This window comes from Streptomyces sp. NPDC020875 (genome assembly GCF_040641415.1).
In the GTDB taxonomy this organism is placed as follows: domain Bacteria; phylum Actinomycetota; class Actinomycetes; order Streptomycetales; family Streptomycetaceae; genus Streptomyces.
Genome location: NZ_JBFADP010000005.1, coordinates 127,658 through 184,022, shown reverse-complemented (window position 1 = coordinate 184,022; position 56,365 = coordinate 127,658). Strand labels below are relative to the sequence as shown.

The window sequence follows — 56,365 nt, the reverse complement described above, 5'->3', positions numbered from 1 at the left end:
GGTACGGACGAGCTGCTGGCGCTCGGCCGGGCGATGCGCGGCTTCTCGGCGTCGTCGTCGGAGTTCGCCTCCGTACCGGTCGCCGCCGGGGGCCGCCGGGTCCCGGGCGGCGGCTCGGCCCTGGTCTGGGACCGGGCCAAGGCGGACCGGCTGTTCCGGATGATCCGGGAGGACCGGCCGCTGGCGGGCGCGGGCCTGCGGAAGGGCCAGCGGCGGACCCTGGTGGAGGTCGCGCCGCAGCAGATCCGGGTCCAGGTCTACAACGGGACGGCGACGGCCGGTCTGGGCCGCCGGGTCGACGCGGCGCTCCGCGGTACGGGCTTCGCCACGACGAAGGCGCCGCTGAACGGGACCGGCCCCGAGGTGGACCGTACGTTCATCTCCTACGACCCCCGCTGGGACCGCTCGGCGAAGGCGCTGTCGACGGCGCTGAAGGGCTGCGAGACCCGCCCGGTGAAGGGCCTCGGCCGGACCCTGCGGGTGACGGCGGGCAAGGACTTCACGGACGTGGTCCCGGTCCGGGCCGAGAACACGAACGAGGGCGAGTTCGGGGCCGTACGCGGGGACGAGGTGGTCTGCCCCTGAGAGCCGGGGCGGTACGGGGGCGGGGCCGGGGCTCCCCGGGGCGTTCCGGGCTCCGGGGCTCTGGATTCCCCCGGGGCGGCGGCCCGGCCCGGCGCCGCGCCATTCCCCCGGGGCGCGGGCCCGGCCCGGCGCCGCGCCCCCGTCATGTACGGACGGAGGGTGTCAGTCCTCCATGCCCTCGGCGGCGCGCTGCTCCCGCAGCTCCTTGATGGCCCGGCGGCGGGCCAGCCGGTGCGTCCGGCGGATCTGGGCCTCCTGGTAGCGCCGCTTGTCCCGCTCGCTCTCCGGGACGACCCGCGGCACCGGCCGGGGCTTGCCGTCCCCGTCGACGGCGGCGAAGACGAGATACGCGGAGCCGACCTGCTGGGCCGGGGTGGACTCGTTCCACCGCTCGGCCAGGACCCGGACCCCGACCTCCATGGAGGACCGCCCGGTCCAGTTGACCTGCGCCTTCACATGGACCAGATCGCCGACCCTGACCGGCTCCAGAAAGACCATCTCGTCCATGGAGGCGGTGACGGCGGGCCCGCCGGAGTGCCGCCCGGCGACCGCGCCCGCCGCGTCGTCGACCAGCTTCATGATCACCCCGCCGTGGACGGTACCGAGGAGGTTGGTGTCGCTGCCGGTCATGATGTGGCTGAGGGTGGTGCGGGAGGCGGCGGTCGGCTTGGCCGGGATCGCCGGCTCCGCCTCGTCCGCGTACGGGACCTGGTCTGTCATGCCTTCCACCCTAAGCGGGACATGCCGCACATCCGTCCGCATCCCGACCCGGCCGGGCGCCCGTAGACCGTCCTTGCGGGCCCGGGGCCAGGGGCTTCGCGACCTTTTCGGGGACACGCTTCGGACATCCGGCGACGAATGCCACAGCTCTGCTACGGCAACGCCCCAGAACCGCACCCGCACTGTCGGGCCACCCGTGTGATTCGGCACACTGATCACATGAACGATTGGCCCGATGGGTACGGACGAGGCAGCCGGGGCGAGCAGCCCGAAGGCGCACGCGCGATGCGCCACGTACAGCGCCCGCAGGTCCCGCCGCAGCAGTCGCAGGGGTACGACGACCAGCAGGGACAGCCCCCGTACGACAGCGGGTACAACACGGGCCAGGTCTACGGCACCCCGTCGGGACAGAGCCGGAACCAGCAGCCGGACGGCCCGTACGACCCCCTGGGCCAGGGGCAGGACCCCGGTCATGGGCAGTACGGCGGACCGCCGCAGGGCCCGCCCGGGCCACCGCCCGGCTCCCAGCCGTACCGGCAGCCGCCGGACTGGCGCCGCCGGATAAAGATCGGCTCCCTGGTGCTGGTGGTCTCCCTGCTCGCGGTCACCATCGGAACGTATTTCTGGGCCGACTCGAAGGTGAAGCGGGAGGTCGACCTCTCCAAGGTGATCGAGCGGCCGAAGGGCGGCGAGTGCACCACGTATCTGATCGTCGGCTCCGACAGCCGCGAGGGCATGTCGCGCGAGGAGCAGAAGCGGCTGCGGACCGGGTCGGCCAAGGGCAAGCGGACCGACTCGATGATGATCCTCGCCGACTGCTCGCGCGGCCCGGTGATGGTCTCCCTGCCGCGTGACTCGGATGTGGAGATCCCGTCCTTCAAGGGCTCGGAGTCGGGGAAGACGTTCCCCGCCCGGGGCCAGCGGACCAAGCTGAACGCGGCGTACGCGATGGACGGGCCCGAGCTGCTGGTCCGTACCGTCGAGCACAACACCGGGCTCCGGATCGACCACTACGCGGAGATCGGCTTCGGCGGCTTCGCGAAGATCGTGGACGCGATCGGCGGGGTCGAGATGGACATCCCGAAGGCGTTCAAGGACAAGAAGTCGGGCGCCGACTTCCAGGCGGGCAAGCAGACCCTGGACGGCGAGGAGGCGCTGGCGTTCGTCCGGACCCGGTACGCGCTGCCGGGCTCCGACCTGGACCGGACGAAGAACCAGCAGAAGTTCCTGGCGGCCCTGGCCAGCCAGACGGCGACGCCGGGCACGATCCTCAACCCGTTCAAGCTCTATCCGACGATGGGCGCGGGCCTGGACACCCTGGTCGTCGACAAGGACATGTCCCTGTGGGACCTGAGCCAGATGTTCTTCGCGATGAAGGGCGTCACCGGCGGCGACGGCACCTCGATGAACATTCCGCTGTCGGGCACCAGGGGCGGCAATCTGACCTGGGACCGGGCGAAGGTCGACAAGCTCATGGAGCAGATCGAGAAGGACGAGAAGATCACGGTCACCGGTAACTGATCCGGGGATCGCGGAAAGGGGGGAGGCCGACGGCCTCCCCCCTTTTCCTGCGCTCGTTACGTGCCTACGGCGGGCCGGAGCCGTGCAGCCAGAACGCCCCGTAGACGGCGGACCCGGCGGCCAGCACCCCCGCCACGGCCCACACCACCGGTGCCTTGGCGCGGGCGAGGGCGAGGGCCGGGGGGATCAGCAGCGGGAAGGCGGGCATCAGCAGCCGGGGCTTGGAGCCGAAGTAGCCCGAGGAGCAGAGGGCGAGGGCGGTGACGATCCCGCAGTACACCAGCAGCGGGGCGGGCTGCCCCTGCCGCACCCCCAGGACGTAGAGCCAGAGCACCCCGGCGACCCCGGCGGCGAGCGCCAGCCCGGCGGGCGGGGTGGTGACGATCAGCTCCCCCACGAAGCGCGCGAAGGCCAGCCCGCCGTCGAAACCGTTCCCCCAGGCGCCCTGGACGTCGAGATACCCGAAGAGGGGGCTGCCCTCGCGGACCCCGACCCACAGCACGTACCCGGCGGCCCCGAGCGGCGCGACGAGGACGGCGGCGGCCATCCGGAGCCGCGAGCCGGGCTCCGGGCCGCGCCGGAAGGCGGCGTACACCCCGATCCACACGGCGGCGGCCACCGCCAGCCCCACCGGCCGGGTCAGCCCGGCGAGCGCCGCGAGCAGCCCGGCGGTGAGCCAGTACCCCCGCAGGACCGCGTACAGCGACCAGGCGGCCAGGGCGGTGAACAGCGACTCGCTGTACGCCATGGACTGCACGATCCCCACCGGCAGCGCGCCCCACAGCACCACGGCCAGCACCCCGGCGCGCCGCCCGTACACCAGATCCACCAGCCGGAAGATCCCCCAGGCGGCGGCGATCGACGCGACGGCGCTGATCAGCAGCCCGGCGTGCCCCGGGGAGAGCGGCGAGACCGCCGAAACCGCCTCCTCCAGCCACGGCAGCAGCGGAAAGAACGCCGTATTGGAGAGCACGCGCCCGTCGGGGGCGGTGAGGGTGAAGTCGTAGCCGTGCTCGACGACGCGGACGTACCAGAGGGAGTCCCACCGCCCGGCCAGCAACGTCCACGCGTCCCGCCCGTCGACGGCGGCCCACAGAAACAGCACGCCGAGACCGAGCAGCCGGATCACGGCATAGCCGAGGAGCGCGGGGGCGGCGTACCGCAGCGCGCCCCCGGCCCGCCGCCGCACGGTCATCGTTTCCGGCACCCGGACGCCGCCGCCGGTGGAACTGAGGGTCACGCCTGGTCCTGGGGTCGGTCGGGGGAGGGGGACCCGACCAGTATCCGTGACGGTGCGGGGGCGGTTTCCCCGGTCCTACGGCACGACCGCCCGGCGCGCGGCGCTGATCAGCTGCTGGGCGTCGGCTCCGAAGACGGCGGATTCGTGCAGGGTGTTCCACACCCTGCGGTACAGAGCGACGGTGTCGGCGTCGTCCAGCCACAGTTCGGCGTGCCAGTCCTCCGTGATCGCCAGCCGGTCGTCGAGGATCCAGAAGGCATTGGCTGGAGGTACCCGCAGAGCGGCGTTCAGGGGCACGATCCCGAGCCGGATGGTGTCCATGCCGACTGCGCCTATGAGGCGGTCGAGCTGAGCCGTCAGAACCTCGGGCGGACACACCCGCGCCCGGAGCACTCCCTCCCACAACAGAAGGTGCATACGGTTGCCCGAGCGGTACAGCCACTCCTGCCGCTTCATCCGGGCCCGTACCGCCTCCTCGGTGTCCCGGGGCGAGTTCTGGAGGGTCGAGTAGTGCTCGAAGACGGCCCGCGCGTAGTCCGGGGTCTGCAGGAGGCCGTTGACGAGGAACGATTCCCACACATGAAGCTCCCGGGCCCCGTCGGTGACGGTGCTCCACGTCTCCTGGACCGGGCGGTGCCCCTTCGCCAGTTGCCGGCTCCATGACCTGATGTGCGACTCGAATCCCCGCAACCGGCCGTGAAGTTCCTCGTACAGCTCGGGATGCCCCGTTGCGTTGGTCCAGGCCCGGAGGTCGTCCGCGGTGGGCGTCTGGCGGCCGTTCTCCAATTTACTGATCTTCGACTGGGGCCAGCCGAGCCGCCGCGCCAGGGAGATACCGGTGAGACGGCCGTTCGGGCTCTCGGAACGAAGCTCTCGCAGCCGCCGCCCCAGATCCTCACGTGCCCTCTGGTAGTCCGTGCCCACCGGTACCCATTCCGTCTACTCGTTCCGCTCCGCCGTGAATTCCTGCCAAGGCACGGCCTGATGCCATGCCGCGTCGCGGGCCGACGAGTGCCAGGGTGGTGGCGGCCACTGGTGCTTGTCGAGGCATCTCCGGGCATCGCGGGAGCATAATCAAGAATATTTATCTTCCGCCCGGCTCCTGGCTCGTGAAGCCGAGGACGCTGGTACGCGGTACCTGGGAGGAGCCGGGCGCGGCGGCGGAGTGGGCCGGGGAGCGGGTGCGGGAGGCCGGGCCGGAGTCGGGGTGTCCCGAGGCTCCGGGCCCGTGACGGGTGCGGTCGGGGGTTACGGGAGGTTGCGGGCCATGACGATGCGCTGGACCTGGTTCGTGCCCTCGTAGATCTGGGTGATCTTGGCGTCGCGCATCATCCGCTCCAGCGGGTAGTCGCGGGTGTAGCCGTAGCCGCCGAGGAGCTGGACCGCGTCCGTGGTGACCTCCATCGCGACGTCGGAGGCGAAGCACTTGGCCGCCGCGCCGAAGAAGGTGAGGTGTTCGCCCTGGGCGCCGGCGGAGACGCGTTCCGACCGGGCCGCCGCCGCGTAGGTGAGCTGGCGGGCCGCTTCCAGCTTCATGGCCATGTCGGCGAGCATGAACTGGACGCCCTGGAAGTCGCCGATGGGCTTGCCGAACTGCTTGCGCTCGCGGACGTAGCCCTTGGCGTAGTCGAGGGCGCCCTGGGCGACGCCGAGGGCCTGGGCGGCGATGGTGATCCGGGTGTGGTCGAGGGTCTTCATCGCGGTGGCGAAGCCGGTGCCCTCGGCGCCGATCATGCGGTCGGCGGGGATGCGGACGTTGTCGAGGTAGACCTCGCGGGTCGGGGAGCCCTTGATGCCGAGCTTCTTCTCCGGGGCGCCGAAGGTGACGCCCTCGTCGGACTTCTCGACCACGAACGCGGAGATGCCCTTGGAGCGCTGCTCCGGGTCGGTGACGGCCATGACCGTGTAGTACTCGGAGACGCCCGCGTTGGTGATCCAGCGCTTCACGCCGTTGAGCACCCAGTGGTCGCCGTCGCGGACCGCGCGGGTCTTCATCCCGGCCGCGTCGGAGCCCGCGTCCGGCTCGGAGAGGCAGTACGAGAACATCGCGTCGCCCTTGGCCAGCGGGCCCAGGTACTTCGCCTTCAGCTCCTCGGAGCCGGAGAGCATCACCGGGAGGGAGCCGAGCTTGTTGACGGCGGGGATCAGGGACGAGGAGGCGCAGACCCGGGCGACCTCCTCGATCACGATCACCGTGGCGAGCGCGTCGGCGCCCGCGCCGCCGTAGCTCTCGGGGACGTGGACGGCGTGCAGATCGTTGGCGACCAGCGCGTCCAGCGCCTCCTGCGGGAAGCGGGCCTGCTCGTCGACGTCGGCGGCGAACGGGGCGATCTTCGCCTCGGCCAGGGAGCGGACGGCGTCGCGGAGCATGTCGTGCTCATCGGACGGGCGGTACAGGTCGAAATCAGCCGATCCGGCCACGTTCTCTCACTCCCCAATGATGTTCACTACCGTTAAGTAACTCATGGTAGGACCGCCGCCCCCGCAGGCATAGGTGACCTGCGCGACAGGCGGCGGACGGCCGCCCCCGCCGCGCGGTTATGCTCGGGCCGTCCCGCCCGGTAGGTATTTGGAGTACGCATGGCCCTCAAGATCACCGTGATCGGTACCGGCTATCTCGGCGCCACGCACGCCGCGGCCATGGCCGAGCTGGGCTTCGAGGTGCTCGGGCTCGATGTCGTACCCGAGAAGATCGAGACCCTGGCCGCCGGGCGCGTACCGATGTACGAGCCGGGTCTGGAGGAGCTGCTGGCCCGGCATGTCGCCGGGATCGAGGGCTCCACCGGGCGGCTGCGGTTCACCACCTCCTGGGAGGAGGTCGGGGCCTTCGGCGATGTCCACTTCGTCTGTGTGAACACTCCGCAGAAGCACGGCGAGTACGCCTGCGACATGAGCTACGTGGACGCCGCTTTCGGCTCCCTCGCCCCGCATCTGACCCGGTCGGCGCTGGTCGTCGGCAAGTCGACCGTGCCCGTCGGCAGCGCCGAACGGCTCGCCGGACTGCTGCGCGAACTCGCGCCCGGCGATGTCGAGCTGGCCTGGAACCCGGAGTTCCTGCGGGAGGGCTTCGCCGTCCAGGACACCCTCCACCCCGACCGGATCGTGGTCGGCGTGGAGAGCGAACGGGCCGAGAAGCTGCTCCGCGAGGTGTACGCCACGCCCGTCGCCGAGGGCTCGCCGTTCGTCGTCACCGACTTCCCCACCGCCGAACTGGTGAAGACCGCGGCCAACTCCTTCCTCGCCACGAAGATCTCCTTCATCAACGCCATGGCGGAGGTCTGCGAGGCCGCGGGCGGCGATGTCGCCCGGCTGGCGGAGGCGATCGGGCACGACGACCGGATCGGGAAGAAGTACCTGCGCGCCGGGGTCGGCTTCGGCGGCGGCTGCCTTCCGAAGGACATCCGCGCCTTCATGGCCCGCGCCGGTGAACTGGGCGCCGACCAGGCCCTGACCTTCCTGCGCGAGGTCGATTCGATCAACATGCGGCGCCGGACCCATATGGTCGAGCTGGCCCGGGAGACCGTCGGCGGCACCTTCCTCGGCAAGCGGGTCGCGGTCCTGGGCGCCACGTTCAAGCCCGACTCGGACGACGTACGGGACTCCCCCGCGCTCAACGTCGCCGGGCAGATCCACCTCCAGGGCGGCCAGGTCACGGTCTACGACCCCAAGGGCATGGCCAACGCGCGGACCGTCTTCCCCACCCTGGGGTACGCGGACTCCGCGCTCGACGCGGTCCGGGGCGCGGATGTCGTCCTCCACCTCACGGAGTGGGCCGAGTTCCGCGAGCTGGACCCCGCGGCGCTGGGCGAGGCCGTGACCGGCCGGATCATCCTCGACGGCCGCAACGCCCTCGACCCGGTGGTCTGGCGCGACGCGGGCTGGACGTACCGGGCGATGGGCCGCCCGACGGCGTAGCGCCGCCCCGGGGGCTCGTGCGGGGCGCCCGGCCGGGCCCGGCGGACTCCGGGATCCCTACGCGGGACGCGTTCTGGCCCGGTAGGTGCGCATTTTGGCGCGGGCGCCGCAGACCGACATGGAGCACCAGCGGCCGCGGGACGCCGGGCTGCGGTCGTAGTAGGCCCAGCGGCAGGTCTCCGCCTCGCAGCACTTCAGACGGTGCCAGACCCCGGCGAGCAGCGCTTCGGTGATCGCGGCGGCCACCCGGGCGGTCAGGGCGGGGACGCCGGGGGCCGCGGGGGACGGGGTGAGGGCCGCGGTGCCGTCGGCCGCGATGGTGATCGTGAGCGGCGCGGCGGTGAGGAGTCGGCCCAGTTCCGGGGGGCGCGGGCCGGTGGCGGGGTGGTGGCCCGCGTGGGCCAGCAGTGTCGCGCGCAGGGCCTCGCGCAGTTCGCGGGCGCCGGGGGTGTCGGCCGGGGTGAGGGCGAACCGGGTCCGGCCCTCCTCCGTTTCCAGCGCGTCCGTGCCGGTTTCCACGTCGAGCGTGTTCACCAGCGCTTCGATCAGCGCCAGTCCGCCGGGGGCGGACTCCCTCTCGTTCATGGTTGCGACGTTACCTCCATGGGGGGAGTATGAGGTAACCGTTACCCATAGAGCCGGTTAGCCGGTAACCAAGGAGAATCATGAGTATCGCCACGCTCCAGATGGTCACGATCGACTGTCCCGACCCGGTCGCGCTCGGCCGCTTCTACCAGGGGGTTCTCGGGGGCGAGCTGGATACCGGGGAGGAGGGCTGGGCGGTGCTGCGGCCCGTCGGCGGGACTCCGCTGGGGTTCCAGGGGGTGTCGGGGCACACCGCGCCGACCTGGCCGGAGGGTGCCGTACCGCAGCAGTCCCATCTCGATCTGACCGTCCGGGACCTCGACGCCGCCGAGCGGGAGGTGCTGGCGCTGGGCGCGACTCTGCTGGCGGCCCGGCCCGAGCACGGCTGGCGGGTCTACGCGGACCCGGTCGGGCACACCTTCTGTCTCGGCCTCTGACGGCCGGGTTCCGCCGCTGTCGACGCCCGCGCGCCGAGCGGGCGAACACCGGCGGGCGCGCGGTCCGATGACCGCGCGCCCGCCGGGGACCGCGCCCGTCAGGCGCCGTCGAGTTCGGTGATCGTCGCGTTCGACGGGCCCCGCCGGGACTGTTCGTCGCGGGCGACCGCCTCCGCGTCGCGGAGTACCCGTACCGCATTCGACCAGGTCAGCTTGGCGATATCGGCGGTGGACCAGTGCCGGTCCAGCAGTTCGGCGATCAGGTTCGGGTAGCCGGAGACGTCGTCGAGTCCGGCCGGGGTGAAGGCCGTGCCGTCGTAGTCGCCGCCGATGCCGATGTGGTCGACGCCCGCGGTCTCCCGCATGTGGTCGAGGTGGTCGGCGACGGTGGCCGCCGTGGCGACCGGGCGCGGGTTGGCCGTCTCGAAGGCGGTGTGCAGCCGCATCGCCTCGGGCGAGGTGTCGAGGTGGTGCAGGCCGTGGGCGCGCAGGTTCTCGTCCGCCGCGGCCGTCCAGTCGACCGCCGCCTGAAGGACGAACTTGGGGACGAAGGTCACCATCGCCACGCCCCCGTTGCCGGGGAGGCGTTCCAGTACGTCGTCGGGGACGTTCCGGGGATGGTCGCAGACGGCCCGTGCGGAGGAGTGCGAGAAGATCACCGGCGCGGTGGTGACGTCGAGCGCGTCCCGCATGGTCGCCGGGGCGACATGGGAGAGGTCGACCAGCATCCCGCAGCGGTTCATCTCCCGGACGACCTCCCGGCCGAAGGCGGTGAGCCCGTCGTGCCGGGGCGTGTCGGTGGCCGAGTCCGCCCAGTCGTTGTTGTCGTTGTGGGTGAGGGTCATATAGCGGACCCCCAGCCGGTGGAGACCGCGCAGGGCTCCCAGCGAGTTGTTGATCGAGTGGCCGCCCTCGGCGCCCATCAGGGACGCGATCCGGCCCTCGGCCCTGGCCTTCTCCAGCCCGTCGGCGCCGTCCGCGGGGGCCAGGTCGGCCGGGTAGCGGGCGATCAGCTGCCGTACGGCGTCGATCTGCTCCAGGGTGGCGCTGACGGCCTCGTCCCCGGTGAGGGACGAGGGCACGTAGACGGACCAGAACTGGCCGCCGACGCCCCCGGCCCGCAGCCGGGGGATGTCGGTGTGCAGCTCCCCGGCGCGGTCGGCGGAGACGTCGTACCGGTCGAGGTCGTAGCGGGCCCGTTCACGCAGGGCCCAGGGCAGGTCGTTGTGGCCGTCGACGACGGGATGGGCGGCGAGGATCTCCCGCGCCCGGTCCAGCCGCCCGGCGGCGGGGGTTTCGGTTGCCATGGCCGTTCTCCTGCCCGCGGGGTTACTGGCCGAAGCCGAAGGAGCCCTGGCCGCCGGTCTTGGCCCGGAGCCGCTTGCCCTTCTCGGTGGCCTGCTGGTTCAGCTCGGTCTGGAAGTCCCGCATCCGGGCCAGCAGCTCGGGGCTGTGGGCGGCGAGGATCCGGGCGGCGAGCAGTCCGGCGTTGCGGGCGCCGGCCACGGAGACCGTGGCGACGGGGACGCCCGCGGGCATCTGCACGATGGAGAGCAGGGAGTCCATCCCGTCCAGGTACTTCAGCGGTACGGGGACGCCGATGACGGGCAGCGGGGTGACGGAGGCCAGCATGCCGGGGAGGTGGGCGGCTCCCCCGGCGCCCGCGACGATCACCTTGAGGCCGCGGGCGTCGGCGCCCTCGCCGTAGGCGATCATCTCGTGCGGCATCCGGTGCGCGGAGACCACGTCGACCTCGTACGGCACCTCGAACTCGGTCAGGGCCTGGGCCGCGGCCTCCATCACGGGCCAGTCGGAGTCCGAGCCCATCACGATGCCGACCAGCGGGGTGGTGCTGCTCATTCGGTGATCGTTCCTCTGAGGTAGTCGGCGGCGTGGCGGGCGCGCTCACGGACCTCCGCGAGGTCGTCGCCGTAGGTGTTGACGTGCCCCACCTTGCGGCCGGGCTTGACGTCCTTGCCGTACATATGGATCTTGAGCCGCGGGTCGCGGGCCATGCAGTGCAGATACGCCTGGTACATGTCCGGGTAGTCGCCGCCCAGCACATTGCACATCACGGTCCACGGCGCGCGGGGCCGGGGGTCGCCGAGCGGCAGGTCGAGTACGGCCCGGACGTGGTTGGCGAACTGGGAGGTGACGGCGCCGTCCTGGGTCCAGTGCCCGGAGTTGTGCGGGCGCATCGCCAGCTCGTTGACGAGGACCCGGCCGTCGGCGGTCTCGAACAGCTCGACCGCGAGATGGCCCACGACGCCCAGTTCGGCCGCGATCCGCAGGGCCAGCCGCTGGGCCTCGCCCGCCAGCTCCTCGCCGAGCCCGGGCGCGGGCGCGACGACCGTGTCGCAGACGCCGTCGACCTGGGTGGACTCCACGACGGGGTAGGCGACGGCCTGCCCGTGCGGGGAGCGGACCACATTGGCCGCCAGCTCGCGGACGAAGGCGACCTTCTCCTCGGCGAGTACCGGGACCCCGGCGGCGAACGGCGCCGCGGCCTCCCGCTCGTCGTCGACGACCCAGACGCCCTTGCCGTCGTAGCCGCCGCGGACCGTCTTGAGGACGACGGGGTAGCCGTCGCCCTCGGCCGCGAAGGCCGTCACATCGGCCGGGTCCGCGACCACCCGGTTACGGGGGCACGGGACGCCCAGCTCGCCGAGGCGGGCCCGCATCACGCCCTTGTCCTGGGCGTGGACGAGCGCGTCCGGCCCGGGCCGGACGGGGATACCGTCCGCCTCCAGGGCGCGCAGATGCTCGATCGGGACATGCTCGTGATCGAAGGTGATCACATCGCAGCCGCGGGCGAACTCGCGGAGGGTGGCCAGATCGCGATGGTCGCCTATCACGACATCGCTCACGACCTGAGCCGCCGAGTCCTGCGGAGTGTCACTGAGGAGCTTGAAACGGATGCCGAGGGGGATGCCCGCCTCGTGGGTCATTCGGGCGAGCTGACCGCCACCGACCATGCCGACTACCGGGAACGTCACCCTCACAGGATATCGGGGGCGGCGCCGGGGCGGACGGCGGTGTACGAGGGGCGGACGGGCGGGGCCGTACGGAGCCCCGGACGGCGGCCGGTCCCGGGCCGGGACCGGCCGGATGCCGCCGGACGCGGCCGGATGCCGCCCCGGGGCGGACGCGGGACGCGGCCCGCGGGAGTACGGTCCCGGCGGCCACCGGCGGCTTCGGTGACCTTGGGTGACGGAGACGGCAGCGGTACGGCTCGGGAGGCGCGGGCGGCGGGCGTCCGCCGGGGCCGGTTCGGACCGGTTCGGGCTGCGCACAGGGGCGATCTTCGGCCGAATTTTCGATCTTCGGTACAGATCGGTCAGAGCCCCGGAAAAAGCCAAGGAATTCGATCACCTTTGATCGTTATGTGTCTTATTTACACCACTCGCCGACCTGTTCTGTATCTTCTTGCCCACGGTCGGGTTCGTCGCCGGTGTACTAATCGGCGAGGTCCCCGGGCGCGCGGGGCGACCGCTGGTTAGCATGATTGAAATGACGCTGTCAACGAGACGGGACTGAACTCTCACTATGGGTGAACGAGGCGGAGCGTTGCGCGGACAGCTCGACCAACTGTTGCGCGAAGTCGCCAAGTTCGGGGCGGTCGGGGGCGTCGGAGTCCTCGTCAACCTCGCGGTCTTCAACCTCGTCCGGGCGACCACCGAGATCCCGGTGGTCCGGGCGTCGATCATCGCCACGGCCGTCGCCATCGGCTGCAACTACCTGGGCTTCCGCTACTTCACCTACCGCGACCGCGAGAAGACCGGGCGTACCCGGGAGATGTCGCTCTTCCTGCTCTTCAGCGTGATCGGCCTGGTGATCGAGAACGGGATCCTCTACACCGCGACCTACGGCTTCGACTGGGACAGCCCGCTCCAGAGCAACTTCTTCAAGTTCTTCGGCATCGGCGTCGCGACGCTCTTCCGGTTCTGGTCCTACCGCACCTGGGTCTTCCCCGGCCAGCCGGAGGCGGTACCGGTATCGCCCGTCGTGGCGTCCGGGACGGGCGGGGGCGGCGGCAGGGACTCCGGGGAGCCGGGGGGCGTACGGCCCGTGGAGGAGCCCGTGGGAGTCGTACTCCCCGGACACCAGGGCGTACGGTCCGCGTCGGCGGCCCGGCCCTCGGCGGACCGGCTGACGCCACGGCGCTGAGCGGCTCCGGCGCCGGTGACCCGGCGTCCCGGTGACCCGGCGTCCACGGGACCGCCGGCACCGGCGGTGCCGGACCCGGCCGCTCAGCGGACCGTCGGCGGCTCGTCCTCCTGCTTGCGCGCCACCCGGCTCAGAAAGAGCGCGAACACCGGCGGATGCTGCTGCAACAGCTCCAGCCGGCCGCCGTCCGCCTCCGCGAGATCCCGGGCCACCGCCAGCCCGATCCCCGTCGAGTTCCGGCCGCTGATCGTCCGCTCGAAGATCCGGGCGCCCAGATCCGCCGGAACACCCGGGCCCTCGTCCGTCACCTCGATCACCGCCTGATTCCCCACCACCCGGGTCCGGATCGCGACCGTGCCGCCGCCGTGCATCAGCGAATTCTCGATCAGCGCTGCCAGGACCTGGGCCACCGCGCCCGGAGTACCCACCGCGCGCATCCCCTGCTTGCCCGAGCGCACCACCGCCCGCCCCGCACTCCGGTACGCCGGGCGCCACTCCTCGATCTGCTGCTTCACGACCTCGTCCAGATCGAACGCCAGCGCCGAGCCCTCCCGGGGATCCCGGGCATTCGTCAGCAGCCGCTCCACCACATCCGTCAACCGCTCCACCTGAGTCAGCGCGATACTCGCCTCCTCCTTCACGGTCTCCGGATCGTCCGTCGCCGAGATCTCCTCCAGCCGCATCGACAACGCCGTCAGCGGCGTCCGCAGCTGATGCGAGGCATCCGCGGCCAGCCGCCGCTCCGCCGTCAGCATCCTGGCGATCCGCTCGGCACTGGCGTCGAGGACGTCCGCGACCCGGTCCAGCTCCGGAACGCCGTACCGCCGGTGCCGGGGGCGGGGATCACCCGAGCCCAGACGTTCCGCGGTCTCCGCGAGATCCGTCAGCGGAGAGGCCAGCCGGTCCGCCTGGCGAATGGCGAGTACGACGGCGGCGATGACGGCCAGCAGGGCGACCCCGCCGATGATCAGCAGGGTGCGGGCGACCTCCTCGTAGACGGCGGAACGGGGCTCCATCACCGTCACGGTCTGGCCGTGGTCCCCTTCCCTGACCGCCTTGATCGAATTATCGGACGGCTTCTTGCCCACGGAGAACGGGGGCTGCCCCTTCAACTCGATCAAGGCGTACCGCTGGAGCCGGCTCTGATCCGCGACGATCTCCGGCGTGATCGGCTGCTTCTCCAGGATCCGGCCGTCGAGAAAACTCACCAACTGGACCGCCTCCGCCTCGACGGACTCCTCGGCGGTGGAAGTAATGGTCCTGGTCTCCACGAGGACGAGGGAGACACCGAAGACGGCGATCACGACGAGGACGACGGCCAGGGTGGAATTGATCAGTCGCCGACGCATGGGCCCTCCGGGCGGGGTGGGGGGTACGAAGCGGACCCCGTCCCCGGGAGATTACTGCTTCCCCCGGCCCCCCTCCTCTTGTCCCTCCGGGTGAGGCCCACAACCCCGGGCCGCGCCGGGCAGCCTGATGTTGTTCGCGGTCTGCGGACCGTGCGTGGCTGGTCGCGCAGTTCCCCGCGCCCCTGGGTTGCCTTCCTGATCGCCCTCGGTAGGAGGCGGGCCCTCGTTAGCGGGGGCGGTGCCTTTTCAGGGGCGGCGCTGGGGAGAGCATTTAGGGGCGCGGGGAACTGCGCGACCAGCCACGGACGGCGCGCGGGCGGGGAACAACGGGAGGCGCGGGGCCCCAGGAGAAGGCGGGGGTTAGTTTTTTTCGAAGCGGAAGCCGACGCCGCGGACCGTCGCGATGTAGCGGGGGTTCGCCGCGTCGTCGCCGAGTTTTTTGCGGAGCCAGGAGATGTGCATGTCGAGGGTCTTCGTGGAGGACCACCACGTCGTGTCCCAGACCTCGCGCATCAGCTGGTCGCGGGTGACGACCCGGCCCGCGTCGCGGACCAGGACGCGGAGGAGGTCGAACTCCTTCGCGGTGAGCTGGAGCTCCTCGTCGCCCATCCAGGCCCGGTGGGACTCGACGTCGATCCGGACGCCGTGGGTGGAGGGCGCGGGCGCGGGTTCGGCGGCGCCGCGGCGGAGGAGGGCCCGGACCCGGGCGAGGAGTTCCGCGAGGCGGAACGGCTTGGTGACGTAGTCGTCGGCGCCCGCGTCGAGGCCGACGACCGTGTCGACCTCGTCGGCGCGGGCGGTCAGGACCAGGATGGGCACGGTGTGCCCGTCCGCGCGGAGCCGCCGGGCGACCTCCAGGCCGTCCATGCCGGGCAGACCGAGGTCGAGGACGACCAGGTCCACTCCGCCCGCCAGGCCCGCTTCCAGTGCGGCCGGGCCGTCCTCGCGCACCTCGACCTCGTATCCCTCCCGGCGCAGCGCGCGCGCCAGCGGCTCCGAGATGGATGCGTCGTCCTCTGCGAGCAGTACACGCGTCATGGGGCGATGGTAGTCCGCCGGGGGACGCATCGGGGCTTGATCATCAAGCCCTGCGGGTCTCGGGCTGGAATGACTTATTCACCTTCGATTCCAGGTTACTGTTCCATTTCCTCCTGTGATCCATCTCTCAAATCCTTCCTTATGAGCAGGTGTCGTGTCGTATGGTGGCGTGTACGCCTGTAGCACTATGCGGAGACCTTTGGCCTGCCGAGCGGCAGCCCAGAGGTCTCCCTCTGTGTGAGGACCGGTTCGTTCCGGTCCGCCGACAGTGATTGACCTGTGGACCGGGCCCCGAGCGCAAGGACGCGCCCGGGGTGTGGATCCCGGTGCGGACACGTCCCCCATCCCGGCCCCCACGCCGGGGTGAGCCCCATCAGGCGTGGGGCGGGTCGTTCTCCCACCGGTGCCGGTCACCCCCCACCGGGCGCATTTCCCGTGCCGAGCGCACGGCGCGTCCCGAACACAAGGAACGACCATGGCGTCAAGCCTGACGAAGGCTCCGGCCGGCCCCGCCGCCGAGAAGACCTTCCTCGGCCACCCCCGCGGCCTGGCCAATCTCTTCATGACCGAGATGTGGGAGCGGTACAGCTTCTACGGCATGCGCGCGCTGCTCGTGCTCTACCTGGCCACCGAGGTGGCCGACGGCGGTCTCGGGCTGAAGGACGCGACCGCGGTCGCGATCTACTCCGTCTACAACGCCATGGTCTATCTGCTCGCCCTGCCGGGCGGATGGCTGGGCGACCGCGTCTGGGGTGCCCGTAAGGCGACGGCGATCGCCGGTGTGGTGATCATGTCCGGTCACTTCATGCTGGCCGTGCCCGTGAAGGCCGCGTTCTTCATCGGTCTGGCGCTGATCGCGATCGGCTCCGGCGTGCTGAAGGCCAATATCTCCACGATGGTCAGCCAGCTCTACCCGGACAAGAACGACCCGCGCCGGGACGGCGGCTTCACGATCTTCTACATGGGCATCAACCTGGGTGCCTTCCTCGCGCCGCTGACCATCGGCGCGGTCGGCCAGAAGGTCAACTGGCACCTGGGCTTCGGTATGGCCGGTGTCGGTATGGCCATCGGTCTGCTCTGCTACTTCCTCGGCTACCGCCATCTGGCCGAGGAGTCGGCCCGGATTCCGGACCCGCTGCCGCGGGCGGACCGTTCGGCGCTGCTGCGCAAGGGGCTGATCTGGCTGGGCATCGCCGCCGCGTTCTACGCGGTGGTCGGTCTGGCGGGTGTCTTCCACGAGGACTGGATCATCGTTCCGCTGGCGCTCCTCGGCATCTCGCTGCCGGTCTGGTACGTGCTGCGGATCCGCCGCGACCCCGACCTGACCGAGGTCGAGCGGGGCCGGATGTCCGGCTACATCTGGTTCCTCGCCGCGTCGGCCGTGTTCTGGATCATCTACGACCAGGGCGGCTCGGTGCTGGCCCTGTTCGCCAAGAACGACACCCAGTCGACGCTGTTCGGCTTCGACTTCCCGGAGAGCTGGTTCCAGTCGCTGAACCCGCTCTTCGTGATGGCCTTCGCGCCGGTCTTCGCGATGCTGTGGGTGGCCCTGTTCAAGCGGGCCAAGGAGCCCGGCACCCTGTCGAAGTTCGCCATGGCGCTGGTCCTCATCGGTACCTCGTTCGGCGTGATGATGATCGCGCAGGGCCTGGCCTCGGGCGACGCCCGGGTCTCCCCGATGTGGCTGGTCTCGGTCTACTTCCTGCAGACCATGGGTGAGCTGTGCCTCTCCCCGGTGGGTCTGTCGCTGACGTCGAAGCTGGCGCCGGAGAAGTACTCGTCCCAGATGATGGGCGTCTGGTTCCTGGCGATCTCGGTCGGCGGCTCGGTGACGGCGCTGCTCCAGACCTTCGGGGCGGCGACGGACTCGGAGGCGTGGTTCGCGATCCAGGGCGCGCTCGCGGTCCTCACCGGTGTCGGGATCTACCTCTCGCGCCGGAAGGTGCAGAAGCTGCTGGGCGGGGTCCACTGACCCGTACCCCCACGGCGTGACGGTGCCCCGGCGGATCCTCGATCCGCCGGGGCACCGTCGTGTCCGGACTCCGTGGGGCGGGGCCGGTCAGCCGCCGTAGATGGCGTCGACCTCGGCGGCGTAGTCCCGCAGGACGACCGCCCGCTTCAGCTTCAGCGACGGCGTCAGATGGCCCGACGCCTCGGTGAACTGGGATTCGAGGATCCGGAACTCGCGGACGGACTCGGCCTTGGAGACGGCCGCGTTCCCGTCGTCGACGGCCCGCTGGATCTCGGCGAGCAGCGCCGGGTCGTCGCGCAGTTCGGCGACCGTGACCCCTTCGGGCTTGCCGTTCTGGGCGGCCCAGCGGGGCAGGAACTCCTCGTCCACGGTGATCAGCACGCCGACGAAGGGCTTGCCCTCGCCGACCACCATGCACTCGGCGACCAGGGCGTGGGCCCGGATCCGGTCCTCGATCACGGCCGGGGCGACGTTCTTGCCGCCCGCGGTGACGATGATCTCCTTCTTGCGGCCGGTGATCCGGAGGTAGCCGTCCTCGTCCAGGGAGCCCAGGTCGCCGGTGAGGAACCAGTCGTCCTCGAAGACCTTGGCGGTGGCCTCGGGGTTGTTCCAGTAGCCGGTGAACATATGGGGGCCGCGGAGCAGGATCTCCCCGTCCTCGGCGATCTTCACCCCGGTGCTGGGCAGCGGCTGGCCGACGGTGCCGATCTTCTGCTGGTCCAGCGGGTTGAGGGTGGTGGCGGCGCAGGACTCGGCGAGTCCGTAGCCCTCCAGGACGGTGATGCCGAGGCCGCGGTAGAAGTGGCCGAGGCGTTCGCCGAGGGCGGCGCCGCCGGAGATGGCGTAGCGGGCCCGGCCGCCGAGGGCGGCGCGGAGCTTCCCGTAGACCAGTCGGTCGAAGATCGCGTACCGCAGTCGCAGTCCGAAGCCGGGGCCGCCGGGGGTGTCCCGGGCCCGGCTGTGGGCGATGGCGGTGTCGACGGCCCGGTCGAAGATCTTGCCCTTGCCGGTGGCCCTGGCCTGGGCGCGGGCCGAGTTGTAGACCTTCTCGAAGACCCGGGGGACGCCCAGGAGGTAGCTGGGGCGGAAGGCGGCGAGTTCGGCGGAGACGTCCTTGAGGTCGCTGACGTGGCCGAGCTTGACCGGGCCCATGATGGCGCCGATCTCGACCACCCGGCCCAGGACGTGGGCGAGCGGGAGGAAGAGGAGGACGGAGGCGTCCTCGGAGAACATCTCCGGGTTCCGCTCGATGATGTTGCCGCACTCGGCGAGGAAGTTGCCGTGGGTCAGCTCGCAGCCCTTGGGGCGGCCGGTGGTGCCCGAGGTGTAGACGATGGTGGCGAGGGAGTCGGCGTTCGGGGTGGCGGCCCGTTCGGCGAGGAGTTCGTCGGTGATGTCGCCGCCGGCCGCGGTCAGCTCGCCGACGGCGTCGCCCTCGATCCGCCAGACGTTCTTCAGCAGCGGCAGCCGCTCCCGGACGCCCTCCACCACGGCCTGGTGGCCGTCGGTCTCCACGATCGCGGCGACCGCGCCGGAGTCCCCGGTGACCCATTCCACCTGTTCGGCGGAGGAGGTCTCGTAGACGGGGACGGAGACCGCGCCCGCGAACCAGATGGCGAAATCGAGCAGGGTCCATTCGTAGCGGGTACGGGACATCAGGGCGACCCGGTCACCGGGCTGGACGCCCGAGGCGATCAGCCCTTTCGCCACGCCCCGCACCTCGGCGAGAAAGGCCGTGGATGTCACGTCACGCCACTGTCCGGACTCCTTGCGGGCGAGAATCGCGCGATTCGGGAACTCGGTGGCGTTCCGGATGGCGATATCCGCCAGATTTCCGTGCGGCGGAACATCGTACAGGGCCGGGACGTTGAACTCGCGCACGGCTCCTCCTCCTTCTCGGCAACGCTGGGAAGTCGGCTGAGACGCATCGGAAGAACCGGTTCCGGCGGGCCCGGACGCTACCAGCCGCTTGCGGACGCTACCAGTGGGTAAGGGAGGCGGTACAGATGTCGGACCGCTGGACTTTTCCCAAGGACCCAATATGTTTCGTGTGTCATGAAGGGGATGCCTGTGCCCGCTCTGCCGCGTGATGCTCCCCCGCCGGACGGCCGGGTCGAACTCCCGCCGGTCGTCCGGGTGTCGGGGGGTTACGGGCCGTGTGCGCCGTCTCGGCGTACGCGGCTCGTCGTCGTGCGCGGCGGCCGGGGCTGCCGCGGACCACCATTGGGCCACAGGTGGTCCGGCGTTTCGTGGGTCCCGGTGTCAGACCCGTCGGAACGCCATGGGTTTCCGCTGCCGTCGAGCAGTCGCACCCGGCGGACACGAGAGGAGTGGCGAGGCGGTCCCGGCGCGGGAGCGACGGGTCCTCTCCGGTTCCGCTGTGTCGCGGTTGCCATGAACGGCGTCTTCCCCCGTGCGGGCTCGTACTCCACCAGAAGAGAGCAGGCGCCTGTCGCCCGGCCACGGGCCAGGGGGCCCTGTCTCGGCTCGACGACCACCGGTCCAGCCACAGGAACCTTTCGACCGAGAGGCACCACGTTCATGCGCAGCGATACCTGGAATTCCCCTTCCGCGTCACCCGGCCGCAACCGCCATCCCCTGGCCACGCTGCGGACCAAGGCCGGTTACACCCATGGCGAGTACGCCCAGCTGATCGCCGTCACCCATGCCGAACTCGGCTTCGGCCATATGGCCGCCCGCCGGGAGAAGGTCTCCCGCTGGGAGGCGGGCCGCGCCGTTCCCGAGCGCACGGCCCAGCTCGCCATCGCCCATATCCACGCCGTTCCCCAGGAGGAGGTACTGAGGCTCGACTGGCCGGACTGGCTGCACCTGGCCAACGGGGACACCCGGCAGCTGGAATTACCGTGGACCCGTGCCGCGGTCCCCGAGGCCATTCTCGACGCGGTCGCCGGACGCAAGCAGTTCCAGCAGGAGTATCTGCTGGCCACCGGATGGTCGGCCAGGTCACTGGTGAAGAACTGGCTCGACGCGGTCACCGAGGAGGTGTCGCTGGCGCCGACGGTCCCCCTGCACGGGGCCGCGGGGCGGACACCGCCCGGGTCCGACGCCCTGTCGGGCGGTCTGGTCGAGGCGTGCACCAGGCTGCGGACGCTGCACCGGTTCGCCGCCAAGTTCTCGGCCGGCTGGCTGGCCCCGGCGACCGAGCTGGAGCTGCGGAATCTGGCCGACCACTTCCTGGCGTCGCCCGACGCGCTCCACACCGGCCGGGACGTCCTGATCCTGGCCGCCGAGGGGCTGTCGGTCTGCGGCTTCATCGCCCGGGTACAGGGCGAGCACGTCAACGCCCAGCGGTACTACGTCGCGGCCCTGCGGTGTGCGACCGCCGCGGCCGATCCCCAGGTGGCCGCCGCCGTGGTCACCATGCACGTGGGTCAGTACCTCGACCTGGAGATGCACGAGGAGGCGGCCGAGCTGCTGGGGGCCGTGAGGGAACTGTTCAGGCGTCATCCGGACCAGATGACGGACCCCTCCCTTCAGGCGCTGCTGTACGCCCAGACCGCCCGGATCCACGCCCAGCGGGGCGACGACATGGGCCGGGTCCGGGCGATGGCGGTGGGGCGGCGGATCCTGAGCACCACCTCGCCGTCGGGCATGCCGATCCTGCCGCTCCGTTCCGAGAGCTGGCTCAGCTGCATCGACGGGGTCTCCCTGCTGGACATGGACCAGCCCGACCGGGCGATCCGGCACTTCGATCCGGTGCTCACCCGTCAGGGGCCGGGGTTGAATCTGCCCCCGGTGGTGCGGGCGCTGTATCTGCTGCGTGCCGCCGAGGCCCAGATCGCCGTCGGGGACGTCACGGCGGGAGCCGAGTCGGAGGCCAGGGCTTCGGCCCTGCTGGGCGGGGTGCAGGCGGCGGCGGCCGAGCGGGTGCGCGGGGCGTTGCGCGCCGCCCGCCACGAGCGGAAGTGAGCGGCCGGGACGGCGACGGCCCGGGGGCGGCAGGAGCGCCCGGCGGCGGAGTCCGGCGGACGGTGGCGGCCGACTACCGCTGACCGTTCGGCCGAAGACCGAAGATGAAGTGAAGCCCGATGAAGGGAAGCCGGCCCTCGACCGGGGCCCGGCCGGAGGTACAGCGCACCACGAGGACAGGACAGCGGTCATCGACCGCGGCCGGAGCCCGGGAGAGTGCCCGGGACGTCCGGGGACGGGGAGACCGAGGCGGGTCTCCCGGGACCACGTCCCCACCGGCTGAGACGACCGCCCGGCACAGGGGACAGTGCCGGGCGGTTCCCGTTGTCCGGGAAGCCGCCACGGGGTGCCGCGCTCACCGCCGCCAATCGCCGTACGGATAACCGTGTGAGCAGCGGCCGGAGCTGGAATATCAAATTCCGCCCGGTTGAAATCCCCCGATGATCGTGGCGGAAAACGGTGTGCCCCCGGTGTGCCCCCGAAATAACGCGCCCGGCAAGGCACGCCCGAGGCACACCGTGCCGTCTGGCGAACGCGGAACGAGGGCCCAAAACTCTTTCTGTGTCCGTCCGACGAACCCGGGGACTCACCTTTGGTGGACTACACCATTGCCATCGGCCGCCGCCGTTCCCCGGCCGGGCGGGGCACTGTTCGCTAAGTCGATTCCGATGTTTCCGATGCTCACGGCGGAGACGGCGCTTCCGGGCGCCGCCGATGTCCACCGTGCTGATTCCCGCCGGCGATTCCGAACTTTCCGTTGTTCACACCACACCGGGCTGGAGATTGCTCATGAGCCGTTCTGTCCTCGTCACCGGCGGAAACCGGGGTATCGGCCTGGCCGTGGCACGCAGGCTCGCGGCGGCCGGTGACCGGGTCGCGGTCACCAGCCGGTCCGGCGAGGCACCGGACGGTCTGCTGGCCGTGGCCTGCGACGTACTGGACCCGGTCTCCGTGGACGAGGCGTTCGCGAAGGCCGAGGCGGCGCACGGTCCGGTACAGGTGCTGGTGGCCAATGCCGGGATCACCCGGGACCAGTTGCTGATCCGGATGACCGAGGAGGACTTCACCTCCGTCGTGGACACCAATCTGACCGGGACCTACCGCGTGGTGCGGCGGGCCGCCCGCAATCTGATCAGGGCCCGCGGCGGCCGGGTGGTGATCATCTCCTCGACGGCCGCGCTCAGCGGCGTCGCGGGCCAGGTCAACTACGGCGCGTCCAAGGCAGGTCTGATCGGTCTCGCCCGGTCCCTGGCCCGGGAGCTGGCCCCGCGCGGGGTGACGGCGAACGTGGTCGCCCCCGGGCTCACCGACACCGCGATGAGCGACGCCCTGACCGCGGGACAGCGCGAACGGATCCTGGGGCTGATCCCCATGGGCCGGATGGCCGAACCCGACGAGGTGGCGGCGGCCGTGGAGTTTCTGGCGTCGCCCGGCGCGGCGTACATCACCGGGGCGGTCGTCCCGGTCGACGGCGGCATGGGCATGGGGCACTGACATGCGATCCGTACCGACGCTGGGAGGCGAGGGATGAACAGCACCACCGGAGCGGGCGGTTCCGCGAGGACCGTGGTCCTCACCGGGATGGCGGTGACCACGGGGTACGGACACGGGGTCGACGCCCTGCGGACCGGGATCTACTCGGGCGTCCCCGCGTTCAAGCCCGTGACCAGGTTCGACACCGACCGGTACCGGGTCGGGGTGGCCGCGCAGGGACCGGCGGACCTCGATCTCGACACCGAGCTGAAGACCCTGACCGAGGAGGCGTGCAAACAGGCCGGGCTCTCCCCCGCCGAACGGGCGGAGACCCTACTGATCGCGGCCCGCCACGCCGATCCCGCCGTCTCCCGGCTGCCGCGCGAGCGGCAGCGGGAACGCCCCATCGGGGACACCGCGCGGTGGCTGGCGCGGGAGTGCGGCTTCGGCGCGGCGGGCCGTACGTACATCAACGCCTGTGTCGCGGCGGGCGCGGCGGTCGCCGAGGCGGCCGTACTGATCGCCTCGGGCCGCCGGGACCGGGTGGTGGTCGCCGCCGGACATCTGGTCGACCCGGAGTCCTTCACCACCTTCAACGCGGGCCGGGCCCTCGCCCCCGACGGACGCCTCCGGCCGTTCAGCGCCGGACGGAAGGGCCTGCTGCTCGGCGACGGCGCCGGGGTGGTGGTGCTGGAGGCGGCCGACAGCAGGCCCGGGACGAGCCCGCTGGCCCGGCTCACCGGCTGGGGCCAGGCGGGCGACGCCCACCATGTCTGCCAGCCGCACCCGCAGGGCCTGGGGATGGCCCGCACCATCGAACGGGCGCTGCGCCGCGCCGGGCTGGGCCCCGGGGACCTGGACTACGTCAACGCGCACGGCACCGGGACCCCGTACAACGACTCGGCCGAGACCGCGGGCATGCACCGGGCGTTCGGCGAGTGGGCCGAGCGGATCCCGGTCAGCTCGACCAAGTCGATGACCGGGCACGCCCTCCAGGCGGCCGGGATGGTCGAGCTGGTCATCTCGGTACTGGCCCTCGACTCGGGGCTGCTGCCGGTCAACTCCGGCTATCTGGGGCCCGACCCGGACTGCCGGCTCGATCTCGTCCTCGACACCCCGAGGGAGCGGGAGGTCCGCCATGTCATCAGTCTCAACTCCGCCTTCGGCGGGGCCAACACGGCATTGGTGGTGAGCGCCGTATGACCACGCACACGACCCGGCTCACGGTCCTGGCCCGCTCGGTCTGGGATCCGGCCGAGGCCCCCGAGGGGCCGCCGAACCTGCCCGGCTTCACCGCCTCGGCCTTCGGGCCGCTCTTCGCCCATGTCGCCGACCGGGCGCTGGCCGCCCACCACGGGGAGCCACCGGCCCCCGGCGAAGCGGCCGGGCACACAGCCCTGGTGATGGTGTCGAGCCTCGGCGACATGGCCACGGAGACCGCCGTCACCGGCTCGGTCGACCGGGGGACCAAGGCGTCTCCGCTGCTCTTCTACCAGTCCGTGCCCAGTGCCGTACTGGGTGTCGTCTCGGCCCGCTGGGGCCTGGGCGGCCCGGTGATCTGCGTCAGCCCGGCCGGGGACGCCCTGGCCGAGGGCATGGAACTGGCCGAGCTGCTGATCGAGGACGGCAGCGCCGGTGACGTACTGCTGGTCCTGCTGGAGCTGGGCGTCGCCGAGGGCGACCCGGACACCGCCGAGGCGCTGCTGCTCCGCGCCGACGCACCGGGGACCGGGGCCGGGACCGGGACGGCGGAGGTGTGACGGACATGACGCGTACGACGGGGGTTTCCGGGGGCTCCGGCCGGTCGGCCGGAGCCGGTGAACCGGTCAACGGGACCGGTACGGCGGCCCGCAACGGGTCCGCCGGGCCGAACGGGGCCGGGCCATCGGGCGGCGGTGCCGCAGGGGCTGTCGGGGCCGTCGGGGCCGTCGAGAGCCCGCTCGACTTCCCGCTCTCCGCCGAGATCTCGATGCTCCGCCAGTCGTGGTGGCTGCACGACGCCCGCTGGTACCAGGCGGTGAAGACCCGGTTCGGCCAGGACGTGGCGAACGAACTGAACGCGGAGGTCATGCGGTTCGTGGCCCGCCGGGTCGCCACCCTCTACAGCCGCCGCCACCCCACCCCGCCCGGCAGCGGGCCCCGGGAGGTCGCGGCGACCCTCCAGGCGCTGGCCCGGCTGATGTTCACCCGGACCCGGGTGAAGCTGGACGCCACCGAGTTCGACGACGCCGACGGCAGCTGGGAGACGGTGGTCAGTGAGCACTTCGCCCTGAAGATGCTGGCCGCCAGCCGCTCGCTCGACGGCTACGAATGCCCCTGTCTCCAGCTGCGCGCGGGCTGGTTCGAGGGCATCGGCGTCACGGCCGACGACGAGGTACTGACCTGTATGCGCGACGGGGCGGAGAGCTGTCGCTTCCGCGCCTGTCTCACCTGACCCGGCAGCGGACCGCTCCCCTCCCCGAACCGGATCCGGTCCGCCCCGTGTCACCCGCGCCATCCGCACCGCCCGCACCGCCCGAATCACCTGGTCGTCCGGGGGCCGTATACGACCGCTCGACGCGCCCCCCTCCCCGACGACCGCCCGACCGGGCCCCGGCCTACCCCGGCACCCAGTGCCGTGACCGGATCCCGGCCCCGGGCCGCGCCGACCGCCGACCGACCGAATTCCGCCGAAGGAGCAGCCCAATGCCGACGGAACGACCCCAGCGCCTGGTCGTGGCGCTGACCGGGGCCACCGGAGTGGTGCTCGGGGTACGACTGCTGGAGGAGTTGCGCCACCACGACTCCGTGGAGACCCATCTGGTGATGAGCCGCTGGGCCCGGGCGACGCTGAAGACGGAGAGCGAGCTGACGGCCCGCGAGGTCCAGTCGCTCGCCGATGTCTCCTACTCCCCGGACGACCAGGGCGCCGCGATCTCCTCCGGGTCCTTCCGGGCCGACGGCATGGTCGTCATGCCGTGCAGCATGAAGACCCTGGCGTCGATCAGGACCGGCTACGCGGACGGGCTGATCACCCGGGCCGCCGACGTCACGCTCAAGGAGCGGCGCAAGCTCGTCCTCGTACCGCGTGAGACCCCGCTCGGCGAGATCCATCTGGACCATCTGCTGGCGCTCTCCCGGATGGGCGCGGTGGTGCTGCCGCCGATGCTGACCTTCTACAACCGGCCTTCGTCGGTGGACGACATGATCGACCATCTCGTCTCGCGGGTCCTCGACCAGTTCGGGATCTCGTCCCACCGGGCCCGCCGCTGGGAGGGCATGCCCGACCGGGCCGCCGAACCGGCTCCCGGCGGGGCTCCCGATCCGGCTCCGGACCCGGCCGTGGCCCGTCCGGCGAGCCCGGCCCCCGGCTCCGTACCGAATCCGGCGGTGACCGTTCCGGTCCGCCGCGCACTGGCCGCGACCACCCCGGGAGGGGCGACCTCATGACACATCTGGCCGATCTGCGGGCGTATCTGGACGCCCTCCGGGCCATCGGTGATCTGAAGACCGTCGGCCGTCCGGTCCGGGCCGATCTGGAGGCCGCGGCGATCACCCGCCGCTCCTACGAACAGCGGACCGCGGCACCGTACTTCCCCGAGGTGGTGGAGGACGGCATCGGGATGCGGTTCTTCGGCGCCCCGGCCGGGCTCAGCTCCCGGGCGGACATGCCGCTGGCCAGGCTCGCCCTGTCGGTCGGGCTGCCCCCCGAGACCGGCGGCGGGGAACTGGTGGAACATCTCGTACGGACCCGGGACGCCAAGCCCGTCCCGCCGGTCACCGTGGCCCGGGAGCGGGCCGCCTGCAAGGAGAACGTCCTGCTGGGCGCGGACGCCACCCTGGACAGGTTCGCGATCCCCCGGATCCACGAACAGGACGGCGGGGACTACCTCAACACCTGGGGCGTCATCGTCGCGAAGACGCCCGACGGCTCGTGGACCAACTGGTCCATCACCCGGATCATGAAGCTCGACGGCAAGCGGATGACCGGTCTCGTCATCCCGCCCCAGCACATCGGGCTGATGTGGGAGGCGTGGGCCGAGCGGGGCGAGCCGATGCCCTACGCGCTGGTGCAGGGCGGGCCCCCGTCGGTCCCGTTCGTCGGCGGTATCCCGCTGCCGCGCGACATCGACGAGGCCGGGTACATCGGCGCGCTGCACGGCGAGCCGCTGGAGGTGGTCCGCTGCGAGACAGTCGACCTGGAGGTGCCCGCCCATGCCGAGGTGGTGATCGAGGGTCATCTCTCGATCGGCCGGGACAGTCTGGAGGGCCCGTTCGGGGAGTACGCGGGGTACGCCTCCACGCACACCTCGCACCAGCCCGTCTTCACGGTCGAGGCGATCACCCACCGGGACGCGCCGATCTGGCCGGTGGTCGCCGAGGGCCGGCCGCCGGACGAGTACCACACCGTCACCGGGACCGGCCGGGCCGCGAAGGAGCTGTACGCGCTGCGGGCGGCGGGGCTGCCGATCACCACGGTCTGGGTGCCGTACGCGGCGGCCATGCACTGGGCCGTGGTCACCGTCCCCGACGACTGGCGCGAGCGGCTGCCCGGCGCCGACACCACCGAACTGGTCCGGCGGATCGGCGAGGTGATGCACAACAGCGGCAACCCGAGCGCGATGATGCCCGTCACCTACGTCCTGGACGACGACATAGACCCGTCGAACGAGGCCGATCTGCTGTGGGCGCTGGGCACCCGGCTCCACCCGCGGGACCGGCGGCAGTTCTGGGAGGGCCGGGTGCTGCCGTTCATGACGAGCTACTCGAAGGAGGAGCGGGCGGCGCAGAAGGGGCCGAGTGTCGTGGTGGACGGGCTGCTGCCCGCCTGGGGCGACGGCCGGCTGAACCACGCGTCCTTCGCCCAGGCGTATCCGGAGGACGTACGGCGCCGGGTGCTGGAGCACTGGGACGACTGACCGCCGCCCACCGACCGGCCGCCGGACCGCGCCGAGGGTGTCCCCCGCGGTCCGGCGGCCTCCACCCCGGGTGGCCGGTCCGACGAGCGGTCCGCGGGCCGGGAGGGCCGGTCCGCGGAACACCGGCCACCCCGGCCACCCCGCCACCATCGACCGATCCTGCTGACCGAGGAGCGACATGGCACTCGACCCCGGGTGCGTCGGGAAGACGTATCCGCCCGCGCGCCCCTATCCGGTCGAACCGGAGACCATCCGCCGGTTCGCGACGGCCGTGGGCGATCCCGCCCCCGTCTACACCGATCCGGCCGCCGCCCGCGCCCTGGGCCACCCCGATGTCCTCGCCCCGCCGACCTTTCCGTTCCCGGTGGTCATGCGGGCGCTGGACGAGGTCTTCCGGTACGAGGACATCGGCTTCGACCCCACGTATCTGATCCACGGCGGCCAGCGGTTCGAGTACGCCCGGCCGGTCCGGGCGGGCGACCGGCTGGTGACCACCGTGGAGATCACCGGAGCGCGGCGGCTGCGGGGGCGGGACGTCCTGACCCTGCGGGCCGACCTCGCGGACGCGGGCGGGGAGCACGTCGTCACCGCGGAACTGACCCTGGTGGCGCTGAGCGCCGTGGACGGCGGAGGGAAAGCGTGACGACGACCGGAGCGCACGAGGCGGCGGCGGGGACCGAACTGCCGGTCCGCGAGGTCACCCTGACCCGGGCCGACCTGGTGCGGTACGCGGGCGCGTCGGAGGACTTCAATCCGGTGCACTGGAATCCGCGGGTGGCCCGGGAGGCCGGGCTGCCGGACTGTATCGCCCACGGCATGCTGACCATGGCGATCGCCGCCCGTACGGTCACCGACTGGGTACGGGACCCGGGCGCGATCGTGGAGTACCGCACCCGGTTCAGCCGCCCCGTGGTCGTCTCCGACGATCCGGCGGGCACCCGGCTGGAGGTCTCGGGCCGGGTCGCCGAGGTGCTCGGCGACGGACTGGTCCGGATCGATCTCACCGTCATCTGCGACGGCACGAAGGTACTGAGCGAGGCGCGGGCGGTGGTCCGGCTCCCGGCCGGCTGACGCGCGCTCGCCTGCCACCCCCGCCCCGGCATACGCCCTTCCGACCGGACACGACCGAACCCGACCGGTCCAGACCGGTCCAGACCGGTCCAGACCGAACCCGATGGAAACCGCCCGGAGTCGAACGGAGCACAGGACGGATGAGCAGTACCCCGGTTTTCCTCCTCTCGCCCCGCTATGTACTGGGTGAGACCGAGGAGCCCTACACCGCCGTCGAGGACCTGGCGGAGCGGGTGGCCCAGTACGCCATCCCCATGGCCCCCCGCACCTGGGGCTGGGGCAGCTTCTTCCGGACCGCCAGGACCACCGTCGAGCTGGCGGTGGAGAGCGGCAACGCCACCCTGGACGCGGCCGGGGCTGACCGGTCGTCGGTCGACGGGCTGGTCGTCTGCTCCAGCTCGTTCCCCGGCACTGTCGACGGGCACGCCCCGCTGGTGGGCGCCGTCATGAACGGACTGGGCCTCACCCGGGCCTCGTTCACCGCCGGGGTGACCCTCAACCGGTGCAACAACCTGCTGGCCGGGCTGCACACGGCCCGGGCGCTGGTGGCCTCGGGGGCGCACCGGCTGGTGCTGGTGGTCACCACGGACAAGATCCTGGACGAGTCCGTACGGCTGGAGAAGTTCGCGCTCTTCAGCGACGGCGCGGCCAGTTGTCTGGTGAGCGCGGCCGGTCCCGGGCCCGGCCGGGAGGGGCTGGCGGTGCTGGCCTCGGCCAGTGCCCAGGACCCGGCGGTGCTGGGGCTGCGGGACCAGATCGACTCCCGGCTGGCGATCGCGGTCAACGCCGAGCTGGAGCACGCCACGGGGGTGTCGCCGGAGAAGGTGACGGCCCTCCTCCCGGCGAATCTGGTCCGGCCCCTGATCACCATGAAGGAGCGGCAGGCCGGGTTCGCGCCGGACCGGACCAGGACCGGGAACATCGAGCGCCTCGGGCACTGCTTCGCGGCGGATCCACTGATCAATCTGACCGATCTGCTCGCCTCCGGCGACGCGGTGGACGACGGGCTGTATCTGCTGGCCTCCAGCGTGCCGGGGGCCCGGCACGGTGTCCTCCTCCGCAAGTGCCCGTGACGGGAAGGGGTGTGCCGGACATGGAGCGGTACGGGAAGAGCGGCTCGGGCGAGCCGGTGCCGTCGACCACCGAAACCGGGACCGGGACCGAACACGGCGCCGGGGCCGATATCGATGCCGGGGCCGGGGAGTTCGGCGGCCGGGCGGCGCCGCCGCCCGCCGGGTTCGTCCGGCTCACCGGCGACCCCTTCGAGCTGGGCAGGCAGCACGGCGCGGCCCGCGCGGTGGAGTTACGGGCCTTCCTCGGCGACGGGCTGGCCCGGCTGAACCATCTCAACGACACCCCGCTCACCCTGGACGGCCTGCGGCCCACGATCGCCGCGTTCCGCCGGGAGATCGAGGCGGCCGTCCCCGAACTGGCCGAGGAGATCCGGGGGCTGGCCGAGGGCGCGGGCATCTCCCACGAGGAGGCGCTGCTGCTCCAGACGCGGCGGGAGGTCGTCGGCTACCAGGACACCGGCCGGCCGCCGCAGGGCGACTGCACCACCTACACCCGGGTCGATCCGGCCGGGCCGCACAGCGTGCTGGCGCAGACCGTGGACCTCAACGGGAACCTGGACGACCAGACCTGTGTGCTCTCGGTCGCCAGGACCGGCACCCGGCGGGAGGTGCTGACCCTCAGCTTCGGCGGGCTGCTCGGCTATCTGGGGATGAACAGCGACGGGCTGGCCGTCGGTATCAATCTGGTGCTGGGGGGCCGCTGGCGGGCCGGGCTGCCGCCGTATCTCGCGGTACGGCACGTCCTGGACACCGCCGGTTCGGTGGACGAGGCGCTGGGCGTGCTGGAGGGGCTGCGGCTGGCCAGTTCGCGGTCCCTGACGCTCTGCGATCCGCGCGGGGCGGCGTATACGGAGTTCCTCGACGGGCGGATGCACACGGTCCGGGCGATGCGCACCGTACACACCAATCACTTCCTGCACCGGGAGTTCATCCCCTACGACAAACTGAACGTCTTCGCCCGCAACTCGTCGCGGCGGCGGCTGGACGCCTGCACGCTCCGGCTGGACGCGCTGCCGGAGGCGGCGCTGCCCACCGAGCATCTGGCGCTGCTGTCGACCCCGCCGATCTTCGTTCCCGACAACGGGAACATCCGGCGGGAGCGGACGGTGGCGGTGGTGGCGATGCGGCCCGCCTTCGGCGATCTGCATCTGCTGGGCTCCCGGCCGTCGGAGCCCGCGCGGGTGTTCAGCGCGCGGGCGCTCAGCGGGGCGGCGGGGTCATGAGCACGGCGACCGGGCTCCGGCGTCCGGCCCGGTACGCCGCCGGGGTGGCCCGGCTGGTCGATCTGCACGACCCGGCCCCGGACTCGCCCGGCGGTACGGCGGCGCTCGCGGTGCTGTCGGCGGCCGAGCGGCGGCGGGCGGGCGCCTTCCGGGATCCGGCGGCGGCGCTGACGTACATCAGGTCCAGGGCGGCGGTACGGCGACTGCTGGCCGACACGCTGGGCGGTACGGCGGCCCGGGTGGAGCTGGTGGCGGGGCCGGGGGGACGGCCGCTGCTCCCGGCCCATCCCGGCTGGTCCGTGAGCTGGTCGCGGTCGGCGGGCCTGCTGCTGGTCGCGGTCAGGTACGGCGGCCCGGTCGGGGTGGACGTGGAAGTCGTCCGCCCGGTCCGGCGGGCGGCCCGGGTCCTGGGCACGTTCTATCCGAGGACGCCGGAGCTGGGCGAACTGGACGAGCCCGAGGCGTTCTTCTCCGCCTGGACGCTGCTGGAGGCCGCGGTCAAGGCGTCGGGCCGCGGCCTGGCCCGGGGCTCCCGGGACGTCCGGCTGGTCCGCCGCCCCGGCGCCCGCCGGTGCGCGCTCGGCGGGATCCGCGGTACGGACTCCCCGCTGTGGAGCGGCCGTACGGACCGCTTCGCGGTCGCCCCGCGCCCGGGGCCCGGCCGCCACGCCCGCGCGCGGACGGCGATGACCGCGGTGGTCACCTCCGGCCCGCTCCCCCCACCGGCCCCCGAGGTGACGCCATGACGACCACTCCCGTACCCGGCCGCCCCACCGACGCGGAACCTCGTCTTCCCGTGCCCGCGACCGACCGAACGGCCGGGCAGGAAAGCGCTCTCCCGCCGGCACGGCCCGGGGCCGCCGCCCCGGACTCGGCGTCGGCGGCGGGTACCGGCTCCCCGGCCGGACCCGCCGCCGGGGGCGCCCCCGTACCGTCCCCGTCCGGCTCGGCGCCCCCCGACGCCGACTCCGGACTGCTCGGGCCCGTCTGGGCCGGGACCCCCGTGGCGGCGGTGGTGTCGGACCGGGCGTGGCTCGACGGGATGGTCGCGTTCGAGGCGGCCCTCGCGGACGCCCAGGCCGAACTCGGGAGCGTGCCCGCCGGGGTCGGCGACGCCGTACGGGCCGCCGGGCGCGGCGGCGGGCTCGACCCCGTGGCACTGGCCCGGCGGGGCCGGGAGGCCGCCAACCCCGTGGTGTTCCTGGTCGCGCGGCTCACCGAACTCGTCGCCGCCGCCGACCCGGAGGCCGCCCGGTACGTCCATGCGGGCTCCACCTCGCAGGACGTCCTCGACTCGGCCGCCATGCTGGTCGCCACCGGGGCGTTACGGCTGCTCCACGGCGACCTGGGGCGGATCAGGGCCGCCCTCGCGGGCCTGGCCGCCGGGTACCGCGACACCCCGGCCGCGGCCCGTACCCTCACCCAGCACGCGGTCCCCACCACGTTCGGGCTGCGGGCGGCGGGCTGGCTCACCCTGGTCTCCGACGCCCACGACCGGGTCGGCGCGGTACTGGACCGGGGGCTGCCGGTGTCGATGGGCGGCGCAGCCGGGACCCTCGCCGCCTACCGGGACCAGCTGCTCGCCGCCGGGGCCGCCGGGGACGATCCGGAGCTGCGGCTGGTGGAGCTGGTGGCCGGGCGGCTGGGGCTGGCCGCCCCCGGAGTGCCCTGGCACGCGGTCCGTACCCCGGTCGCCGAACTCGCCGCCGTGCTGAGCCTCGCGGCGGGCGCGCTCGGCAAGTTCGCCGCCGACGTACTGGTGCTGTCGCGGACCGAGATCGGCGAGGTCGCGGAGCCCGCCGCCGCCGGGCGCGGCCAGTCGTCGGCGATGCCGCAGAAGCGGAACCCGGTTCTGAGCACGCTGGTGGCGACCGCCGCCCGCCAGGTGCCGGTGTACGCGCTAGTGCTCCAGCAGTCGGTGGTGGCCGAGGACGAGCGGTCCGCGGGCGCCTGGCACGCCGAGTGGGAGCCACTGCGCCACTGTCTGCGGCTGACCGGCGGCGCCGCGCACACGGCGGCCGAACTCGCGGAGGGCCTGGTCGTGCTCGACGGCCGGGTGGCCGCCAATACGGCGCTGACCGGCGGCAGCCTGGTCGCCGAGCGGCTCTCGGTGGCCCTCGGCGCCGAGCTGGGCCGGACTCGCGCCAAACAGATCGTGACGCGTGCCGTACGCGCCGCGGAAGGGGGCGCCCCGCTCGTCGCGGCGGTGCGGAGCGCCCTGGAAGAGGCCGGCTGGGCGGACGAGGTGTCCGTATCGCCCGAGCGGCTGCTCGACCCCGCCGGTTACCTCGGCTCGGCCGGTCCCCTGGTGGACCGGGCCGTGCGCCGGGCGGGGACCGTCCCCATCCCCATCCCCATCTCCCCCACTCCCCCGACGAATCCGGCCGCTGCACTCGACCGGGACGTACCAGAGGATTCGGAGAAAACCCCATGATGATCAGTGAAGACGTCCGTCGGCAGATCCTCGCCGACGCGGCGCTGGGCGCGGGCAATGTGATCCATCGCCTGCCCCTGTACGGCCGCTCCCTCGACGCTCCGGTGCTGTGGCTCGACGGCACCTGGCGGGCCCCCGACGGCGACCACCCCGAGTCGCTGACCCTCGGGGGGCTGCACGAGGTGGTGGCCGCGTACGCGGGTTACTACACCCGGGCCGGCGTCAGGGCGAAGGACGCGGTGGCGATCGTCTCCACGTCCATCACCGACTTCGCGCTCAATCTGATGGCGCTGACCAGCATCGGCGCGATCGCGTCGCTGGTGAACGCCAATATGCCCGCCGAGACCCGGCGGGAGTACATCCGGCGGCAGCGGGTGGTCGGCGTCATGACCCGTGAGCCGTGGCACCAGGACCTCCGGGCGCATCTGGAGGATCCGCAGCCGCCGCTGTTCGTGGCGCTCCAGTCGGAGATCGTCCCCGGGGACGCGGAGCACCGGCCGGCGGAGTACCCGTTCCGGCACTCCTCGACCGACCCGATCCTGATCTCCCACTCGTCCGGGACGACCGGCATCCCCAAGTCGGCGTTCCACACCCACGAGACGCTCTTCCACGGCGCGCTCTCCCGGCTCGCCGACGGGCTCGACTGCTCCACCAGGGCCCGGCTGCTGGCGCTCCCCGGCCACCATGTGTCGGCGATGTCGAACACCCTGCTCGGTCTCACCCTGGGCGCGCCGGTGATCCACTACACCGACCCCAGCGGCAAGGCCGTCCTCGACGGCATCGAGAAGCACCGGCCGACGATCGTCTTCGGGTTCACGCACACCTTCACGGAGATGGCGGGCGAGGACCTCACCGATCGCGACCTCAGCAGTGTGGAGGCGTACTACGCGTCCGGTGACGCGGCCCACGCGGTGCACATCCGGCGGCTGCTGGACAAGGGCTACCACACCGTCACCGGCCCGGATCTGAAGCCGCGGAAGGAGCCGGGCGCGATCTTCATCGACATGTTCGGCTCCACGGAGATGGGCTATGTCCTCTTCGACTTCGTGCACCGGGCGGGCGGGCCGGTGATCGGCCGCTGTATCGGGCGGCCGATGCGGTTCGCCGAGGCGGTGGTGCTGGCGGAGGACGGTTCGGTGCAGCCGCCCGGCAAGGTGGGTCGGCTGGGGGTGCGCTCCAGGTCGCTGACGCCGGGCTTCTGGAACGACAACGTCCGCTGGCACCAGCAGTGGCTCGGCGGCTACTTCCTCACCGGTGACCTGGCGTACCGGGACGCCACCAACACCTTCTTCCATCTGGACCGCACCACCGACGCGATCCGGACCGAGGACGGCTTCGTGTTCAGCGCGTACACCGAGGAGGTGCTGCTGCGGGCCTATCCGGAGATCCTCGACTGCACGGTGGTCGGGATCGCCGACGACGGCGTCGACTTCGGCTGGGAGGGCGAGGGCACGGCCACCACCCACGTCCTGGTGAACCTGGTCGAGGGCGCGGAGGCGCCCGACGACCCGACGGCGTGGATCAACGAGGCGCTGACCCGGGCCGGGCTGCCCGGGACCGCGGGTGCCTCGGTCGTCACCGAGGGCACCATCCCGGTCGGGATCACCGGCAAGGTCCTGAAGCGGGTGGTACGGACCGAGGCGCGGAAGCTCGTCGGCGGCTGTTGAGCCGTGGCCCGACCGTGCGCGGGGCCGAACGCGCGGGGTACCGGGGCGGGCGTCTTCCGCCCGCCCCGGCACCGGGCCCCGACCGTGATTCCTCCGGAGGGAGACAACCCATGGGCGTCGACTACGACGTGATAGTGATCGGAGCGGGCAACGCCGGGCTCGCCGCGGCGGCCACCCTGCAACGCGGCGGGCAGCGGGTCCTGTTGCTGGAACGCCACAATGTGCCCGGCGGGGCGGCCACCACGTTCGTCCGGGGCCGGTTCGAGTTCGAGGTGTCGCTGCACCAGCTCGGCGGAATGGCCGGGCCCGCCCCGCTGCGGCACATCCTGGACGAGATGGACGTCACCCGCCGGGTGGAGTTCATCGAGGACGACCAGCTGTACCGGACCGTGGTGCCCGGGGTGCTGGATGTGACGCTGCCCGCCGACTGGCGCGGCATCGTCGACGCGCTGGACGAGCAGTACCCGGTGGACCGGGCCCGGCTGACGGCCTTTCTGGAGCTGGTCAGGGACGTCGGGATGTGGCAGCTGACGGCCCGCGCCAATCTGCACCGGATCGACCACGAGGTGGAGCGGCTGCGGAAGCTGCCGCACGTCCGGCGGCACGGGCTGCGGCCCTTCCGGGACGTACTGGAGGAGTACGTCGACGACGAGCGGGCCCGGCTCGTGCTCTCCTCCTACTGGTGCTACAACGGCCAGCTGCCGTCCCGGATCTCGTTCATGGACTACGCCCGGGTGATGGCGCTCTATGTGGAGACCAAGCCCTATCAGGTCATCGGCGGCAGCCAGGCGCTGTCGTACGCGATGCTCCGCTCGTTCCAGGACGCGGGCGGGCGGGCCAGGTTCCACACCGCCGTCGACCGGATCGTCACCCGGGGCGGCCGGGCCGTCGGGGTCCGGCTGGAGAACGGGGAGACCGTGAGCTGCCGGCTGGTGGTCTCCAACGCGCCCGCGACCACCACCTACACCCGGCTGCTCGACCCCGCGGACGTACCCGGGCACGTCCTGCGGGATCTGCGGTCGCGGCGGATGGGAATCTCGGCGTCGGTGCTCTATCTCGGGCTCGACGCGAGCCCGGCCGAGCTGGGCCTGAGCACGGCCGCGAACTTCGTCCACAGCGATCTCACGGAGGCGAGCCTGCTCCGGGGGATGCGGACCCTCGAACCGGCGCCGTTCCTGATGGCGAGCTGCTACGACGTCAAACCCAACGGGGGCGCCCCGGCCGGGGCCACCCAGCTCAACCTGGTGGCGCTCCAGTACGCGGAGCCGTGGGAGGCGGTGCCCGTCGAGGAGTACCGGCGGGCCAAGGCCGAGTACGCGGAGTCCCTGCTGGAGCTGTTGAAGGCGGTCTCCCCCGGGGTGCGGGACGTGATCGAGGAGGCGGAGCTGGCCACCCCGATCACCTTCAAGCGGTATCTCAGCCAGCCCGGCGGCGCGATCTACGGCTTCGACCAGGACGTCACCGACGGCTGGCTCTTCCACGACGACGACCTCAAACCGAATGTGCCGGGCGTGGTGCTGGCCAGCAACTGGGTCACCGCCGCGGGCTACAACTCGACCATCGTCACCTCGGCCCGGATGTCCCGGCGACTGCTGGAGGTGCTGTGACCGACGCCCCGCCGCGGTCCGGACCGCCGCCCCGACATCCGAACGCCCCTGCCGGACAAGGACCCACGATGACCACCGACCACCGCGGCACCCAGCCGCCGAAGACACCGGACGGCCCGCCGGGACCGGGTGTCGCCGCCAATCCGCTGGCCCGCCTCTTCGACGGCTTCGACGACGTCGTCGCCGAGTTGGAGCGCCGGGCGGACGCCGGGTCCCCCCATCCCGACGACGCCTGGGCCGAGGCCGCCGCCCACCACCCCAGGGATCTCGCCCTGACCGTGACCGAGGTGATCGAGGAGACGGCGACGGCCGCCACGCTCCGGCTGCGGGCCACCGGCGGCGGGCCGCTGCCCTCGTTCGCCGCCGGGCAGTATCTGAGCCTGACCGTCCGGGTCGGCGCGACCGTCACCAGCCGGGCGTTCTCCATCTCCTCGTCGCCCGCCGAACGCGACTACTACGACCTGACGATCCGGCGGCTGCACGGCGGCCTGGTCAGCAACCATCTGCTGGACACCGTCCGGCCCGGGGCCGGGTTCACCAGCGACGGACCGATCGGCACCTTCTGCCACGACCCCCTCTTCCACGGCGACGACGTGGTCTTCCTGGCGGGCGGCTCCGGGGTCGCCCCGGCGATGAGCATGCTCCGGGACGTCCTGGACCACGGGCTGGACCGGCGGATGACCCTGGTCTACGGCTCCCGGCGGGCCGATGACGTGATCTTCCGGGCCGAGCTGGAGACCATCGCCCGGGACCGCCCCGACGTACTGACGCTCCATCAGGTACTGTCGGCGCCGGACCCCGGCTGGGACGGCGCGGTCGGACCGCTGGACGCCGCCCTGATCGCCGAGCTGGCCGGCCCGCTGAACGACCGGATGGTCTACCTCTGCGGACCGCCGGGCCGGTACCCGTATCTGATCGAACAGCTGCGGGCGCTCGGCCAGCCCCGCCGCCGGATCCGGCTGGAGGCCAACAGCGTGGCGCTGCCGCCGCCCGCCGACCCCCGCTGGCCCGCCGGGCTCGATCCGGCCGGAACGGTGACCGTCGCCGTGGACGGCCGACGGTTCGATGTACCGCGCGGCAGACCGCTGCTGGACTCCCTGGAGGAGAACGGGGTACGCCCCCGGGCCTCCTGCCGCTCCGGCGAGTGCGCGCTCTGCCGGGTCCGGGTCTGCTCCGGACGGGTCTTCCACGCCGAGGAGGCCCGGCTGCGCCGCTCGGACCAGACCTTCGGCCACGCCCATGCCTGTGTCGCCTACCCGCTGGAGGATCTGGAGATCGAAATCTAGGACTTTTTCGGCCGCCGAACGGCGGAGAAGCACGCCTTCCCTTTCCATCGGCCAGGATTTCTAAAAACAAATCAAAACCGCTTCATATCCTTCCCGGGGTATGGTTTGCTGGATATGCGGATATCCCGGCGGACCACCGGGTGCCGGAGTTCGGGGAATGACCTGCTCTACCCCGCTTACCGACTGTCTCACTTTATGCGCCGCAGCACGCCCAAAAACATCGACAGGAGGCATATCCATGTCCGCTGAGCTGGAAAAAGTCATTGTCGACGCGCTTCGGGAGATGCACTTCGACACCTCCTCGATCAGCCCGGAAACCCCACTCGGAGACGGCGGTCTCGAATTGGAATCCCTCTCCATCGCGGAGCTGGTGATGCAGCTCGACGGTCAGGGTGTCGAATTCACCGACGAGGAGATGGAGACCCTGCCCGGACTGACCTTCGGCGAATTCGTGAACGAGGCCGCGCGCCGCGCGGCCGGATGAGCCGAACATTTCCCGGACGACTGGACGGCGGGCGAGCGAAGGAGAGACGACCATGTCACAGCCGCCTCGGACGATCGCGGTCGTGGGCCTCGGCCCGCGCGGCCTCGCGGTGCTGGAACGCCTCAGCGCCAACCACCCGGCCGGGTGTCCCCTGTCCGTCCATGTCGTCGACCCCTATCCGCCGGGGCCGGGACGGGTCTGGCGGACCCGGCAGTCCCCGCATCTGCTGATGAACACGGTGACCTCCCAGGTCAGCCAGTTCACCGACGACAGCGTGGCGTGCGCCGGTCCGGTCAGGACCGGCCCCAGCCTCTACGAATGGCTCCGGCGGTCCGCCCCCGGCACCGGCACCGCGGCGGACTCCGGGGCCGGGCCGAAGGCCGGACTCGGTGCCGGAACACCCCTGGCCACCGGGCCCGAGGGCGACGGCGGAGAACGGCTCGGACCCGACGACTACCCGTCCCGGGCCCAGTACGGCCGCTATCTGGAGTGGGTCTTCGGCCGGCTGGTCGCCGAAGCCCCGGCCGAATTCGAGGTCATCGCGCACCGGGCCACCGCCGTCGCGCTGACCGAGGACACCGGCGGCCAGACCCTGGCCCTGGACGACGGCACCCGGATCACCGGCCTGGACGCCGTGGTGCTCACCCTCGGCCACGGCCCCGCCGCGCCCTCGGCCGAGGAGCGGCGGCTGGCCGCGTACGCCGAAGCCCACGGGCTGCGCTACCACCCGCCCGCCAACCCGGCCGATCTGGAGGCCGGTCTGGCGGCCGTCGCCTCCGGTGAACGGGTCGCCCTGCGCGGCCTCGGCCTGGCTTTCTTCGATGTGATGGCGTTACTGACCGAGGGCCGGGGCGGCAAGTACGTCCCCTCCCCGTCCCTCGACGGCGGCCTCCAGTACCTGCCGTCCGGCGACGAGCCGGTGCTCTACGCGGGCTCCCGGCGCGGGGTCCCGTACCACTCGCGGGGCGAGAACCAGAAGGGCGCGTCCGGACGGCACGAACCCCTCTTCCTCACCCTGGAGGCGGTGTCCCGGATCCGGGCCGCGCCCGGGGCGACCTTCGGGCGGGACGTCTGGCCGCTGCTGGAGGCCGAGGTCGCCACCGTCTACCACCGGGCCCTGGTCGCCCAGTGGGCGGACGAGGCGACGGCCGCCCGGTTCCTCACCGAGTATCTGGCCGCCCCCGCGGGCGGCCGGACGGCGGTACTGCGCCGGTTCGGCGTCCGGGCCCAGGACGAATGGAAGTGGTCCCGGGTCGAACGCCCCTGGGGCAGACGCGAGTTCGACGACCCCGCGCGGTTCGCCCGCTGGCTGGTCGAACATCTCCACGAGGACGTCCGGCACGCCCGCGGCGGCAATGTCGGCGACCCCCTCAAGGCCGCCCTCGACGTACTGCGCGATCTGCGCAACGAGGTCCGCCTCGCGGTCGACCACTCCGGGGTCACCGGCTCGTCCTACCGCGACGAGATCGTCCGGTGGTTCACCCCGCTCAACGCCTTCCTCTCGATCGGCCCGCCGCCGTCCCGGGTGGCGGAGATGGCAGCCCTGGTCGACTGCGGACTGCTGACCGTGGTCGGCCCCGGGGCCCGGGTCCGGGAGGACCCGGGCGGTAAGGGCTTCCTCTTCGGCTCCGACGCGGTCCCCGGCTCCGAGGTCCGGGTCGACGCCCTGATCGAGGCCCGGATACCCGAGCCCGATCTGCGCCGCAGTACGAATCCGCTGATCGCCCGGCTGCTCGCGGACGGCCAGTGCCGCCCCTACCGGATCGCCGACCCCGGCCCCGAAGGGGCTTACGAGAGCGGCGGGATGGAGGTCACCCCCCGGCCCTACCGGCTGGTGGACGCGGCGGGGGTGCCGCATCCGCGCCGGTTCGCCTTCGGGGTGCCGACGGAGAACGTCCACTGGGCGACGGCCGCCGGAATCCGGCCCGGGGTCGGCTCGGTGATCCTGGAGGACGCCGACGCGGTGGCCCGAGCGGTGCTCGGCCGGTGACCGGGCCGATGAGCGGGCGGGGGCCGCGCGGGTACGAGGGTACGGGTCCGGCCCCGGGGCCTCGCGCCGTCGGCGGTCCGGACCGGCGGGTACCGCCCGTACCGCCGTAGCCGGGCCCGCCGCCGGACCGGCCCGGGCGAACAGGGCCGCCCGGAGCCGGGGTTCACCGGCCCCCGAGCCCTTCGGGCCGTACCACCGGCCGGACCGAACGGAACGGCCGGAAAGCCGGGTTCCACCGGCCCCCGGACCGAACGGCCGGCCGGATCCGCAGGATCCGGCGGACCGCCGAGGCTCCGGAGCCGTAGCACCGGCCGTCCTCCGGGGCCGTACCACCGGCCCGGCCGACCGCAGTACCGCGTCCGCGCACCGGGCACCCGCCCCACGTCTCGTCCCGTCTCGTCTTTCTTCCGTCACCGAACCGGCCCGCCCGGCCCCTGTCGTACGGAGTTCCGCAGTGGAGACCATCACCAGCTTCGACCCCGAATTCCTCCAGCTCCCCTTCTACGACGACGGACACCGGCGGTTCGCCGGGGAGATCGGCGTCTGGTGCGACAGCTACCGGGCGCTCTGGGAGACCGTCCGCCGGACGGACCCCGACGAGGCGGGACGGCGGCTGGTCGGGGTGCTCGGCGAGGACGGCTGGCTCGCCGGGCTCGACCCGGACTCGGGGCCGCCGGACCTCCCCTCCGACTTCCGGACCCTCTGCCTGGCCCGGGAGGCCCTCGCCTACGCGGAGGACCTGGCGGACTTCGCGTACTCCATCCAGTCCCTGGCGGCCACCCCGATCATCCGGTACGGCACCCCCGAGCAGCGGAAGCGGTTTCTGCCCGCGATGGCCGACGGGTCGCTGATCGGCGCGTTCGCGGTCTCCGAGCGGGAGGCCGGTTCGGAGGTGGCGGCCGTCGGGCTGACCGCCCGGCGGACCGGCGGCGGTGACTGGGTGCTCGACGGCCACAAGGCGTGGATCGCGCACGCCACCATCGCCGGGCTGTACGTGGTGATCGCCAGGACAGGCGAGGGGCCGGGGCCGCTGGGTCTCAGCGCGTTCCTGGTGCCCGCCGACACCCCGGGGGTCCGCGTCTCCGAACGGCTGGACCCGGTCGCCCCCCGCTCCTTCGGCCATCTGGTCTTCGAACACTGCCGCCTTCCGGCCGACGCGGTACTCGGCCGCCCCGGCCGGGGCTTCGTGATCGCCGTCGATCTGCTGGAGCGGTTCCGGATCACCGTCGGCGCCGCCGCCAACGGCTTCGCCCGGCGGGCCGCCGACGCCGCCCTGGCCCATACCCGGAGCCGGTCCGCCTACGGCGGCGTGCTCCACGACCTCCAGCTCGTCAAGGCGAAGCTGGCCGATATGGAGATCGGTCTCAACGCCTCGGCGCTGCTGGTCGCCAGGGCGGCCTGGGAGTGCGACCGGGGCGGCCGGGGCTTCGGCAAGCACGCCAACATCGCCAAGGTCCATGCCACCGAGACCGCCCAGCGGACCGTGGACGACGCGGTCCAGCTCTTCGGCGCCGCCGGAGTCGTCCGGGACGGCGTACCCGAGCGCCTCTACCGGCAGATCCGCTCGTTGCGCATCTACGAGGGCGCCACCGACGTGCTGCGGCTGGCCGTCGCCGACGCCCTCGACACCCGCCGGGCCGCCCTCGCCGGATGACCCGGGCCCCGTACCGGCGGGCGTACCGGCCACCGGCCCCCGGCGGCCGGGCCGCCACCGGATCCCAACCACCCGAAGGAGTCCAGTTGTCCACCGCGATCGAGGCGCCGCAGCCCGGCGATGAACACCTCTGATGTCGGCGCTGCCCCGGCTGTGGCTGCGCCACGAGACCCGTACCACCGAATGCCGGACGCCGCTGGTGCCCGCCGACGCGGCCCGGCTGGTGGGCCGGGGCGTCCGGGTCACCGTCGAGGAGTCGGACCGGCGGACCGTCCCGCTGGAGGAGTACGTCCGGGCGGGCTGCGACACGGCGCCCGCGGGGAGCTGGCCCGACGCCCCCGACGACACCTACGTCCTGGGGCTGAAGGAACTCCCCGACGAGCCGAGGCCCCTGCGGCACCGGCATATCTACTTCGGCCACGCCTACAAGGGGCAGCCGGGCGCCCGGGCCCTGCTCGGCCGGTTCGAGGCGGGCGGCGGGGCCCTGCTCGACCTGGAGTATCTGACCGACGACGAAGGCCGCCGGGTGGCCGCCTTCGGCTACTGGGCGGGGTATGCGGGCGCGGCGCTGGCGGTGCTGCATCTGCGCGGGGCGCTGAAGGCGCCGCTGCGGACCATGGATCTGGTGGAACTGGACGGGCTGCTGCGCGGCGGCGGCCCGGAGCGGAGCGGTGACGGGCCGGACGGTGCCGAGGGTTCCGGTGGTTCCGGTGATCCCGGGGGTTTTGGTGGTACGGGCGCCGGGGCGCTGGTGATCGGGGCGCTGGGGCGCAGCGGCCGGGGCGCGTGCGACGCGCTGGAGACGGCCGGGTTCGGTCCGGTGCGCTGGGACGTGGCGGAGACCCGGCGGCTGGACCGGGCGGCGCTGCTGAGCCACGGGATCGTGGTGAACACGGTACTGGTGCACCGGCCGGTGGAGCCGTTCCTGACCCCGGACTCGCTGGCCTCGCCCGCCCGGCGGACCACCGTCCTCTCGGATGTGACCTGCGACGTCGGTTCGGCCTGCAACGTACTGCCGGTGTACGACGAGGTGACCTCGTGGGAGCGGCCGGTGCGGCGGCTCGTGGCCGGGGATCCGCCGCTCGATCTGATCGCCATCGACAATCTGCCGTCGCTGCTGCCCGCCGAGGCCAGCCGGGCCTTCTCGGCCGAGCTGTGGCCCCAGTTGCTGAATCTGCCGGGGCCCGGCGGGCGGAGCGGCGGACCCGACTGCCCGGCCTGGTCGCGGACCCGGCGCCGGTTCGCCGAGGCCGTGCGTACGGCCCGTTCGGAGGAGAACTCGTGAGCCCTGACAGCCTTCCGCCCGCGGCCCCCGCCAGTGGGACCGTCCACTGGGTGGGTACCGGGCTCTCCACCGGCCGGAGCGGTCTCGCCCTGCTGGCCGGGCGGGTCCGGCGGCCGGTGCTGTGGGACCGGACCGCCGAGCGGGCCGCCGACCGGCTCGCGGCGCTCGGCCTGACCGGACTCGCCGAGGTCAGGGGGCTGGCGCCGGGCGCCCTGGCGGCCGAGGTCGGCCCCGGTGACGTGGTGGTGTCGATGCTGCCCGCCACGGAGCATCCGGCGCTGCTGGCGCTGGCCGCCGAACGCGGCGCGCACTTCGCCTGTACCAGCTATACGTCGCCGGAACTGGCGTCGGCCGCCGAGGCGGTGGCCGGCCGGGGCCTGGTGGTCCTCACCGAAGCCGGGCTCGATCCGGGGATCGACCATCTGCTGGCCCATGTGCTGGTGGAGCGGGCCAGGGAGGCCGTCGGCGACCGGGCGGACTCGGTCGCCTTCACCTCGTACTGCGGCGGTCTCCCGGCCGTGCCCAACGACTTCAGGTACCGGTTCAGCTGGGCGCCCTACGGTGTGCTGTCGGCGCTGCGCTCCCCCGCCGGCTATATCGAGGACGGGGAGGCGCGGACCGCGCCCGAGCCGTGGCTGGCGACCCGGACGCTGACCCTGGCCGGGGAGGAGTTCGAGGTCTATCCGAACCGGGACAGTCTGCCGTTCGTACCGCAGTACGGCTTCCCGGACGGCTGGCGGGTCAGCGGCTTCGTCCGGGGCACCCTGCGCAACGCGGGCTGGCGTACGGCCTGGTCGGAGGTTTTCGCCACGGTCCGCACCGGGGACGAGGCCCGGCTGCGGTCGCTGGCGAAGGAGCTGGCCGACCGCTATCCGACGACGGACGCCGACCGGGACCGGGTGGTGCTGTCGGTGGCGCTGACCGTCGCCGACGCCGACGGGTCGGTCCGCTGGTCCGGCTCCGAACTGCTCGATCTGACGGGGGACGAGACCGAGAGCGCGATGGCCCGCTGTGTGTCGCTGCCGCTGGCCCACGGGGTGTCGCGGATCGTGGACGGCGCCCTGCCCGGCGGGCTGAACCGGGCCGCCGAGTCCCCCGCCGAGGCGGCCCGCTGGCTGACGGCGCTGGCCGCGCACGGGGTACGTGCCGTCACCGGTCCGGGCGAGGGGCCCGGTGACGTACCCGGCGGGGCCGCCGCCGACGGTTCGCCCGGCGCCGGTTCACCCACCGGCGGCCCGTCCGCCGCCGGTCCGTCCACCGCCGACGAGTCCCGTCCGCCCCGCACCGAGCGCGGCGCCCCGCCCGAAGGAGAGGTCTCCCATGGCGAGTGAATCCATCCGCTCCGGCCCGGCCCACTACCGCTGCCTCGGTGTGGGCGTGGGGCCGGCGAATCTGAGCCTGGCCTCCATGCTGCACAGCCGGAAGGAGGTGAGCCACCTCTTCCTCGACCGCAAGGGGAGCTTCAGCTGGCACGACGGACAGCAGATGCCCGGCAACACACTCCAGGTCTCCTTGTTCAAGGATCTGGTGACGCTCGCCGATCCGCAGAACCCGTACTCGTTCCTGGCCTATCTGCACGAGCAGGGCAGGCTCTACCACTTCCTCAACGCCCAGTTCGACGCGGTGCCCCGGGTCGAGTTCCGCAACTACCTGGCCTGGGCGAGCCGGATCAATCCGAATATCGGCTTCGGCGAGGCCGTCGAGGAGGTCTCCTTCGACGGCGTGTTCACGGTCCGCACCGACCGGCGCACGGTCACCGCGGACAATGTCGTCGTCGGTGTCGGCAGCCGGGCGTGGGTGCCGCCGAAGGCCCGGGAACTGCTGGGCCCCACCCAGTTCCATGTCAGCGAGTACGCCGGACTCGCCCGCGATCTGGGCGGTAAACGGGTCGTGGTGATCGGCGGCGGCCAGTCGGGCGCCGAGGCGTTCCTCGACCTGGTGTCGCAGCCCGCGGGGCAGCTGCCGCGCCGGGTGTCGTGGATCTCGCGCCGGGACAACTACTTCCCGATCGACGACTCGCCCTTCACCAACGACTACTACATGCCGTCCTACGCCGAGTACTTCTACGGCCTGGACCGGGAGACCCGGCACGCCTTCAACGAGCGGCACGTCCTCACCAGCGACGGGATATCCGAGAGCACCCTGCGCGACATCTACCAGAAGATCTATCTCCACCGGTTCGTGGAGGGCAATGTCGATCTGGTGGGGCTGCACCCCAACCGGGAGGTCCGGGACGTCCAGCCGGGGGTCTACGGCGGCTGGCAGGTCTCCGCCCGGCACAACGACCACCGGGAGTCGGTCGAGCTGTTCGAGGCCGATGTGGTGATCTGGGCGACCGGTTTCCGGCCGACGCCGATGGACTTCCTGGGTCCGGTCGCCGACCGGCTGGAGCGGGACGGCGAGGAGCTGCGGATCGACGAGGACTACGCCGTGTACTGGGACGGCCCCGACGACCGGCGGATCTTCGTCCAGAACGCCTCCCGGGGCCAGCGGGGCCTGGCCGATCCCAATCTCAGCCTCAACGCCTGGCGCAGCCGCCGGATCGCCGACCGGCTGGCCGTGGTCGCGGGGAACGAGCAGTTGCCGTCGTTCATCGAGTGGGCGTCGAAGCCGGGCCCCCAGGCCGGGAGGGGGGCGTGAGCGGCGGCGCCCCCGGAGCCGTACCGGACGCCGCCGGGGCCGCGCGGGCCGCCGGGGCCGCCGGGGAGCCGGGGGCCGGGGCGATACCGGAGACCACGGGTGTCGCGGTGGTCGGCGCCGGGGTGATCGGCACCCTGATCGCCCGGGAGCTGGTCGCCGCCGACCCGGGGGCGGCGGTGACCGTACTCGACCGCGAGCTGGTCGCCGGGGGCGCCTCCCGGCGCTCCGCCGGACTGCACTTCCCGCGCGGCGCCTCGGCGGCGGTCCGGGCGATGGCGGCCGAGAGCCAGCGCTACTGGGCGGGGCTCGCCGCCGCCCGGCCCGGACTGCCGCTGCGGTCGCTGCCGATGACGGTGATCGCGGACCGGGCGTCCGAGCCCGGGCTGCGGGAGGCGTATCTGCCGGAGGCCGGGCTGCGGGAGATACCGCTGCCGGACGGCGGGCTTCCGCCGGGCCCGGTGACGGTGCCTGCGGGCGCGGCGGCCTGGACCGGGGACGGCTGCCAGTACGCGGACGTGGCCGCCGTCACCCAGACGCTGGCGGCCGAACTGCGGCCCCGGGTCCGGTTCCTGGAGGGCGTGGCGGTGACCGGGGTGACCACGGGCCCGGACGGGGTGCGGCTGGCCCTGGGGACCGGCGGCATCCTGCGCGCGGCCCGGGCGGTCCTCGCCCCCGGGCCGTGGATCGCCCATCCGGCCTGGCGGGAGCGGCTGGCACCGCTGGGCATCCGGGTGAAGAAGATCGTCGCCCTGCATATCGAGTCGGTACCGGCGGCGGACGACGGCGCGGTCGTCTTCCACGACGAGGACGCCTTTCTGCTGCCGTACCGGGACCGGGGCCACTGGCTCTTCTCGTACACCTGCCAGGAGTGGGACGTCGACCCGGACACCGTGGAGTCCGGTCCGACCGCCGCCCATCTGGCCCAGGCCGCCGGTGTGCTGCGGCGGTACGCCCCCGGGCTGGCCGGCCGCGCCGGGTCGGGCCGGGTCTTCTGCGACGCGTACAACCCGGCGGGCGGGCCGCTGGTCCGGCCGCTCACCGACGACGGACGGCTGGTCTTCGCGGGCGCCGCCGGGGGGTCCGGCTACCGGCTGGCCCCGGCGATCGCCGGGGAGACCGTACGGCTGCTCGCCAAAGACGGACCCGGTCTCCGCGACCCGTCCTTACGGAGGAACACCACATGATCATCAATCACTACGACGAGCGGGAGCTGCACGCCGCGTTCGGTATCGGCATGAGCGATGTCGAGGGCCTGGGCGTGGGCGCGGGCTGGGGCCGGGTGGAGGTGGGCGGCGCGTCCACCGCCCACCAGCACGACGAGACCGAGTTCTTCGTGATCGTCGCGGGCCGGGGCGAGTTCGTGGTCGACGGCCGCCGCTATCCGGCGGAGCCGGGCGTACTCGCCCTCTTCGAGCCGTTCGAGACGCATGTCCTGGAGAACACCGGCGACACCGATCTGGTCTTCCTCACCCAGTACTGGCGGGATCCCGGCCGGGCCCTGACGTCCGCCGGGAACCAGGACCGGCTGGCCTTCGGCGACCGGCCCGTCTTCGTCTTCTCCACCCCGCCGACGCCCAACGGCGATCTCCATCTGGGGCATCTGTCGGGTCCCTATCTGGGCGCCGACGCCTATGTCCGGTTCCAGCGCCTCAACGGCGCCCGGGCCTGGCATCTGACCGGCAGCGACGACTACCAGAGCTATGTGGTGGGCGCCGCCAGGGCCGAGGGCCGTACGCCCGCCGAGACCGCCGCCCACTACAGCGACGAGATCCGCCGCACGCTGGCCCTGATGGACATCGTGCCCGACCAGTACACCGTCACCGGCACCGAGCCCGAGTACCGGGACGGGCTGCGGGACTTCTTCTCCCGGCTGGTGGCCTCCGGCCGGATCTCCGTCGCCGAACGGGACGCCCTCTTCGACGCGGAGACCGGCGACTATCTGTACGAGGTCGACATCAGCGGCGGCTGCCCCGGCTGCGGCGGCGGCACCGGCGGCAATATCTGCGAGGAGTGCGGCGAGCCCAACACGGTCGCCGATCTCACCGACCCGGTCTCCCGGCTCTCCGACGGCGCCCCGGTCCGCGCCCCGCAGGCCCGCTGGACCCTGCCGCTGGGCGACTTCGGGACCGAGGTCGCCGAACACCACCGGGCGGGCCGGGTCCCGGCCAGGCTGCGGGAGCTGGCGGCCCGGCTGTTCGCCCGGCCGTCGCTGGACATCCCCGTCACCCACCCGGCGAGCTGGGGCGTAACCCCGGCGGAGGGTGCCGGGAGCGGCACCGACGGCCAGGTGATCTGGGTCTGGCCGGAGATGAGTTACGGCTTCCTCCACGGCGTCCAGGCCCTCGGCGGGCGGCTGGGCGAGAAGTGGCGGGCCGACGACCCCGGCCCGGAGTGGAAGATCGTCCACTTCTTCGGCTACGACAACAGCTTCTACCACTCGGTGCTCTACCCGGTGCTGTACCGGCTGGCGCACCCCGGCTGGCGGCCCGATATCGACTACCACGTCAACGAGTTCTATCTGCTGGAGGGCGCCAAGTTCTCCACCAGCAGGCGGCACGCCGTCTGGGGGAAGGAGATCCTCGGCCCCGACTCCGTCGACGCCGTCCGGTACTTCCTGTGCCGTACCCGGCCCGAGGAGGAGCGGACCGACTTCCGCCGCGCCGCCTACGCCCGGACCGTCCAGGACACCCTGATCGGCGGCTGGCAGCGGTGGCTGACCGGGCTGGGCGAGCGGATCGACGGGCAGTACGGCGGTAACGCGCCCGACGCGGGCATCTGGACGCCCGAGCACTCCGCGTTCCTGGCCCGGCTCGGCGACCGGCTCACGGCCGTCACCGGCGCCCTGCGCGCCGACGGCTTCTCCCTCAACCGGGCCGCCGCCGAACTCGACGGACTGGTCGAGGACGTCCTGCGGTTCTCCCGGCTGGAGTCGCGGACGGCCGGGGACCCCGGCTGGGCTTCCGAGACCCGTACCGCGATCGCCCTGGAACTGGCCGCCGCCCGGCTGCTGGCACAGACAGCCGCGCCGCTGATGCCGAGGTTCGCCGCCCGGCTCGCGGGGGCGCTCGGACTGCCCGAGCCCACCGAGTGGCCCACGATCGTGGAACTCGTGCCGCCGGGGTCGGCGATCGGCCTCGCGGACGCCGTCTTCTTCCGGCCGGACGCGCCGGAGGGCTCCGGCGAGGGCTCCGGCTCCGGCTCCGGCTCCGGGGAGGAACGGTGACCGAGCGGACCCTGGGCCGGATCGTCGCGGGCCCGCCGACCGGCGGCGGCCGGATCGCCTTCGCCAGCCTGCTCGGTACGGAGACGATGCCGCTGACCGAGCTGTACCGGCGCTCCGGCCTGGTCGCCCGGTGGCTCCGGGACGAGCACGGCATCCGGCCCGGCGACCGGATCGGCATCCTGGCCGCCAACGGCCCGGCGTGGATCCTGCTCGATCTCGCGGCGCTCCGGCTCGGGGCGCGGACCGCCGGATTCGAGCCGGGGAAGTTCACCCCCGGCGCCGGACTCGTCGACACGTACGACCTCACCCTGCTCGCCACCGACCGGCCGGAGGCCGCCGGGCTCCCCGGCGTCCTCCCCACCGCCGAGGTCACCGCCGTCGCCGAGGGCCCCGGCGACGGGTCCGGCGAGGCGGGGCCGCCGCCGGTGGTCTGGGCCCCGGAGGACGTCACCACCATCAAGTTCACCTCCGGCAGTACCGGGGAGCCCAAGGGCCTGGGCGCCACCGCGGGCAGCGTCGACAGTTCGTTGCGGGCCGTCCAGCAGATCTTCGGACACGGCCCCGGCGACGACCTCTTCGTCTTTCTGCCGCTCTCCCTGCTCCAGCAGCGCTACTGGGTCTACTCGGCGCTGCTCCACGGCCACGACGTCACCATCAGCACCTACGAGGCGGCTTTCGCGGCCCTGCGCCGGGTACGGCCGACGGTGGTGATGGGCGTCCCCGCGTTCTTCGAGACCGCGAAACGGCAGATCGAGACCCGGCTGCGGCGGGACCGGGGCACCCCCGACCCGGGGGCGGCGGCGCGGGCCGTCTTCGGCGACCGGATCCGCTATCTGTGGACCGGCTCGGCGCCCGCCTCGCCCGATATGGTCCGCTTCCTCACCGACGCGGGGCTGCCGGTGTACGAGGGCTACGGGCTCAACGAGACCTGCATCGTCACCAAGAACCACCCCGGAGCGAACCGGCCGGGCAGTGTCGGCCGGGCCCTGCCCGGCAAGGAGATCCTGATCGGCGACGACGGGGTGGTCTCCGTCCGCAGCGACCATCCCGTCAACGACCACTACGCCTACGCCGCGCCCGGCGACTCGGAGCGGATGTTCCGCCCCGGCGGCATCGTCCGCACCGGCGACCTGGGGCGGCTCGACGAGGACGGCTTCCTGTACATCCTGGGCCGGGCCGACGACGTGATCGTGCTCGACAACGGGAAGAAGGTCGTCGTCCGGCCGGTGGAGGAGGCCCTGCGGGCCGACCCCTCGATCGCCGAGTGCGTGGTGTTCTGCCCCGGCCAGACCGATCTGGTGGCGGTGGTCTCCCCCGCGGCCGTACCCGCCGACTCCGAGGCGATCGCCGCCCATCTGAAGCGGACCAACGAACGGCTGGCCGCCGACGAGCGGATCAGCCGGGTGGTCGTCGCCGACGAGCCGTTCTCCATCGAGAACGGCCTGCTGACCTCGCAGTTCAAACCGAAACGGGCCCGGATCCTGGAACTCCACCACACCGCGGTCCACGACCCCACGGAGGGAATCCATGCCAGCTGACCAGGTCTCCATCGAAACGGCGGCGCGGGAGCAGTTCTCCGCCGTACTGCCGCACGAGATCGCCCCGGCGGCGCTCGACCTCGACGCCGACATGACCGGCTCGTACGCCCTGACGTCCCTCAACAAGGTCCTCTTCCTGACCGAGTTGTGCGAGGCTACCGGCGTCGACCTCGGGCACTTCACCGAGGACGACCTGGAGCGGATGCACACCCTGCGGCACGTCACGGAAGCACTGGCCCGACACTCCACCGAGGGGACCTGATCCATGAGCTGGGCAGAACAGGCGCCGGCCGTTCTGGAGAACGAGCGCGTACGGCTCCATCCCGTCACCGAGGCCGACCGTGAGGGCGTCCGGGCGGTGGCGATGGACCCCGACATCTGGAAGTACTTCGTGGCCGCCGTCTCGGACGAGCGGGACTTCAAGCTCTTCTTCGACGCGGCCCTCGACGACACCGCCGCCGGCCGCCGGATCGTCTTCGTCGTCACCGACAAGGCGTCCGGCCGGATCGCGGGCAGCATGTGCTACGGCAACCTGGCCGAGGCCGACGCCCGGCTGGAGATCGGCTGGTCGTGGCTGGGCCGCGACTTCCGCGGCAAGGGCGTCAACCGGTGGGTGAAGTACCTGCTGCTGGAGCACGCCTTCGAGCGGCTGGGCGCGGAGCGCGTCGAGTTCAAGACCGATGTCCTCAACGAGCAGGCCCGGCGCGGGTTGCGGAACATCGGGGCCACCGAGGAGGGCGTACTGCGCTCCTTCAACTACATGCCCGGCGGGCGCCGCCGCGACGCCGTGTACTACAGCGTGCTGCGGGCCGAGTGGCCCGGCGTGAAGGAGAGACTCGGCACCGTCGGCTGACCGACTCACGAGGGGGTACCACGATCGTGCTCGACTCCCTGTTCCTGAAGAAGTTCAACAAGATCCGGGCCCGCCATCTGGAGTACCGCTCGCCGGAGCGGGACGACTGGGCGAAGTTCGTCGACTCGACCTTCCACGAGGACCGGAAGTTCACCGACGACGGCGAACTGGGCCGGACCGTGGCGGCGGGCTATACCGACTTCATGGGCGGCCCGCGGACGGTCCGGCTGCTGGGCCGGTTCGCCCGCCGGTTCCCCCGGACCGCGACCCGGATCCTGACCCTGCTGACGCCCGGCCTGTTCCGCTGGCTGGTCGGCCCGATGCGGCGGACCGGGCGGCACGAGCGGCAGATCACCCGCTGTACGTTCCTCACCAGTACGAACCCGGCGCTCTGCCACCGGATCTGCAAGGTGCCGACGGAGCGGTTCTTCACCGAGACGCTGTCGGTGCCCCTGACGCTGACCCCGGACCTGCGGACCTCGGAGTGCCTGGTCTCGTTCACCCCGTACGAGGCCCCGAAGGACACCTCCTGACCGGCGCCGGACCGTCCGCCGGACCGCCCGGCGCGCCCGATTATCGGGCGCGCCGGGGCGCGGCCCCTGTTAGGGTCACCGGCATGTCCCTCTCCTTCGTCTACGCGCGGCACACCGTCCGCCTCCGGTCGTCGCACTGACCTCAGTGCCCGCGCCCGCCGCCGCCCGCACAGCGGACGGCTGAAACTCCGGCGTGCGCGGATCCACGCGTCGCGGCCCGTCTTTCCGTACCCGTACCGCTCGGCCGGTCCCGGGTCGGTCCGCCGCGTCCGTGTGATGTCAACCGTCTCCACAGTCGAAGCGAGTACTCCTCATGTCGCGTCAGCGCGCCCATATCGCGATGGTCGGTATCCCCGCCGTCAGCCACGTTCTGCCCAGCCTGGAGATCATCCGGGAGCTGGTGGCCCGCGGCCACCGCGTCACCTACGCCAATGACCCCGCGGTGGCTCACCTGATCGAGCCCACCGGCGCCGAACTCGTCCCGTTCTCCTCCGGACTGCCGGTCGCCGACAACGACTGGCCCGAGGACCCGATCGCCGCCATGACACTCTTCCTGGACGACGCGATCCGGAACCTCCCGGCACTCCGCGCCGTCTACGACCGCGATCCGGCCGACCTCTATCTGTACGACATCGGGTCCTACGCGGCCCGGGTGATCGCCGAGTCGCAGGGACGGCCCCTCGTCCAGCTCTCCCCCACCTTCGTCGGCTGGGACGGCTACGCGGAGGAGGTCGCGGTCCATATCTGGGCCCTGCCGGGCGCCGACGCGTACCGGGCGAAGTTCACCGACTGGCTGGCCGGTTCGGGCGCGACGACCCTGGACCTGGAGACCTTCAGCGGCCATCCGTCCCGCGGCCTCGCCCTGATCAGCCGGGCGATGCAGCCGAACGCCGACCGGGTCGACGAGAAGGCGGTGACCTTCGTCGGCCCCTGCTTCGCCCTCACCTCCGGCGCCTCCGGCACCTGGTCCCGCCCGGCGGACGCCGAGAAGATCCTGCTGGTCTCCCTGGGTTCGGCCGACACCCGGCACCCCGACTTCTACCGCGCCTGCCTGGCCGCCTACGGCGACCTCCCCGGCTGGCGGGTGATCCTCCAGATCGGCAAGTACACGGACCCGGCGGAACTGGGCGACATCCCGTCGAACGTCGAGGTCCACGACTGGGTCCCGCAGCGGGCGATCCTCGCCGGGGCGGACGCGTTCGTCACCCATGCGGGTATGGGCGGCTGCGGCGAGGGCCTGCTCGCGGGCGTCCCGATGATCGCGGTCCCCCGTACCTCGGAACAGGAGATGAACGCGGACCGTCTGGTCTCCCTGGGCGTGGCCCGCCGCTTGGACCCCCCGTCGGCCACCCCGGAGGCCCTCCGTACGGCCCTGCTCGACCTGACCGACTCCCCGGAGACCGCCGCCCGCTCGGCGGCCCTCCGCACCTCGGCGAAGTCGGAGGGCGGCACGACCCGCGCGGCGGACCTGATCGAAGCGACCCTGCGCGAACGGGCGCGGTAGCCCCCACGCGACGCCGCCCGGACCCCGGGCGGCGTCACCGGCGCGTCAGACCAGCCACTTCCCGCCGCGCATCAGGGTCCGCCCGGCCATCTCGGAAACCGTTCCCCACGCCTGCACCACCTGCGGGGTGACCTGGAAGAAGACATACGAGGGGTGGTCCCGGCGAGGGTCCCAGCCGTCTTTGGCGGCGAAGGCGTCGCCGACCCCGGCCGGAAGCTCCTCGCGGGTCAGCACGCGCGCGGTGCCGTGCATCAGGACCACGTCCCGGGTATGGCCGAAGCTGAGCCGGACCCGGCCCGAGGCGCACAGGTTGCGCCCGGTCGGATTGGTGTCGCGGGTGGCCAGCCAAACCGCCTCGCCGTCCCACCAGAAGGCCAGTGGAACGAGACACGGCTCACCGGTGGCGTCGGCGGTGGCGACCCATACGTCGTTGTCCCGGGCGAGCCGTTCCAGCGCCTCGCGCTTGCGCTGCTCCGGGCTACGGGGGCCGCTGGGACGGGAGTCGGCTGTCGTCATGCGGGGAGGCTATGACGTGCGGCGCCCCGCCACATCCGACGGCGGACCTACGTCGCACGGCGGAGGATCCCCTCGCCCCGAACGCACGCGAACAGCCGGGCGCGACAGCGGGCGGGCCGGGCACACCCTAGTTGACCGCCGGGGAGCGGGCGATCAGGACGTCGGCCTCGTGGTGCCAGCCGAGGGACGTGTAGAGGTGTCGGCCCTCTTCGCTCGCGATGAGGAGGCCGGTACGGGCGCCCTGGGAGAGGGCTGCCTCCGCGAGGGCGCTCATCACGGCGCGGCCCAGGCCGCGGCGGCGGTGGGCGGGGGCCGTCTCGATGCGGTCGGCGATCGCGTCGGGGCCGACCACGGCGATCGTGCCGGAGGCCGCGACCGTGCCGTCGGGGGCGCGCAGGGTGACGGTGGTGACCGGGCCCTCCGTGCGTACCTCGGGTTCGTACGGCGCGGCCGGCTCGTGGCGCGGATGGCCGGTGAGGTCGGTCGCCATCAGCCACTCGGAGCGGTGGAGCACCTCCAGTCCGGCGGCCCGTACGGCGGATTCGACGGTGTCGGGGTGGTGGGTGGGGACCGTGAGCCAGGTCGTACGCCGGGCGGAGGCCACGGTCTTCGCCAGGCGGGCCAGGGAGCCGGGATCGTCGTCGGCGCGGAGGGCGAACACCTCGACCTCACGGCCGGGCTGGTGGCATTCGGAGCGCAGACCGTCACCGGCCGCCCCGACCGGTTCGGCCGCCGGGACGGCTCGGGCCGTGGTCCAGCCGTGCAGCCACCGTCGTATCAGCTCTGGAGAGATCTCGGGCATCGGGCGATTAGAGCACGCGCGGACGGATTCGGAGCGGCCTTTTTCCCGGGGCGGGAGCCGGGGGACGTGCGGGGGCGGACGCGTAGAGGTGAGTCAGCCGTGAGGCCCGGCCCACCCTTCTCAAGCCGCGTGCCCTGGAGTGCCTCGTCCTGCCCTCGCCCCGGAGGGCGAGTGAGTCGAAGGGGCGCGTCGTGTTCTGGAAGGAGAACGCGCGCAGGCCGCGAGGTACGAGCGGTCGAGCACGATCGACTGAAGAACACGGCTGAAGCGCCCCGGAGGGGAACCGAGCCACAAAAATTACGGCGCCGCGAGTTCGGCCCAGACTGTTTTGCCGGGGGCTCCGGGGGTGCGGGTGACTCCCCAGTCGAGGCAGAGGCGCTGGACGATGAACATGCCGTGGCCGCCGGGGCGGCCGGCGCGGTGGGGGGTGCGGGGGGCGGGTTGGCCTGTGCCGCCGTCGGTGACTTCGAGGCGGAGGACTTTGCCGTCGCGGGTGACGCGGAGTTCGTCGGGGCCGTCCGCGTGCAGGCAGGCGTTGGTGACGAGTTCGGAGACGACGAGGAGGACGTCTTCGGCGGCGGCCCGGCGGTCGGCGCCCGCCGCGGGGAGCCAGCCCCAGTCGTAGAGGGCCTGCCGGGTGAAGTCCCGGGCGAGTGGGACGATGCCGCTGGCATCGGCCAGGGCAAGTCGGCGCACCTGACGTGTGGTGCGGCCCGGGACACGCGGCACGATCGTGTCGTACCGCCTGCTGGGGGCCTCGCCCCCGGCGTCGCTCGGTTCGGGACCGAGATCGCCCGCCTGTGGCCGGGTGGTGCTCATCAGCGCTTCACCTCACCGATTCACCGGATCGCCTGCTTATTGGAGTTCAGGTTGCCCGGCGGCGCGCGCCCCGCACAGGTCCTGTGGAATCTCTCCTGCCCCGCTGATCGGTGACGACACTCACCCTCGCCAGGAGCGGAAAAGTCCGCGTTCGTACGCGGAAGGTGCTGCTCAGCCGTCCAGGGCGGCCTCGACGGTTTCGTGGACGGTGAAGACGGCGCCCGCTCCGGTGATCTCCAGCACCCGGGCGACGACGGGCTGCATCGCGGCGAGGTGGACGCCGCCTCCGGCGGCTTCGGCTTTGAGCCGGGCCGTGAGCAGGACGTTGAGTCC

At 72.5% G+C, this 56,365-nt stretch carries 51 protein-coding genes (2 of these 51 cut by a window edge); 36 read left to right on the top strand and 15 right to left on the bottom strand.

The annotated features are described in order from the left end of the window. On the top strand, positions 1 to 585 hold the 3' end of the coding sequence (locus AB0G74_RS04975) for an LCP family protein (protein ID WP_361140859.1). Its footprint begins 720 nt before the window's first position; only the last 585 of its 1,305 coding nucleotides appear in the window; its start codon lies off the left edge, out of view; it ends in the stop codon at positions 583 to 585. A gap of 162 nt (positions 586 to 747) precedes the next feature. Here AB0G74_RS04975 and AB0G74_RS04970 read toward each other — a convergent pair whose 3' ends face one another. Beyond that, the gene (locus tag AB0G74_RS04970) at positions 748 to 1,305 is read right to left on the bottom strand and encodes an acyl-CoA thioesterase (RefSeq protein ID WP_361140828.1); all 558 of its coding nucleotides are present in this window, start codon (positions 1,303 to 1,305) and stop codon (positions 748 to 750) included. A gap of 219 nt (positions 1,306 to 1,524) precedes the next feature. Here AB0G74_RS04970 and AB0G74_RS04965 point away from each other — a divergent pair, with 219 nt between their 5' ends. After that, positions 1,525 to 2,826 (top strand): LCP family protein, encoded by a 1,302-nt coding sequence (locus AB0G74_RS04965; RefSeq protein WP_361140826.1) that lies wholly within the window; start codon positions 1,525 to 1,527, stop codon positions 2,824 to 2,826. Positions 2,827 to 2,890: 64 nt separating this feature from the next. Here the strand turns inward: AB0G74_RS04965 and AB0G74_RS04960 are convergent, their stop codons facing one another. The 3 genes from AB0G74_RS04960 to AB0G74_RS04950 form a co-directional block, all read right to left on the bottom strand. After that, positions 2,891 to 4,021, bottom strand: a complete 1,131-nt coding sequence (locus tag AB0G74_RS04960) for a hypothetical protein (RefSeq protein WP_361140857.1) — start codon at positions 4,019 to 4,021, stop codon at positions 2,891 to 2,893. A gap of 120 nt (positions 4,022 to 4,141) precedes the next feature. Further along, the gene (locus AB0G74_RS04955) at positions 4,142 to 4,990 is read right to left on the bottom strand and encodes a helix-turn-helix transcriptional regulator (RefSeq protein WP_361140824.1); all 849 of its coding nucleotides are present in this window, start codon (positions 4,988 to 4,990) and stop codon (positions 4,142 to 4,144) included. A gap of 324 nt (positions 4,991 to 5,314) precedes the next feature. Beyond that, positions 5,315 to 6,487 (bottom strand): acyl-CoA dehydrogenase family protein, encoded by a 1,173-nt coding sequence (locus AB0G74_RS04950; protein WP_361140822.1) that lies wholly within the window; start codon positions 6,485 to 6,487, stop codon positions 5,315 to 5,317. Positions 6,488 to 6,646: 159 nt separating this feature from the next. Here AB0G74_RS04950 and AB0G74_RS04945 point away from each other — a divergent pair, with 159 nt between their 5' ends. Then, complete coding sequence (locus AB0G74_RS04945) at positions 6,647 to 7,981, top strand: UDP-glucose/GDP-mannose dehydrogenase family protein (protein WP_361140820.1); 1,335 nt, start codon at positions 6,647 to 6,649, stop codon at positions 7,979 to 7,981. A gap of 57 nt (positions 7,982 to 8,038) precedes the next feature. On the opposite strand, the gene AB0G74_RS04940 is transcribed toward AB0G74_RS04945, so the two are convergent. Next, a complete protein-coding gene (locus AB0G74_RS04940; protein ID WP_361140818.1) occupies positions 8,039 to 8,566 on the bottom strand; it encodes a CGNR zinc finger domain-containing protein in 528 nt (175 codons plus the stop codon). An 80-nt stretch (positions 8,567 to 8,646) separates the two neighbouring features. Between AB0G74_RS04940 and AB0G74_RS04935 the strand changes: the two genes are divergently transcribed. Beyond that, complete coding sequence (locus AB0G74_RS04935) at positions 8,647 to 9,003, top strand: VOC family protein (protein WP_361140816.1); 357 nt, start codon at positions 8,647 to 8,649, stop codon at positions 9,001 to 9,003. A 98-nt stretch (positions 9,004 to 9,101) separates the two neighbouring features. Here AB0G74_RS04935 and AB0G74_RS04930 read toward each other — a convergent pair whose 3' ends face one another. From AB0G74_RS04930 to AB0G74_RS04920, 3 genes are read right to left on the bottom strand one after another with little or no spacing between them, the layout of a single operon-like run. Continuing rightward, on the bottom strand, positions 9,102 to 10,310 hold the full coding sequence (locus AB0G74_RS04930) for a dipeptidase (protein ID WP_361140814.1): 1,209 nt from the start codon (positions 10,308 to 10,310) through the stop codon (positions 9,102 to 9,104). 22 nt (positions 10,311 to 10,332) lie between these two features. Further along, positions 10,333 to 10,863 carry a 5-(carboxyamino)imidazole ribonucleotide mutase gene (gene purE, locus AB0G74_RS04925; RefSeq protein ID WP_361140812.1) on the bottom strand — a complete coding sequence of 177 codons (531 nt, stop codon included), beginning with the start codon at positions 10,861 to 10,863 and terminating at the stop codon, positions 10,333 to 10,335. Then, positions 10,860 to 11,999 carry a 5-(carboxyamino)imidazole ribonucleotide synthase gene (locus AB0G74_RS04920; RefSeq protein WP_361140810.1) on the bottom strand — a complete coding sequence of 380 codons (1,140 nt, stop codon included), beginning with the start codon at positions 11,997 to 11,999 and terminating at the stop codon, positions 10,860 to 10,862. Before AB0G74_RS04920 ends, purE begins: the two co-directional genes overlap by 4 nt. Positions 12,000 to 12,549: 550 nt before the next feature. Between AB0G74_RS04920 and AB0G74_RS04915 the strand changes: the two genes are divergently transcribed. Next, positions 12,550 to 13,170 (top strand): GtrA family protein, encoded by a 621-nt coding sequence (locus tag AB0G74_RS04915; RefSeq protein ID WP_361140808.1) that lies wholly within the window; start codon positions 12,550 to 12,552, stop codon positions 13,168 to 13,170. Positions 13,171 to 13,253: 83 nt separating this feature from the next. Here AB0G74_RS04915 and AB0G74_RS04910 read toward each other — a convergent pair whose 3' ends face one another. Both AB0G74_RS04910 and AB0G74_RS04905 read right to left on the bottom strand, forming a co-directional pair. Continuing rightward, entirely contained in the window at positions 13,254 to 14,519 is a 1,266-nt protein-coding gene (locus tag AB0G74_RS04910) for an ATP-binding protein (protein ID WP_361140806.1), read from the bottom strand. A gap of 360 nt (positions 14,520 to 14,879) precedes the next feature. Then, positions 14,880 to 15,557 (bottom strand): response regulator transcription factor, encoded by a 678-nt coding sequence (locus tag AB0G74_RS04905; protein WP_361140804.1) that lies wholly within the window; start codon positions 15,555 to 15,557, stop codon positions 14,880 to 14,882. Positions 15,558 to 15,718: 161 nt separating this feature from the next. Between AB0G74_RS04905 and AB0G74_RS04900 the strand changes: the two genes are divergently transcribed. Together AB0G74_RS04900 and AB0G74_RS04895 are read left to right on the top strand one after the other, a co-directional pair. After that, entirely contained in the window at positions 15,719 to 15,829 is a 111-nt protein-coding gene (locus AB0G74_RS04900; protein WP_361140802.1) for a DUF3039 domain-containing protein, read from the top strand. 203 nt (positions 15,830 to 16,032) lie between these two features. Next, on the top strand, positions 16,033 to 17,529 hold the full coding sequence (locus tag AB0G74_RS04895; protein ID WP_361140800.1) for an oligopeptide:H+ symporter: 1,497 nt from the start codon (positions 16,033 to 16,035) through the stop codon (positions 17,527 to 17,529). A gap of 87 nt (positions 17,530 to 17,616) precedes the next feature. On the opposite strand, the gene AB0G74_RS04890 is transcribed toward AB0G74_RS04895, so the two are convergent. Beyond that, on the bottom strand, positions 17,617 to 19,410 hold the full coding sequence (locus AB0G74_RS04890; protein ID WP_361140798.1) for a long-chain fatty acid--CoA ligase: 1,794 nt from the start codon (positions 19,408 to 19,410) through the stop codon (positions 17,617 to 17,619). A 660-nt stretch (positions 19,411 to 20,070) separates the two neighbouring features. On the opposite strand from AB0G74_RS04890, the gene AB0G74_RS04885 reads away from it, so the two are divergent. The 29 genes from AB0G74_RS04885 to AB0G74_RS04745 all read left to right on the top strand — a co-directional run bounded on the left by AB0G74_RS04885 (position 20,071) and on the right by AB0G74_RS04745 (position 53,895). After that, positions 20,071 to 21,459, top strand: coding sequence for a transcriptional regulator (locus AB0G74_RS04885; RefSeq protein WP_361140796.1), 1,389 nt, complete (start codon positions 20,071 to 20,073; stop codon positions 21,457 to 21,459). 789 nt (positions 21,460 to 22,248) lie between these two features. Continuing rightward, positions 22,249 to 22,953 (top strand): 3-oxoacyl-ACP reductase FabG, encoded by a 705-nt coding sequence (fabG, locus tag AB0G74_RS04880; protein ID WP_361140794.1) that lies wholly within the window; start codon positions 22,249 to 22,251, stop codon positions 22,951 to 22,953. Between the two features lie 33 nt (positions 22,954 to 22,986). Beyond that, positions 22,987 to 24,135, top strand: coding sequence for a beta-ketoacyl synthase N-terminal-like domain-containing protein (locus AB0G74_RS04875; RefSeq protein ID WP_361140792.1), 1,149 nt, complete (start codon positions 22,987 to 22,989; stop codon positions 24,133 to 24,135). Further along, on the top strand, positions 24,132 to 24,692 hold the full coding sequence (locus AB0G74_RS04870; RefSeq protein ID WP_361140790.1) for a beta-ketoacyl synthase chain length factor: 561 nt from the start codon (positions 24,132 to 24,134) through the stop codon (positions 24,690 to 24,692). Before AB0G74_RS04875 ends, AB0G74_RS04870 begins: the two co-directional genes overlap by 4 nt. Positions 24,693 to 24,697: 5 nt before the next feature. Continuing rightward, on the top strand, positions 24,698 to 25,366 hold the full coding sequence (locus AB0G74_RS04865) for a hypothetical protein (protein ID WP_361140788.1): 669 nt from the start codon (positions 24,698 to 24,700) through the stop codon (positions 25,364 to 25,366). A 251-nt stretch (positions 25,367 to 25,617) separates the two neighbouring features. Next, positions 25,618 to 26,361 carry a non-oxidative hydroxyarylic acid decarboxylases subunit B gene (locus tag AB0G74_RS04860; protein WP_361140786.1) on the top strand — a complete coding sequence of 248 codons (744 nt, stop codon included), beginning with the start codon at positions 25,618 to 25,620 and terminating at the stop codon, positions 26,359 to 26,361. Continuing rightward, entirely contained in the window at positions 26,358 to 27,830 is a 1,473-nt protein-coding gene (locus tag AB0G74_RS04855) for a UbiD family decarboxylase (protein ID WP_361140784.1), read from the top strand. The genes AB0G74_RS04860 and AB0G74_RS04855 overlap by 4 nt, the downstream gene beginning before the upstream one ends. A gap of 178 nt (positions 27,831 to 28,008) precedes the next feature. Then, complete coding sequence (locus tag AB0G74_RS04850; protein ID WP_361140782.1) at positions 28,009 to 28,473, top strand: MaoC family dehydratase N-terminal domain-containing protein; 465 nt, start codon at positions 28,009 to 28,011, stop codon at positions 28,471 to 28,473. Then, positions 28,470 to 28,901, top strand: coding sequence for a MaoC/PaaZ C-terminal domain-containing protein (locus AB0G74_RS04845; protein WP_361140780.1), 432 nt, complete (start codon positions 28,470 to 28,472; stop codon positions 28,899 to 28,901). Before AB0G74_RS04850 ends, AB0G74_RS04845 begins: the two co-directional genes overlap by 4 nt. 140 nt (positions 28,902 to 29,041) lie before the next feature. After that, on the top strand, positions 29,042 to 29,974 hold the full coding sequence (locus AB0G74_RS04840; RefSeq protein ID WP_361140778.1) for a 3-oxoacyl-ACP synthase: 933 nt from the start codon (positions 29,042 to 29,044) through the stop codon (positions 29,972 to 29,974). A 20-nt stretch (positions 29,975 to 29,994) separates the two neighbouring features. After that, on the top strand, positions 29,995 to 31,197 hold the full coding sequence (locus tag AB0G74_RS04835; protein WP_361140776.1) for a C45 family peptidase: 1,203 nt from the start codon (positions 29,995 to 29,997) through the stop codon (positions 31,195 to 31,197). Beyond that, positions 31,194 to 31,943: a 4'-phosphopantetheinyl transferase superfamily protein gene (locus AB0G74_RS04830; protein WP_361140774.1), complete on the top strand. Its 750-nt coding sequence runs from the start codon at positions 31,194 to 31,196 to the stop codon at positions 31,941 to 31,943. Before AB0G74_RS04835 ends, AB0G74_RS04830 begins: the two co-directional genes overlap by 4 nt. Continuing rightward, the gene (locus AB0G74_RS04825; protein WP_361140772.1) at positions 31,940 to 33,631 is read left to right on the top strand and encodes a lyase family protein; all 1,692 of its coding nucleotides are present in this window, start codon (positions 31,940 to 31,942) and stop codon (positions 33,629 to 33,631) included. The genes AB0G74_RS04830 and AB0G74_RS04825 overlap by 4 nt, the downstream gene beginning before the upstream one ends. Further along, positions 33,628 to 35,298: an AMP-binding protein gene (locus tag AB0G74_RS04820; RefSeq protein ID WP_361140770.1), complete on the top strand. Its 1,671-nt coding sequence runs from the start codon at positions 33,628 to 33,630 to the stop codon at positions 35,296 to 35,298. The genes AB0G74_RS04825 and AB0G74_RS04820 overlap by 4 nt, the downstream gene beginning before the upstream one ends. A gap of 110 nt (positions 35,299 to 35,408) precedes the next feature. Then, positions 35,409 to 36,905, top strand: coding sequence for an NAD(P)/FAD-dependent oxidoreductase (locus AB0G74_RS04815; protein ID WP_361140768.1), 1,497 nt, complete (start codon positions 35,409 to 35,411; stop codon positions 36,903 to 36,905). A gap of 68 nt (positions 36,906 to 36,973) precedes the next feature. Beyond that, positions 36,974 to 38,191: a 2Fe-2S iron-sulfur cluster-binding protein gene (locus AB0G74_RS04810; RefSeq protein WP_361140766.1), complete on the top strand. Its 1,218-nt coding sequence runs from the start codon at positions 36,974 to 36,976 to the stop codon at positions 38,189 to 38,191. A gap of 238 nt (positions 38,192 to 38,429) precedes the next feature. Next, complete coding sequence (locus tag AB0G74_RS04805) at positions 38,430 to 38,675, top strand: acyl carrier protein (RefSeq protein WP_361140764.1); 246 nt, start codon at positions 38,430 to 38,432, stop codon at positions 38,673 to 38,675. A 52-nt stretch (positions 38,676 to 38,727) separates the two neighbouring features. After that, positions 38,728 to 40,665, top strand: a complete 1,938-nt coding sequence (locus AB0G74_RS04800) for an FAD/NAD(P)-binding protein (RefSeq protein ID WP_361140762.1) — start codon at positions 38,728 to 38,730, stop codon at positions 40,663 to 40,665. 454 nt (positions 40,666 to 41,119) lie between these two features. Further along, positions 41,120 to 42,319: an acyl-CoA dehydrogenase family protein gene (locus AB0G74_RS04795; protein ID WP_361140760.1), complete on the top strand. Its 1,200-nt coding sequence runs from the start codon at positions 41,120 to 41,122 to the stop codon at positions 42,317 to 42,319. Between the two features lie 133 nt (positions 42,320 to 42,452). Continuing rightward, positions 42,453 to 43,604, top strand: a complete 1,152-nt coding sequence (locus AB0G74_RS04790; RefSeq protein WP_361140758.1) for a saccharopine dehydrogenase — start codon at positions 42,453 to 42,455, stop codon at positions 43,602 to 43,604. Further along, the gene (locus AB0G74_RS04785; protein ID WP_361140756.1) at positions 43,601 to 44,935 is read left to right on the top strand and encodes a saccharopine dehydrogenase C-terminal domain-containing protein; all 1,335 of its coding nucleotides are present in this window, start codon (positions 43,601 to 43,603) and stop codon (positions 44,933 to 44,935) included. The genes AB0G74_RS04790 and AB0G74_RS04785 overlap by 4 nt, the downstream gene beginning before the upstream one ends. Then, positions 44,925 to 46,244 carry a SidA/IucD/PvdA family monooxygenase gene (locus tag AB0G74_RS04780; protein ID WP_361140754.1) on the top strand — a complete coding sequence of 440 codons (1,320 nt, stop codon included), beginning with the start codon at positions 44,925 to 44,927 and terminating at the stop codon, positions 46,242 to 46,244. The genes AB0G74_RS04785 and AB0G74_RS04780 overlap by 11 nt, the downstream gene beginning before the upstream one ends. 83 nt (positions 46,245 to 46,327) lie before the next feature. Next, a complete protein-coding gene (locus AB0G74_RS04775; protein WP_361140856.1) occupies positions 46,328 to 47,428 on the top strand; it encodes an FAD-dependent oxidoreductase in 1,101 nt (366 codons plus the stop codon). Next, positions 47,425 to 49,467 (top strand): class I tRNA ligase family protein, encoded by a 2,043-nt coding sequence (locus tag AB0G74_RS04770; RefSeq protein WP_361140752.1) that lies wholly within the window; start codon positions 47,425 to 47,427, stop codon positions 49,465 to 49,467. The genes AB0G74_RS04775 and AB0G74_RS04770 overlap by 4 nt, the downstream gene beginning before the upstream one ends. Beyond that, positions 49,464 to 51,005 (top strand): AMP-binding protein, encoded by a 1,542-nt coding sequence (locus AB0G74_RS04765; protein WP_361140750.1) that lies wholly within the window; start codon positions 49,464 to 49,466, stop codon positions 51,003 to 51,005. The genes AB0G74_RS04770 and AB0G74_RS04765 overlap by 4 nt, the downstream gene beginning before the upstream one ends. Beyond that, positions 50,995 to 51,267, top strand: a complete 273-nt coding sequence (locus tag AB0G74_RS04760) for an acyl carrier protein (RefSeq protein ID WP_361140748.1) — start codon at positions 50,995 to 50,997, stop codon at positions 51,265 to 51,267. Before AB0G74_RS04765 ends, AB0G74_RS04760 begins: the two co-directional genes overlap by 11 nt. Positions 51,268 to 51,270: 3 nt before the next feature. Beyond that, entirely contained in the window at positions 51,271 to 51,858 is a 588-nt protein-coding gene (locus AB0G74_RS04755; RefSeq protein ID WP_361140746.1) for a GNAT family N-acetyltransferase, read from the top strand. 26 nt (positions 51,859 to 51,884) lie between these two features. Further along, on the top strand, positions 51,885 to 52,391 hold the full coding sequence (locus AB0G74_RS04750; RefSeq protein ID WP_361140744.1) for a beta-carotene isomerase domain-containing protein: 507 nt from the start codon (positions 51,885 to 51,887) through the stop codon (positions 52,389 to 52,391). A 313-nt stretch (positions 52,392 to 52,704) separates the two neighbouring features. Next, positions 52,705 to 53,895 carry a macrolide family glycosyltransferase gene (locus AB0G74_RS04745; protein WP_361140742.1) on the top strand — a complete coding sequence of 397 codons (1,191 nt, stop codon included), beginning with the start codon at positions 52,705 to 52,707 and terminating at the stop codon, positions 53,893 to 53,895. 45 nt (positions 53,896 to 53,940) lie between these two features. Here the strand turns inward: AB0G74_RS04745 and AB0G74_RS04740 are convergent, their stop codons facing one another. The 4 genes from AB0G74_RS04740 to AB0G74_RS04725 form a co-directional block, all read right to left on the bottom strand. Next, the gene (locus AB0G74_RS04740; RefSeq protein ID WP_361140740.1) at positions 53,941 to 54,411 is read right to left on the bottom strand and encodes a pyridoxamine 5'-phosphate oxidase family protein; all 471 of its coding nucleotides are present in this window, start codon (positions 54,409 to 54,411) and stop codon (positions 53,941 to 53,943) included. A gap of 127 nt (positions 54,412 to 54,538) precedes the next feature. Then, positions 54,539 to 55,213, bottom strand: coding sequence for a GNAT family N-acetyltransferase (locus tag AB0G74_RS04735; RefSeq protein WP_361140738.1), 675 nt, complete (start codon positions 55,211 to 55,213; stop codon positions 54,539 to 54,541). A gap of 297 nt (positions 55,214 to 55,510) precedes the next feature. Next, the gene (locus AB0G74_RS04730) at positions 55,511 to 56,032 is read right to left on the bottom strand and encodes an ATP-binding protein (protein ID WP_361140736.1); all 522 of its coding nucleotides are present in this window, start codon (positions 56,030 to 56,032) and stop codon (positions 55,511 to 55,513) included. Between the two features lie 171 nt (positions 56,033 to 56,203). Beyond that, positions 56,204 to 56,365, bottom strand: partial view of an STAS domain-containing protein gene (locus AB0G74_RS04725; protein ID WP_358825796.1) — the 3' portion only. It continues 210 nt past the right edge of the window; the window shows 162 of its 372 coding nt (coding positions 211–372); its start codon lies off the right edge, out of view; the stop codon is at positions 56,204 to 56,206.

Bases quoted from the DNA above. Each gene is read 5' to 3' on its own strand.
- AB0G74_RS04940 (WP_361140818.1), bottom strand. From the start codon at position 8,566: ATGAACGAGAGGGAGTCCGCCCCCGGCGGACTGGCGCTGATCGAAGCG.
- AB0G74_RS04895 (WP_361140800.1), top strand. From the start codon at position 16,033: ATGGCGTCAAGCCTGACGAAGGCTCCGGCCGGCCCCGCCGCCGAGAAG.
- purE (WP_361140812.1), bottom strand. From the start codon at position 10,863: ATGAGCAGCACCACCCCGCTGGTCGGCATCGTGATGGGCTCGGACTCC.
- AB0G74_RS04900 (WP_361140802.1), top strand. From the start codon at position 15,719: ATGGTGGCGTGTACGCCTGTAGCACTATGCGGAGACCTTTGGCCTGCC.
- AB0G74_RS04865 (WP_361140788.1), top strand. From the start codon at position 24,698: ATGACGCGTACGACGGGGGTTTCCGGGGGCTCCGGCCGGTCGGCCGGA.
- AB0G74_RS04910 (WP_361140806.1), bottom strand. From the start codon at position 14,519: ATGCGTCGGCGACTGATCAATTCCACCCTGGCCGTCGTCCTCGTCGTG.
- AB0G74_RS04905 (WP_361140804.1), bottom strand. From the start codon at position 15,557: ATGACGCGTGTACTGCTCGCAGAGGACGACGCATCCATCTCGGAGCCG.
- AB0G74_RS04810 (WP_361140766.1), top strand. From the start codon at position 36,974: ATGACCACCGACCACCGCGGCACCCAGCCGCCGAAGACACCGGACGGC.
- AB0G74_RS04790 (WP_361140758.1), top strand. From the start codon at position 42,453: ATGTCGGCGCTGCCCCGGCTGTGGCTGCGCCACGAGACCCGTACCACC.
- AB0G74_RS04820 (WP_361140770.1), top strand. From the start codon at position 33,628: ATGATGATCAGTGAAGACGTCCGTCGGCAGATCCTCGCCGACGCGGCG.
- AB0G74_RS04770 (WP_361140752.1), top strand. From the start codon at position 47,425: ATGATCATCAATCACTACGACGAGCGGGAGCTGCACGCCGCGTTCGGT.
- AB0G74_RS04800 (WP_361140762.1), top strand. From the start codon at position 38,728: ATGTCACAGCCGCCTCGGACGATCGCGGTCGTGGGCCTCGGCCCGCGC.
- AB0G74_RS04855 (WP_361140784.1), top strand. From the start codon at position 26,358: ATGACACATCTGGCCGATCTGCGGGCGTATCTGGACGCCCTCCGGGCC.
- AB0G74_RS04970 (WP_361140828.1), bottom strand. From the start codon at position 1,305: ATGACAGACCAGGTCCCGTACGCGGACGAGGCGGAGCCGGCGATCCCG.
- AB0G74_RS04815 (WP_361140768.1), top strand. From the start codon at position 35,409: ATGGGCGTCGACTACGACGTGATAGTGATCGGAGCGGGCAACGCCGGG.
- AB0G74_RS04805 (WP_361140764.1), top strand. From the start codon at position 38,430: ATGTCCGCTGAGCTGGAAAAAGTCATTGTCGACGCGCTTCGGGAGATG.
- AB0G74_RS04960 (WP_361140857.1), bottom strand. From the start codon at position 4,021: ATGACCGTGCGGCGGCGGGCCGGGGGCGCGCTGCGGTACGCCGCCCCC.
- AB0G74_RS04830 (WP_361140774.1), top strand. From the start codon at position 31,194: ATGAGCACGGCGACCGGGCTCCGGCGTCCGGCCCGGTACGCCGCCGGG.
- AB0G74_RS04885 (WP_361140796.1), top strand. From the start codon at position 20,071: ATGCGCAGCGATACCTGGAATTCCCCTTCCGCGTCACCCGGCCGCAAC.
- AB0G74_RS04870 (WP_361140790.1), top strand. From the start codon at position 24,132: ATGACCACGCACACGACCCGGCTCACGGTCCTGGCCCGCTCGGTCTGG.
- AB0G74_RS04740 (WP_361140740.1), bottom strand. From the start codon at position 54,411: ATGACGACAGCCGACTCCCGTCCCAGCGGCCCCCGTAGCCCGGAGCAG.
- AB0G74_RS04875 (WP_361140792.1), top strand. From the start codon at position 22,987: ATGAACAGCACCACCGGAGCGGGCGGTTCCGCGAGGACCGTGGTCCTC.
- AB0G74_RS04840 (WP_361140778.1), top strand. From the start codon at position 29,042: ATGAGCAGTACCCCGGTTTTCCTCCTCTCGCCCCGCTATGTACTGGGT.
- AB0G74_RS04745 (WP_361140742.1), top strand. From the start codon at position 52,705: ATGTCGCGTCAGCGCGCCCATATCGCGATGGTCGGTATCCCCGCCGTC.
- AB0G74_RS04935 (WP_361140816.1), top strand. From the start codon at position 8,647: ATGAGTATCGCCACGCTCCAGATGGTCACGATCGACTGTCCCGACCCG.
- AB0G74_RS04825 (WP_361140772.1), top strand. From the start codon at position 31,940: ATGACGACCACTCCCGTACCCGGCCGCCCCACCGACGCGGAACCTCGT.
- AB0G74_RS04780 (WP_361140754.1), top strand. From the start codon at position 44,925: ATGGCGAGTGAATCCATCCGCTCCGGCCCGGCCCACTACCGCTGCCTC.
- AB0G74_RS04915 (WP_361140808.1), top strand. From the start codon at position 12,550: ATGGGTGAACGAGGCGGAGCGTTGCGCGGACAGCTCGACCAACTGTTG.
- fabG (WP_361140794.1), top strand. From the start codon at position 22,249: ATGAGCCGTTCTGTCCTCGTCACCGGCGGAAACCGGGGTATCGGCCTG.
- AB0G74_RS04730 (WP_361140736.1), bottom strand. From the start codon at position 56,032: ATGAGCACCACCCGGCCACAGGCGGGCGATCTCGGTCCCGAACCGAGC.
- AB0G74_RS04850 (WP_361140782.1), top strand. From the start codon at position 28,009: ATGGCACTCGACCCCGGGTGCGTCGGGAAGACGTATCCGCCCGCGCGC.
- AB0G74_RS04760 (WP_361140748.1), top strand. From the start codon at position 50,995: ATGCCAGCTGACCAGGTCTCCATCGAAACGGCGGCGCGGGAGCAGTTC.
- AB0G74_RS04965 (WP_361140826.1), top strand. From the start codon at position 1,525: ATGAACGATTGGCCCGATGGGTACGGACGAGGCAGCCGGGGCGAGCAG.
- AB0G74_RS04930 (WP_361140814.1), bottom strand. From the start codon at position 10,310: ATGGCAACCGAAACCCCCGCCGCCGGGCGGCTGGACCGGGCGCGGGAG.
- AB0G74_RS04835 (WP_361140776.1), top strand. From the start codon at position 29,995: ATGGAGCGGTACGGGAAGAGCGGCTCGGGCGAGCCGGTGCCGTCGACC.
- AB0G74_RS04945 (WP_361140820.1), top strand. From the start codon at position 6,647: ATGGCCCTCAAGATCACCGTGATCGGTACCGGCTATCTCGGCGCCACG.
- AB0G74_RS04860 (WP_361140786.1), top strand. From the start codon at position 25,618: ATGCCGACGGAACGACCCCAGCGCCTGGTCGTGGCGCTGACCGGGGCC.
- AB0G74_RS04755 (WP_361140746.1), top strand. From the start codon at position 51,271: ATGAGCTGGGCAGAACAGGCGCCGGCCGTTCTGGAGAACGAGCGCGTA.
- AB0G74_RS04735 (WP_361140738.1), bottom strand. From the start codon at position 55,213: ATGCCCGAGATCTCTCCAGAGCTGATACGACGGTGGCTGCACGGCTGG.